Origin of the sequence: Exiguobacterium sp. s183 (assembly GCF_018617655.1) — a bacterium.
Lineage (GTDB): Bacteria > Bacillota > Bacilli > Exiguobacteriales > Exiguobacteriaceae > Exiguobacterium > Exiguobacterium aestuarii_A.
Window position 1 is genome coordinate 287,224 of record NZ_JACSKN010000003.1, and the last position, 57,671, is coordinate 344,894.

Genomic DNA, 57,671 nt, shown 5'->3' on the forward strand with positions numbered 1-57,671 from the left:
AACGCTTGAATGTCCCCGATGGAGATGCTTCGTTGCGTGACTAAAATCCCACCGACGACACTGATCAACACGTAACTAATGTTCCCGATGAACATCGTCATCGGCATGATGATCCCTGATATAAATTGCGCCTTGCGTCCGGCATCGTAAAGTTCTTCATTCACCTCATCAAACTCCCGGACGGCTGTCTCTTCACGACCGAACGCTTTGACGACCGCATGCCCGGTATACATTTCTTCCACGTGACCGTTTAAACGTCCGAGATGACGCTGTTGATCGGAAAAATATTGTTGTGATCGCTTTAGAATCGGGCGAATCGCAAAGATTGTGAGAGGTAAAGACACGAGAGAGATGACCGTCAACAGTGGACTGATGGACAGCATCATAATCAAGATTCCGACAATCGTGACGATTGAGGTAATGAATGACGTCACACTTTGTTGAAGCGTGCTCCCAATCAAATCGATGTCGTTCGTCACTCGGCTCAACGTCTCTCCATTCGAACGACCATCGTAATATTTGAGCGGAAGTCGTTCCAATTTTTTATTGACGTCTTCCCGCAAATCATAGACGGTCTTTTGCGCAACGCCTGACATTAAATACTGTTGCACGTAGTTAAATAGACTGCTGATGACGTAAAGTCCTGCGAGTAACGACAAGATTTGTCCGATTCTCGTGAAATCAATCTCTGCACCTGGTACACCGGTGAATTTCGCATAGGCGCCTTCAAAGAGTTCCGTGATGGCAATTCCCATGATCTTTGGACCGGCAATCATAAAGACCGTACTTAGAATCGCTGCGACGAAGACCGCGATCAGTGTGTTTCGCCGCGGTTTCAAATAGGCGAGTAGTCGACGGAACGTGACTTTGAACTCCTTAGGCTTCTCGCCCATCATCATCATGTTCCCACCGCCAGGACCTCCTGGACCACCGTGCCCGCCATGAGTTTGTCGCGCTGTCGTTTGTTTCTCACTCATGCGATTTCCTCCTCAGACAATTGCGACTTCACGATTTCTTGATAGACCGCATTCGTCGCAAACAATTCCTCATGTGTACCAATCCCGGCCACACTTCCTTCTTCTAGTACGATAATCCGATCGGCATCCATGATCGTACTCACCCGTTGCGCGACAATCAATACGGTCGCATCCTTTGTCTCTTCTTTTAAAGCCTTGCGTAACGCGGCATCCGTCTTAAAATCGAGTGCCGAGAAACTGTCATCGAATACATATAAATCTGGTTTTCGAACGAGCGCCCGCGCGATGGAGAGACGTTGTTTTTGTCCACCCGATACGTTCGACCCGCCTTGCTCAATCACAGATTCATATCGATCTGACATCTTCTCGATAAAGTCGCTCGCCTGTGCAATCGACGCGGCATGTTCGACTTCTTCGGTCGTCGCATCGGCTTTCCCGTATCGAATATTCTCAGCGATTGTACCGGTGAACAGCAACGCCTTTTGCGGAACGAATCCGATTTTTGAACGGAGCTCTTCTTGCGATACGGCTTGAACATCGACTCCGTTCACGCGAATTTCTCCAGACGTCACATCATAAAATCGTGGAATCAGATTGACGAGTGTCGACTTACCAGACCCGGTTCCACCAATCACCGCCGTGACTTCTCCTGGGTTTGCTGAAAAACTGACATGTGATAATGCCGGCTCTTCGGCACCTGGATAAAAGAACGTGACATCGTCAAATACGAGTGTCCCTTGCTCCATGTCGGCCGTCTTCGTGCCGTCATCGACGAGTGAAGGCGTCATCTCGAGAACTTCATTGATACGGTTCGCTGATACGGACGCTCGCGGAATCATGATGAACATGACAGAAGCCATGACGAGCGCGAACATGATTTGCATGACATATTGAATGAACGCCATCAAATCCCCGATTTGCATCGCCCCGTTATCGATTCGGATGCCTCCGAACCAGATGACGCCGACGACGGTCAAGTTCATGACGAGCATCATGGCCGGCATGAGGAACGCCATGATTTGGTTGACTTTAATCGAGACGTCCGTCAATCGTTCATTCGCCTCTGTCAAACGAACTTGCTCTTCTTTTTCACGATTAAAGGCCCGAATGACACGAATACCCGTCAAATTTTCTCGTAGGACGAGATTCAATCGGTCCAATCGTTTTTGTACTTTCTTAAAGAGCGGCATCGCCTTCCAGAAAATGAGGAAAATTGAGATGACGAGAACAGGCATGGCGGCAACGATGACAAGTGACAACGTTGCATCTTTTGACGTCGCCATGATCAAACCACCGACGAACATGATCGGTGCACTGACGACCATCCGAAGCATCATGATGATGACTTGCTGGACTTGCGTGATGTCGTTCGTCGTCCGCGTGATGAGCGAGGCTGTGCCGACACGATCGAACTCTTCCAGCGAGAAACGCTCGACATGGTTAAACACACGTCTTCGTAAGTCACGTCCGAATCCCATCGCCGCTTTCGATGAATAAAAACTTGCCACGACCGCTGCAAGCGCCCCGAGTCCGGTCACACCGAGCATGATGCCACCCATTTGCCAAATATAGCCCGTGTCTCCTGTCACGACCCCGTTATCGATGATATCCGCCATTAATGTCGGTAAGAATAAATCTGCTAACGACTGGGCGAATACAAATAACAAGACCATAAGGACGGCCCATTTATAAGTAATCAAACGTTTTAACAACTTAATCATGACGACATCCTCCTTCACAATCGATGAATCCTTCGTTCAACCCATCTGCAATGTGTTGATGCGCTTCAATCATATGGCGATACGTCTCTTCATCTAAACGAGCGAGGATTTGATTCAACTGTCGTTCGGTTCCTTCCTCCTGCTGTTCAATCTCCTCAATCAATCGCTTGCCGGATTGATCGATTGTCAATACCACTTCGCGTCGATTGTCCGGGTTGATGTCTCGACGAATGAGCCCTCTTTCCACAAGTCCATCCAATGATTGACTCAACGTACTCTTCGGCATCCTTGTGCGCCGAACCAACTCTTTTTGAGTGATTGCCCCTTGTTCATTCAACATCATCAGTCCGTGAAGCTGTGGCAAGGTAAGGTCATTTTGTTGGGCCGTCTGATGCATGAGACGAATCAACACACGTTGGACGCGCCAAAACGATTGCATCATTTCCCGCGCTCTTGTTGCGCTCATTTCAGTCATGTTTCTTCACTCCTTTTATCGTTCCGTTTCGGATTGTTCTATATGGAACAATTACTTATATAAAATAAATTACTCCTCCTCAACTCACTTGTCAATGATTTAGAATGTGAAGATGCACATAACAAAAAGAGCGATGTCATGTAGCTGACATCGCTCAACGTGTAGCCTTTATGAAGTTGTCACCGTGACGATTTCCTGTAAATCAAGTGAGTAAATGAGCGTCTGTTCGACGCGAATCTCCCAAATCGTCTCAATGGCCTCTCGGTACAGCTGCAACTGAATCGCGTATCGCTCACGGAGCCGCTCGTGTGCGTCTTCACGAGATTCGGACAAATGAACAACGGCATCTGATTTATAATCCAACAGGACATACGATGTTCCGTCGAAATACAGACAGTCGATAATCCCTTGAATCAAGACGTCCTCATCCGTAAACTGTCCATCCGGGTTAACTCGTTCAGCCGGAACGGTATAGGTGAACGGAAGCTCTCGCCACGCCGTGCCGCGCTCAAGCGCGTCGGCGAGCGCTTGCCCGACGTCGGTCTGGAAAAATGCTTCGACGTCAGGAATGGCAAGACGCGCCGTCTCAGCCTCGACCGGGCTCAGCATACCGTGTCTCTCCCATTGATCGATTTGATCGACAATCGGTTGGTTCGGATCAGCCATTTGGAAAATCAAATGTAACGTGGTCCCCCGTTCGGCACCGGTCTGTTTCACTTGACGCCATTTCGGCTCCCGATAAGGTGTATCGATTGGACGAACCGGGTCTTCGAAGGCGGCTTGTTCCAGTTGCATCGCCCGTTTTAATTCCGTCACCGTCTGTTTCGCCGCTGTGCGTACAGCATCCTGAGCTGGATAGCTATAAGTTAACGCTTTGTGGACGGCACGAATCGTCTCATCCTCATTTTGAATAGGAAAATCAATCGCTTCAAATCGTTGCACATGGTGGAGTTGTGCCATCATTTCTTGAAGTGTCGCAATCTCTGCAAGATCGTCTTCTCCAATCAAACGATACGTCCACGAAGTCGATTCATAAAATGAGGCGGGTACCGTGAAACCGAACGACTCGATAAATGTCGTGGCACTTGGCAAACGTAAGAGTGCTGGCGCAATCCAATCCAAGTACGTTTTCGCCTCTCGTCTCGCCTCACTTGCTAACAGTTCCCCAGATTGCCCGACCTGTAGCCATTGCTGGAGCTGCTTGGCTGAATCTCCAACCGTACCGACGAGAATGAGTTTCTCTTTTGCCCGTGTCAATGCGACATAGAGGACACGCATCTCTTCGGCTTTCATCGTTGCGTCCAAATCTCGTCGGATCATTTCTTTCACGAATGTTTCCGATTTCGTACGTGTCACGACATCAATCGCATCGAGTGAAATTCCATATTGCTTATGGAAAATGACGCGCTGTTTCTGGTCGAGTGTATTGAACTGTTTTCCGAGCTGGGCGACAATCGTCACCGGGAACTCAAGACCTTTTGACTTATGCACAGTCATGATGCGAACAACGTTCTCCTCATCACCGAGAGAACGCGCCTCGGATAAATCTTCTCCTGTATCTTGTAAACGGTCCATGACACGTAAGAAGCGATACAGTCCACGATAGCCGCTTCGCTCGTAAGAGAGGGCGCGGTCATAGAGCGCTTTTAAGTTTTCCTGTCGTCCTTTCCCACCAGGCAATCCACCCGAGAAGTCATAAAACCCAGTATCGTTAAACAGCTGTTGAATCAGTTCAGATAAGCTATGATTGCGTGCATACGTACGCCAGTGGGAAAGACGATCGAGAAAATCTCCACACTTCACGCCAAGCTCGTCATCGTCATCCGCTTTTGCTTTCAAAGCTTCAAAGAAAGAATCTTCGGACTCGAGTCGGATTCGTGCCAATTCCCCATCATCGAATCGGAACATCGGGGAACGGAGCGCACCGGCGAGCGGGATGTCCTGTAGGGGATTATCAATTACTTTCAAGAGAGCAAGAATCATTCGAATCTCTGTCGCTTGAAAATAGCCGCCATCTGAATCCGTATAAGCCGGAATGTTGTACTGTGTCAAAATGTCCATCAACTGTTCAACCCGCCCTTTTTTCGAACGGACGAGAATCACGATGTCCCGGTACTCACAGTTTCTTAGTTGACCCGTCACTTCATCCGTCACTTTGAACGGTTCTTCCCCAGATACTAATTCTAGGATTCGAGTTGCAATCGCTCGTCCTTCGACTTCCTGTTTCGATAATTCGCGACTTGTCCCGTCGACTATCATGAATTCAGGATTCGCTGGAATCGGTTCATATTCACGACCCGGCACGAGTTGAGCGGCCTCATCATAAGCGATTTCTCCGACCTCTTCGTCCATGAGCTGGACGAACAAGTCATTGATTCCGTGAAGCACCTCTGCCCGACTGCGGAAGTTTTGAGAGAGATCAATTCGTTTTCCCGTGTCCGCCTGTTTGAAGCGCGTCGCCTTATCGATGAAGAGACCCGGTTCCGCATGACGGAACCGATAAATCGACTGCTTGATGTCTCCAACCATGAACAGGTTCCCAATCTCTTCCCGTTCATTTGCGACCAGGTTGATAATCGTTTCTTGAATTTCGTTCGTATCTTGATATTCATCGACTAGTACCTCGACGAAACGTTCCTTGTATAGAGCGGCGACATCAGACGGTCCATCCTCCTGCCGTAAAATGGCGAGCGCATAATGTTCCAAGTCGCTAAAGTCGACGAAGGCTCGGTCACGTTTCGCTTGCTCATACGCTGTTCCGAACGCACGGACCGTTCGGACGAGCGTCTTGACGAGAGGTTGTTGCATCGAGACGCTCTCTAATAGATCCGCCCCACTGACACGTGCCCGTTCAGCAGCTGCCGTCAACTTCTTCTTCGCTTGATCGTACGCCGGTTTGAGCACCTCATGATAAATTTGATGCTCCTCTTTTTTAGGGACGGCTTTCATCGTTCCAAACTTCATCGCACGTGCAGCCGTTTCAAGTTCACTCCAGACAATTTCTTCCCCTTCTAACTGTTCAAACGGGAAAATCGCCTGACGAATGTTTTCCGACTGCGGTTCATAGCCTGCAACCCGAAGTTCCGCCTCGAGCTTCCGAAGATCACGCACCGCTTTCTCAATGTCCTGCCACAGCATGTGACCGAACTCGATGAGGATGGCTTCATGATCCGGGTCATCGCCGAACGAATACATCGAAATGAGTTTGTCCAAATAGGCATCAGGGTCTGGGAGTGTACGAGCATAATGATAAAGACCAAGAATAAGGTCTTCGATTTCGCTATCGCCACGGTCTGACGTATAGGCATCGACAAGGGCGAAGAAATCCGTATCCTGCTTTCCGTACTCCTCTTCAAGCACCTCTTCTAACACATCATCTTGTAAGAGCACGAGGTCACGTTCTTCCGCAATCTTGAATGCCGGGTCTAAGTCTAACAAATAGTAATTCTCACGAATCACTTCTAAGCAAAAGGAATGGATGGTTGTAATGAGAGCCCGGTTCAACATTTGTCGTTGTTTTCGGACGTACTCATTCGTCGGGTCGTCGCGTAACGCCTCTTCGAGCGCCTTTGCGATGCGTCGCTTCATTTCTGCAGCTGCCGCGTTCGTAAACGTGACGACGAGCATACGGTCTGCCGTCAACGCATCCGCTTCGTCCAGCAATCGGCTAGACAACCGTTCAACGAGAACTGCTGTCTTTCCTGAACCGGCCGCAGCCGAGACAAGTACGTGACTTCCCCTCGCTTCAATTGCGGCGAATTGATCATTCGTCCATTTCACGGTCATCCCCTCCTAACTCCTGAAATACATCTTCTTTCTCTAACTTTTTCAATTTGCGTGGTTCATTCGCGAGCGCCTCGTCAAAATGGCAGACACTCTGGTACGGACACGTCTGACACGGGCGGCGCTCTTTATATTCGTAAGGTTCTACGTCAATTTTTCCTTCATACATCTCTTCGGCACTCGATTTGACGACGTCAAACGCATGGTCCATCAATTGTTCGAGTTGAGGTGGTGTGACAATCTTCTTCAGTGTATTCGAATCAGGTGTGCCATCTTTTTTATATTTGACCGGGATGACGATTGATTTTTTCGAAGATCCTTTCGCAGAGCGGTCCATCATCTCCAAAATTTCCGGATCGTCGACCAACAACCCCTGCATCTGATACGACTCCAATACTTTCTGTCGCGTCTCTTCCTCAGAACCTGCCGGTGGGACGAGTGGGCGATGAACGTGGAAATACAGTGCCGCAGCCGGCGCCACGTTCTCTTTCGTCCATACCTCTGCCTGTTCAATCAGTACTTTCAAGTAGATGAGCATCTGCATGGCAAGACCATAGTAAATTTCCGCGAAGTCGACTTCACGTTTGCTCGACTTATAATCGACGATACGAACGTACAGCTGATCGTGGACCATCGCCGTGTCGACACGGTCGATGCGACCGATGAGTTCACACGTGGCCCCATTCGATAATGTGAATGAGACAGGCGGGAACTGTCCACTCCCGAACGCGAGTTCAAACGCTTTCGGGTCAAATCCGTCCCGCTTCGACTGTTCAATCAATACTTCTGCCGTTTTGCTGACGACGTCCGTCAATTTTTTCTTTAAATAGGCGTAACGATTTGAACTCATCAGAATGGCGTGTTGAATTTCAGGCGTCACGAGTTCTACTGCTTGTTCCGCTAAGTTCACACATTCATCAGGTGCTACATCTCGCCATTCTTTTCCGTCCATCTTCACCGTTTGTGACATATGTTCAATCGTTCGGTGATACAAGTTTCCGATATCCGGTGCCTCGAGTCGATACAATCGGCGTTCCTTCAGGCGCAAGCCATAACTCGCAAAATGTTTGAACGGACATGCTTGGAACGTCTCAAGTCGCGAGACACTCGCCCGAATCGACGGTGTATAAAGAGATTTAGCCACATCGTCGTCTAGTGATTTCGGGATATTTTGATAGAACAGGGCGCTCGTCAACAACTGCAAACGTTCACGACCATCCGGATGTTTTAACAGTTCGTTATAGACGGCGAACCACATATCTTGAATCGGATAATGACGACTCAATCGTTGCAGTTCAAGAGCCGTGACCGCTGCCGTCTGGTTCACGTTCGTCAAAAAGGCGAATTGGTCACGTGGTCGGTGCTCTCCTGCTTCAGCAAAGTGTGTCTTAATGATGTTTTTATGGAGACGCACCTTCAAATCAGCGATGAAACGTGCCGGTTGAACCGCCTTACCGGTCCTGTCGACGAGGGCGTAGCTAATATAGAGACGCTCACTCGGTGCCGTCACTGCTTTATATAAGTAATACGTTTCATCATCGAACAAGTGCTCGGTCGCTTTCCCGGCACGCAGTCCGTTCTCATGCATGAAGTCCAAGTCGTGATCGGTCAACAGTTTGGATTGTGTCGTGACGAGAGGGATTTGGTCTTCATTTGCCCCGAGCAAGAACACCACTTTCTTATCAATCAATCGACCACGGACATAGTCCGTCACCGTCAACTGATCGAGTGAAGGTGGAATGAGCGCATAACGTAGACTATCTAGCCCAGTGTCCATCATCTGAAGAAACAGTTCCGTCGACAACTTCTCTTCCGGAGCTGCCGCTTCCAATTGTTCGAGTAGATGTAAGACCGCGTCCCACACTTGGGTATGCTCACGCGCTTCGAGCAACTGCGCTTCTTCAATCGCCTCGTCACGCCAATGGGTCAGACAGTCGGATACACCAATCCGCTCCAAAAAGGCATACATGGCATGCGTATAGGCTTGCATCGTCTTCGCCTGCTTCAAATCCGCTAACAACGGATCGAACGTTTCGATGACGCGTTCCCGGTATCGATTCAACTCCACTTCGACGTCTAGCTCTTCACTCGTCAGTCGCGCTTCTTCACCTGTACGACGACGCAATTGCCATGCATCGTGCCAATGATAGTGTTTGATTCCGCGCTCAATGACGAACGCTTCGAGACGGTCAACGGACGTGCGTCGATGTGTCGGGTCGAGGACGACGAGTTCCGTCTTCAATGCCCGGAAGACCGCCTCCTCCCGATAGCTACGCAAGGCGATGTCGATGGTTGCTTTCAACAATTCGACGAGCGGATGGTCAAGCATCGGTTGCCGTTCATCTAGGAAGTAAGGGAGCCCCATTTTTTGTAACGCCTGCGATGCCAAATCGCCATACTCTTCGAGTGAACGCGAAATGAGCGCGATATCTCGGTAACGATATCCTTCTTCACGGGTGAGTCGGATGACTTCTCGAACGGCCGCTTCCACCTCGACAGTCCGGTCGACGGCAGCATGTAAATCGACGCGGTTCTCTGCCCCTGTATACGGCTCTGCCGTCATCTGGTCAAACGTCGCCTCTAAATAGCGAAGGCTTGGATGCGTATAGCGATAGATGGTGTCATACGGTTTGTCGACCGATGGAAGTTGCCGTTCCGACAAGAGTTCCTTGAAGCGCATGAGCGTCCGTTGCGTCGGTCCAAACAATGGGTCAGGACGATACATCGATGAAGGATCTAGCGTCAGCAACACATCGACGTCGACTTTTTCCGCAAGACCGACAAGGACGGCTAATTCCTGCTCCGAGAACTCATTAAATCCGTCTACGTAAACACGGACTCCCGTCAAATCCGTCTCGGGCAACAGTTGCAACAGGACGTTGAAGTAATCTTCCGCATGTAGTGACTTCCCTTCTGTCATCTTTAAAAATCCTTCATAGATGATGGAGAGGTCCTGTAACTTCAAGGCACGATGTTGCGCTTGTTCACTCAACCGCAACAGATGTTCGGGTTCGACAAGTCCTCGCTTCAACATCGAAATCAATTGGTTCAACTCTTCATAAAATCCGAACTGGTTCATCGTTCGACGGAACAAGGTCAATCGTTCCTCGCTCATCTCGACGACTCTCCGCAACAACAGATGTGTCCCCGTCTGATCTAAAAATTGGTCGGTCGCCACTCCCGCATCCCGCATCATCAAAAATGCAAGACGGCGCATCGACAGCACTTGGATTCTTGTCGAGCCGCGTAGGCCGTCCACTGTCGCCATCTTTTTCTCCATTTCAAACGACATTTGGTCCGGCACGATCATATAAATCGTTGGTCCGCTCGGGTTTTGTTTCAGTTCTTGAATAACCTGTTCGATCATCCGTTCACTTTTCCCCGTTCCCGATCGACCAACGTGAAAGGTTACTGTCATTTTAGCGAACACTCCTTCCCTTTTTTCTTTCATTATGAACCATCCGCTCTTATTTGTAGAGGGAAACCTCCTCTTTACCCTAGTCAAAAAAGTCACAGCTTGCATCATTCCCATTTTTGCTCGAAATCGATTAGACTGAACGTATGAGGGGGAATGAATGTGAGTGCCTATGAACAATTTGGAGGCGAAAGCGGCGTTCAACAACTCGTTGACGCGTTTTATGACCTCGTCTATGCCGATCCGATTCTACTTCCGCTGTTTCCGGAAGACAAAGAACGGGTGAAGCAACACCAATTCGAATTTTTAACCCAATTGCTCGGTGGTCCGAAGTTGTATTCGGAACGTCGCGGTGGTGGGAATTTAGCGATGATTCATCATGAACATCCGATTTCTGAGACCCATGCCGGGCATTGGCTCGGATGCATGGAGCAAGCGCTCAAGACAGTCGATGCGCCAGAATCGATCAAACGTCAGCTCTTCCAGCGACTGATCATGTCCTCTTCGAATGTCGTCCGGGTTTGCTCACATCATTTTGAGTAGTCACAACTATAAAAAGTGGGTATGATAGGAAAGTAAGTAAAGGAGGTCGTTTCACATGACAGAAGAAGAAAAAAAAGAAGTCGTCTCATCTGAAGAAGAGGGGACAGAAGAAAAAGAAGAAACGGTAGTCCTCGCCGACGCGCTTGATGAAGCTAACGAAGCTGCTGAAGCAGAAGAAGATGAGGACGATGATGAGGATCAACCGGAAGAGAAGAACATGGATCACATCAAAGGCGTCTTCAACTACGATCATGAAAATGGTCGTGAGTACCGTGTCGTCTTTTACAACGATCGCAAAAACTTAGTGTTCCGTGAACTTGGAAACGGCAAAGTCGAATTTGTCGGACGCTTCACGGACGATGCATACGACGAAGAAAATGAGGCAGAAATGCGTGAACTCGGGCAACGTGAACTCGAGCGCATCCTCGCTGAACGCTTCAAATAAAAAAATCGCCGAATTTTTCGGCGATTTTTTTATTAGTTCTTCTTATTTCGTTTCTTTTTACGGAGTGCATATGCGACACCAGCAATCCCACCGACAACGGCAAGTCCGGCGACAACCGGAACGAGCACACGTTTTGTCGGAATCATCTCTTTCACACGCTCATACGGTGTTGGTGTCGAGAACTCTAACTGTACGGCTGTATCGCCATGTCCATGCGCCCGTGCCTTACGTGACGCATCCGTGACGACGACACGTCCCGTCGTCCAACGACGATTGCCGTATTCGTCTACATATGGACGACGTACACGTTTCACGTCGCGTACCATCTTCCCACGCGCACGGTCTGGTCGAACGACACGCTCACTCGACCAAGAACGGCTCCCCGTCACACTGTATGCGGGTCGTACTTTACGGCGATTAAGCCAAGTATATGAATCGTTCATCTTCAATTCCCTCCCATACTGTTCAAAACCTCTCTTCTAATTATACCCATACAACATCACCCAAAACATGTGACAAATGGTTCAAAAAAAGATGTGACACCATACGGCATCACATCTTCAAGCTGAATCATTCTGTAAACGGTTTGTCCTTGTGACGGCGTTTCGCCAAAATCAGGTAGTATGCCGGGACAAGCACGAGAGTCAACACAGTCGAGAATAGAATACCCGATACAATTCCAATCGCAAGCGGTTTGAAGAGCGGGTCTTCTCCAAGTGCAACCGGTAGGAGGGCAACGACTGCAGTAAGTGCTGTCAAGAGAATCGGACGAATCCGAGCACGTCCGGCTTCGTACACGGCGGTCGTGACCGGTAAGCCTTCACGAATGCGCTGTTCGATAAACTCGAACAGGACGACTGCGTTCCGGACGACGATTCCCGCAAGCGATACCATCCCCATCGATGCCATGAAACTGAACGGCGTCTGTGTCACGAACAACCCGACGACCGCTCCAGCGATTGCGAGATAAATCGTGAACAATACGAGAAGTGGTAATGACAATGAGTTGAACTGGAACGCGATGATCAAGTAAATCAAGAACAAGACGACGACGAACAATGTCGCAAGCTCTAAGAAGAACTCATTCTGCGTATCACTCGCCCCGGACTGGTCGAACGTGATTCCTTCATCTTCTAACCCAGACTTCGCGTCATCCAATACTTGCTCGACATCTTGCTTGAACGCATCTTCATCCATGCCCTCACTCGCATAAATTTGGAGTGTGACCGAACGTTCTCCATTCTCGCGAGGAATCTGTTGAATTTGCTCCGTTGTCGTTTCTGTCACGAACGTGCTAAGCGGTGCAACCGGTGGACCGGCTTCCGTTTCGACCGGGATTAAAATGTCATCAAGCGCAAGTGCCTCACGGTTTGCTTCCGCATCGATGACAATCTTCACGTCACGCTGTTCCACTCCGTCATCGAACGTGCCGATTGGAATCCCGTCTGTGACGAGTCGGATTTGATCACTGATGGCTTTCGCTGTGACACCCGCTTGGGCCATCTCCTCACGATTTAGTTCGTACGTGAGCGTTTGGAACGGCTCTTTGATGTTATCGAGGACGATGGCGCCATCGATTTCTTCTAAGTCGGCCTTCACTTGGTCACGTGCAGCGACGAGCTGATCAATCGTTTCGCTACGCATCGTGAACTCGACAGGTGCCGATGCCGGTGGTCCTTGTTGTTGCGTATCTAAGAAGATTTCTGCATCAGGATATGCCTCACGCAACTCATTCGTGTATTTATCAATCAACTCGATGGCATCGATTGATTCATTATCGACACGAACAACGACTTGCCCTGTGTTTTCACCGGACTGATCGAGTCCACCCGTGAATAGACCAGGAAGTCCACTACCTGCAAAGATCGATGTTTCAACGACCCCTTCTTCTTCTTGGAACCTTGCTTCGATTTCTTCAAGACGTGCTTCTGTCTCTTCTAAATCCGTCTGTACAGGCAAGGTCACACTTGTCACGACTTCCGGACGGTTCGCCGCCGGAAAGAACTCAAACGGCGTGAGAAGAATCAATCCATACAGCGCTGTCGTGATGACGAAACCGACAATCCCGAACGTCCAAGGACGTTTCGCGACACTCGGTAACAGACGATCGGCATAGAAGTTACTGAGACGATTGAGCGGTCCGCCGAGCCAACCCGGTTCACGCTTCGATACTTTCACTTCTTTTCGGTTCAAGCGATATTGCGCAATCGGGACTAGCGTCAAACTGATGACCATCGAGGCCAAAACAGAGAGCGCGAGCACCGTCGGCAAGGCACGGATGAAGTTTCCGTTCGCTCCAGATAGCAACGTGAGCGGAAGGAAGGCGAAGACGACAGCGAGTGTCGACGTGACAATCGAGCCCCATACTTCTTTCGTTCCCCGCACTGCTCCGAGCATCGCGGAATCACCACTACGGTACCGTCGTAAAATATTGTCGTTGACGACGATCGCGTCATCAACCAAAATCCCCAAGGCGATGATTGCTCCAATAATCGAGATTTGGTTCAAGTCGACCCCGGTGAATTGTAACGGGATCAACGCAATCAAGAATGACAATGGAATTGCCAAACTGACGATGATTGACCCAGAGAACGTGAGACCAATCGTTGTCACGGCGATGACGGCGATGATCGCGATAATGAATTCACGCGTCAGCGACGAGAAGATTGCATCGACAGCCTTCGCCTGTTCATAATACGGAACAAGCTCAAAACCGTCCAAATCTCCAAGGCCGTCTTCCACTACCTCGTTGACACGGTCTTGCATCGTTGGGATATCCAAACCTGACTCAATCGGTACAGTGATGGAAACGGCTGGTTTTCCGTCTAATGAAACGAGGTCCGTCTCACTTTTCGCCGTCTCTTCAACCGTTCCGACATCTTCTAACAAAACTGGCTCTCCATTGAACGAACCGACAATGACTTGCTCCATGTCGTTCACATTCGTCAAGTTATCGATCGCCAGTTGATAGATGCCTTCATCGGTCGATTGGCGACCGAGTGGTGTCGTCTTATACTCTTCGTTAATTGCTGTCAACACGTCAGGGAAGGCGAGCTGCCGTGCACTGAGTTCTTCGGAGTCAAGTGAGACGACATACTCTTGCTCCGGTAGACCTTTGACGGTGACCCCTGTCACACCATCTGTTCGCAGAAGGTTCGATTCTAATTCCTCGATGTCTGCACGAACATCCTCGAATGATTCACGATCATCCGCTGTCAACAAGTATGAGGCGACCGGTAATTGACCGAGCGAGTCATTGACTGTCGGTGCGAGTGCGTTTTCTGGTAGCTTTGGTGTTGCGTCAGACAAAGCTTGGCGTACGTTCGCCTGAAACTCTGCCTGGTCAGTCCCATCTGCATACTCGACCGTAATGTTTGAGAACTCTGAAGCCGAAATCGACGTCACGTTCTCCACTCCTTCTAGACTACGTAGTTCTTCTTCTAACACGCCAGTCACACTACGTTCAACCGTTTCGGCAGTCGCACCAGGATATGGTGTTTGAACGAGTACGATGTTGATTCCCGTTTCAGGAATCTCACGTTTAGGGAGCTGGAAGAACGTCAGCACACCTACGACGATTGCGACGAGAAGAAACACGATGACCAGTTTCCCTCGCTCAATCATTTTTTCAAAAAACATATAAACCCCTCACTTTCGGAAGATGTGCAAATACACATATGATATCTCTTCTTCATCATAGAGGGGTTTCGTATTGAATTCAATCCTTAAGCGTGTTGCAATGTGCTGTCATGGAAACGTTTTTGAAATGCGTATGATAATTCGATTGACCGTTGTTTTTGCCTTGCCACCGTATGGTCGGATACGTGAACCTTGACCGATTCACCTGTCAAAAACTGAATGAGTGTCTGATTTCCGTCTTTTTTGATGGCTGTCACGTGCTGAAAATTGATCCACGCACAGTCTGGGCTCTCCTTTGCAATCGTCGGAAAGAAGACCGCGTCAGCGTGCCAATCCATCACAACAGGTGTTTTCCGATGTGGACCTAGGACGTGACGCGCAGCTTCGATTCTACCTTGAATGCTCGATCCATAGTACAAACATGCATGTTCTAATAGGTCGATGGGTGACCCTTTCACTCGCGTCACGCCTTCCGGTTGATACACGAGCGTCTCCGCTTCGCCAAACTCGTTAAATACAGGAATTAAAGCTCTCGTTTCATTGGTCAATCTACTCATCTTTTCATCCCCCATAACGTATGTAATGACTTACATGTCATTCATACCAGGATTCTGCACGCCCCGCAAATCGACTTTTTGACATTTCCCATAAAAAAACCAGCCGTTTCTTGGCTGGTTTTCAAAATCAAGCGTTAGATTTTAAAGCATGGTTCGGTTTGAGTCGCGGAAAATAAAATCTCACCGCAGTTCCGTCTCCTGTATTTCGAAGGGACACTTCTCCTGTGTGAAGTGTCACAATTCGTTGGACGATAAATAATCCGAGCCCGAACTTCCCTTGTTTCCCACGAGAGAACTGATGGAATAAATCAAGGCTCTCGTCAACGGGTGGTCCATCATTAAAGATGATGATTTCCACGCCAGACTCGTCTCGGTTTAAGTCAATTCGAATACATGTTTCCGCATAACGAAGCGCATTGTCGAGAACGTTCTCAAACGCGACCCGGATCTGTTCCCCATCCCCGAGCATCTCTCCACCTTCACCGTTAATTTCCCAATCAAGCCGCCCTCTCAGTTTAAAGCGCGCCACAAGGAGTTCCATCAACTTATCCAGATTGATCGGTTCAAGTTTCATCTCTTGTCCTTTGAAATATTCGAGCTTCGTCACATACAGCAAGTCGACAACTTTCTTTTCAAGTCGAGATGCCTCTTCGTCAATAACTTCAGAAGACCCCTTCAAGTCTCCCGTCGGATAGATCCCGTCCCCGATCGACTGGGCATATCCACGGATGACCATAATTGGCGTCTTCAAATCATGTGAGATGTTTTGGAGTAACGCTTGTTGAGCGAGATCCTGTTCCTTCAATTCTTTGCGCATCGCATCGATTGAATGGGCCAATTGTCCAAGTTCATCTTGTCGATCTAGCGGAAGAGCCGTCTCCCATTGGCGATTCGAAATTTTCTCGACCGCACGTTCCATCTCGACAATCGGTTTCGTCAACTGGCGAGACATGAGCAGTGCCGGGATGAGCGACAAGAGACTGATGACACCAATCAGAATTGAAATGCGCAAATACAACGTCGAGACTAATTCACGACGGTACGCATCCCAAGCGTAGGATGCTTGATAGACGATCGTACCATCGTATTCATTTTGACGAATGATGTAATAGACGTCTTCCCCGTCAATCGTCGTCTGATATCGCTCGACTTGACCACTTTGATTCAATGCTTCCTGATACATGCGGTTCGTCAATTCGAGTGGTGCCGATCCGTAGATGATTCGTCCGTTCGGAAGAAAAATCAATTGGTTGACCGAACGCGACTCTTGCTGACGTCGGTCATACTCGATTGGATTTTGCGGATAATTCTCCAACTCATTCGTATTGCCCAAATAATAGTCTACATCTCGTAACGTCTCATATACTTGTTCATCGATGAACTGGGTGATAGAAGAGCGGACCGTAATCAAAATCATGAGCGCGAGGGTCACGATGATGAGAAGGATGAGTACCCATATCTTCCACATGAGACGCTTCGGCTTGATGGCGTTCATCATGGTCTGACGAGACGGTAGCCGATACCGTAAAGCGTTTCGAGCTCGAGACGGTGCAATTTCTTACGAACGCGGCGCACCAAATCATCGACGACTCGGTCCGAACCGAAATAATCGTTCCCCCAAACTCCTTCAAGAATCTGTTCACGCGATAAAGCCGAACCCGGATGTTCGAGGAAGAGAAGGAGTAAGTCGAATTCTTTCGAAGTCAAATCAATCTCTTCATCCCCGTGTTTGATGAGTCGTTTGTCCGGATAGATTGTATACTCTCCGTACTCGATATGTTCATTCGACTTCGATCCGTAGACACGATCAATCAGTTTTTTGACGCGAATGACAAGTTCTCTCGGGAGGAAAGGTTTCGCAATGTAGTCATCCGATCCCATCTCAAGACCAATGATTTTGTCGATGTCCTCGTCTCGGGCTGAAATGAAGATGGTCGGTGTATTGGCATTGACGGCCTTAATTTGTTTCAGCAATTGAAAACCATCCAAGTCCGGCAGCATGATGTCGAGCACCCATAAGTCTGGCTGATCCGGGATCGCTTCTTGCGCGGATGTCCCGTCCGCGAATGAGCGAACGTTGTATCCTTCCTGTTCTAGATACGTGACGAGCATTTTATTCAAGTTTGCTTCATCGTCGACTAAGTAGATTGTATACATTCAAGTCACCTCAACACGTTTTTTCTCATCATATCAAACAATTGTCGTGAAATGATGGGAAAGGTTTAGAGTCAAAAAAAGAAGGCAACGAAATCGCACCTTCTTCAACGTACTGAATTTGTTCGTAGCTGTTGCGCCAAAAACGCTGTGCCCCCACTAATCAACGCCAACACTCCACTGATCATGATGATTTCCATGATGTCCGCCTCCTGTTGATACCGATTCTCATTATCAACTTAAATATAGCACACATCCTATTTGTTGAATACAACAAAAAAAGTCCCGATTTTACTCGGGACCCTTCGTCATTATGCCTTTACGTCGTATCCTTGCTCTTCGACTGCTTCGACCATCGCCTCGCGTGAGACAGAATCTTCGTGAATCACGTCGACCCGATGCTCTTGGAGTGATACGGTTGCTGATTCGACACCGTTCAATTCATTCAATGCTCCCTCAACGGCAGCTTTGCAGTGATTACATGTCATGCCTTCTACTGTCAATGTTGTTTCTTTCATGATGATGATCCTCCTTGTGTTTTTAATCGTAATGCGTTCAAGACGACAGACACCGAACTGAACGCCATCGCCGCACCGGCAATCCATGGGGCAAGTAACCCCGCTGCAGCGACCGGTATGCCAAGACTGTTATAAGCGAGCGCCCAGAACAAGTTTTGACGAATGTTTTTCATCGTCAAACGGCTCATATTCATCGCCCGGCTCACACCTTCAATGTCATGCCCTACAATTGTAACATCTGCCGCCTCGAGTGCGACATCTGTACCGCTCCCAAAAGCAATCCCGACGTCTGCGACCGCAAGGGCAGGAGCATCGTTCATACCGTCCCCCACCATGGCGACACGCCCTGATTGCTTCAAGCGTTCGATTTGGTCCGCCTTCTCGACCGGAAGGACTTCGGCAATGACATGATGATGCGGAAGGCCAAGTTCGTCGGCAATCGCATAGGCGACTTCTTTTCGGTCACCCGTCAAGACATACACGTCACGTGTTTGGCTAAGTGCTTGCACGACATCACGGCTTTTCGGTTTCAATTGATCCTGTAGTCCGAACGCCGCGACAATCCCGCTCTCATCTGCGACATAGACCGGGGTCATCGCCCGCATCGACCAATCTGGCAAATTGTACCCGAGCTCTTCCATCATCCGAACAGACCCGATGATGAGTTCTTTCCCATCAACGACCGCTTTGACACCACGACCCGCCAGCTCTTCCACTTTCGTCACGATACCATCACCGTGTTCTCGACCGATTGCTGCCGCCAAAGGATGTGTTGATTGCCGTTCTGCCATGACAGCACGGCGGAGCGCCGCTTCATCTCCGAACGTTTCTATCACTTCCGGTGTCCCGTTCGTCAATGTTCCTGTTTTGTCAAAAACGACGATGTTTGCTTCATTGAGTGATTCGAGTTGCCCGCCACCTTTGAACAATACACCTTGCTCTGCCGCTCTTCCCGTTCCGACCATGATCGATGTCGGTGTTGCCAAACCGAGCGCACACGGACAAGCGATGACAAGTACTGCGATCGATGCGCGAATGGCCGTATCGATATCATTTAAAAGAAACGCCCAGACAGCGAACGTGACGGCACTTATGGCTACGACAATCGGCACGAACACGCCAGAGATACGGTCGGCCTGCCGTTGAATCGGCGCCTTATCTGTTTGTGCCTGCTCGACGACACGTACGATTTGAGCGAGCATTGTCTCTTTCCCGACTCGTTCTGCCCGCATAAGGATCCGGTGGGACTGGTTGATCGTACCGCCGACGACTTCAGCATCGACCGTTTTCTCGGCAGGAATCGATTCACCGGTCAACATCGATTCATCGATGACCGTCTCTCCTTCGATGATGCGTCCGTCCACCGGAATCTTCTCTCCTGGACGCACAACGAGAACGTCACCTACTTTGACGAGCTCAACGGCGACAGACCGTTCTTCTCCGTCAACAAAGAGGATTGCCTCTTTCGCCTGAAGCGATAAGAGTGATTTTAACGCATCGGTCGTCTTCTCTTTCGCTCGTCCTTCTAACCATTTCCCGAGCAGGACGAGCGTGATGAGGACGGCACTCGTTTCGAAGTAAAGATGCGGATTCATCGGATGTACAATCATTTCAAAAATAGAGTAAAAGTATGCGGCCGACGTTCCCGTCGCGACGAGCACATCCATGTTCGCCGAACCGCTCTTTAAGCTCTTATAGGCCCCTTGATAAAACTGTGCGCCAATCCAAAACTGCACGGGCGTCGCAAGAGCGAGTTGCCACCATGGGTTCATCAGCCACGGTGCATGAAATCCAAGTCCTGGTATATGCGTCAACATGACGAGGAGTAAAGGTGCCGACAACAAGGCAGAGATGATGACTTTCCGCTGTAATGGACGTAAGTCATGCGGTGGCGCCATCTCCACTTTCGGTTCGGCTCCATATCCGATTTTTTCGATACGGGCAATCAGCTCTTCTTCTGTAATGCCTTCCTCGACACGAATCGTTGCTGTCTCGAGCGGAAGGTTGACCGTCGCTTCCACTCCGTCCATTTTGTTCAACACTTTCTCAATTCGGGCCGAACAAGCCGCACAGGTCATTCCTTGTATGGATAACTCAACGGTTTTCATGAAATCCCTCCTTATTTTTTGATGCGGCTGACAATCGTCATCAATTCATCAATGTAAGGTTCCATGTTTTCCGTCTCACTTGCGTGAACCAAACACTTGCGCATATGACGCTCTAACAGTTGCATCTCGACTTGCTTCAGCGCGGCCTGAATGGCTGACGTCTGTGTCAAAATATCGACACAGTATCGGTCGTTCTCGACCATCTTTTGAATTCCCCTGACTTGTCCTTCGATTCGTTTTAGACGCTTTCCGAGTGCCTCCCGCTCAGCATCATCACGCGGAACGAGTGGTTGTTCATGCAAAAATTCATCCATGTTGATCACCTCACCACCAATATACCCCTACCCCGTAATAGTGTCAAATAAAATGATAAAAAAGGGACGACTCGTAGTCGCCCCCCCTTTACTCAACTATTTTGAAACGCTTCGCTTTTTAAGACAGTACGTAAAATCTTACCTGTCGTATTTCGCGGAAGCTCTTCGATGATCTCAATATAAGTTGGTTGCTTATATTTCGCCAACTTCGTTTGTGTGTATGCACGAATGTCCTCTTTCGTCACATTTTCATGTTTCGTGACGACGAACGCTTTCACCGCTTCCCCTTGCTCCGCATCCGGCACACCAATCACCGCTGCTTCCACGATATCAGGATGTTGATATAAAACTTCTTCTACCTCACGAGGGTATACGTTATAACCTCCGACGATGACCATATCCTTTTTCCGGTCGACGATATAGAAATAACCGTCCTCGTCACGTCTCGCCAAATCTCCCGTATAGAGCCAGCCGTCGCGGAGTGTGATCATCGTCTCTTCCGGTAACTTATAATACCCTTTCATGACGTTCGGTCCACGTACAATCAACTCTCCGACTTCACCGACGCCGACTTCTTCCCCAAGCTCGTCGACGACTTTGTTTTCGACGTGAACGATAGAAGGTCCGATCGATCCCGCTTTTCGCTCGCCGTGAAGCGGATTGAAGCAAGTGACCGGTGACGCCTCAGACAGACCATACCCTTCGAGAATTTTACATTCGAACATCTGCTCAAATGACTCGAGCAATTGGACCGGTAAACTTGCCCCTCCTGAGACGAACACGCGGACATGTTTCAACGCGGACGTATAGGCCGGTACTTTCATCGCCGTCTGCAGCAAGAAGTTGTACATCGTCGGTACTCCTGCAAAGAACGTCACGCGATGCTTTGGCACCAAGTCAAATACATCTTGTGGTGAGAACTTCGGTAAGATGACAATCGTCGCCCCACGAAGGAGTGGTGCATTCACAATGACCGTCAAACAGAAGACGTGGAACATCGGCAATGCGGCTAACGCTTTATCCTCTGGTGTAATGTCCAAATACTCCCCGATTGAATGCGCATTCGAGAACAGGTTCTGGTGCGTCAATAATGCGCCCTTCGGCTTCCCGGTCGTCCCACTCGTATAGAGAATGACGGCAACCTCTTCTTCATCGACTTCAATGAACGTTCCTTCTGTCGCAGCGAACGCTTCCGCGAAAGGGATAAACTCAATTTCGCCTTCACGCTTCAATGCCGGTACGTCCGCATATGGGACAGAGATGACGAGTTTCAACTGAGGTAACTTCGAGAGTGCCGCTTCTGCCTGCGCGACGAGCGGTGACAAGCCAACAATTCCTTTGACGTCTCCATCAAGTAGAATGTAGGCCATTTCATCAGGCGTGTATGTAGGGTTGATCGGAATGACGACCCCTCCACGTGACAACACGGCGAAGTACGCGATCAAGAACGCTGGGCTGTTGCCGAGAACGAGGGCGACGTGATCGCCTTGTCCAATCCCTTTTTGTTCAAGCGTCGATGCCATCGCCTTGACTTGCCCATAAAACTGTTCGTAACTCACCGTGTCTTCCCCAAACACGTACGCAGCCTTTTGCGGGTGAGCGGTCACCACTTCTTGTAGTGACTTGACTAAGTTTGCCATGGTAATCCCCCTTTAAATGAATGATGATTCACTTTTGAGCCATAAAAAAGAGCACGTTGTCCGCGCTCTTTTCAATTACTTCTATTGTACATGAAATGTTTCAATAAGAAAACGCTTCCAAAAAGTTCGTTTGTAAGTGATATAATCCCGTTCGGCTTTGAACGTGAACGAGCGCTTGGAGCGACTCATCATCCATAAGTAAATCATCAATCAATTTGTGATACGCCTGCTTTTTCGGTTCCGTCGTAGCTGTAATCAATAAGATGGCTTTCGCGTGAATCGTTTCACCAGTGATCGTCTTCATCTCGCATGGATTCAACAGATGAAGGAGTGAGATGCCGTCTCGTTTTGAAATCGAGAGCGGGACGTCGATGACAGCAACCGGCTCGGCCACGTCACTCACTCCGGACGGAATAATCGCTTCTTGATTCAGGATCACTCGTGTAAATGAAGAATCGACAATCTCTTTACGTTCCAACTCTAGCCCTATCGCCATGACAGCCCGTTCAAACGTCGCTTGTTCCGTCACCCACATCCGACTTGGATCCATCCATTCACTGAGCCTTCGATACATGGTTACTCCTCCTATTTTGATCAGCCTCTATGAAAGCGTTTGCATAAATTATGATACGCCTTATTTTTTCTAGGTGCAATCCGTAGCATCAACGTTCACGAAACTGCCAAAAAAGGACGACCTCCATGGAGATCGTCCTGACCATCTTAACTAATCAAATCAACCAATTCCTCGAGTTCAACATTTCCGAAGTAGTGCTTCAGATCGAGTTGTAACAATTGCTCGCGGATAGCCGCACGTTCGAAACGAGTCCCGACGAGCGCCTGTTCGACATCTTGGATGTCACCGACACCGAAGAAATCACCGTAAATCTTCGCTTCAGTGATTGTCCCTTTGTTGACGTTCAAGCGGACATCGATCGTCCCGATTGGGAAGCGACGTTTCGACTCGACATCAAACTTCGGCGATTTCCCGAAGTTCCAGTCCCAGTTCGCATAACGTTCTTTCGAGATATCATGGACAATTTCCCAATCCTCATCACGAAGCACGTAACGCTCTGGCTGCTCTCCATCGTAAATCGAATGGAGCAACGCCTCGACGAAATGTTCCATCTCCATCTCACGCTCTAAAAATTCAGTGATGTTCGCTACACGGCTACGGACCGACTTGATTCCTTTTGAGCGCATTTTCTCTTCCGAGACGTTGAGCGAGTTGACGACTTCTTCAATGTTCGAGTTGAACATGAGCGTCCCGTGGCTGAACATGCGTCCGCGCGTCGTGAATTGTGCGTTCCCGCTGATTTTACGTTCACCGACCTGAATATCGTTACGGCCTGTTAGCTCCGCCTCGACACCGAGGTTACGTAAGGCATCCACGATTGGTTGCGTGAACTTCTTATAGTTATTGAACGAGTTGCCATCGTCTTTTGTGATGAAGCTGAAGTTCAAGTTTCCTTCATCGTGATAGACGGCACCGCCACCAGAGAGGCGACGTACGACATCGATGCCGTTCTCTTCAATGTACTTCAAGTTGACCTCTTCAGACGTGTTTTGGTTTTTCCCGATGATGATCGATGGACCGTTAATATAGAACAAGAAGTAGTCTTCATGGTCTACGTTCAAGTGTTTTAAGATATACTCTTCGACCGCCAAGTTAAGCTTTGGGTCGCGGATATCTGGATTAAAAATAAATTTCACAGTCTATTTCCTCCTAGTCGGATGTTCGTTACTCGTATTATACGAGACGAGACGATGACTCGACAAATCTTTTACTTCCACTCACCTGTCATCACTCGTTTCAAGGCGTTCGCCACCCCATACTCGTCGTGACGCTCTGTGACGTGGTCGCTGATAGCAATCAAGTCCTCATGGCTGTTCCCCATTGCAATCCCTTTTCCGGCCACTTTGAACATCGGTACGTCATTCAAGTTATCACCGATGACGACGACTTCTGATAAATCGATACCGTAATGTTCAGCGAGCTTCGTCACACCGTTTCCTTTATCTGCGCCGTGTGCCATCACTTCAATGTTGTCATTACCTGAAGATGTGACGTACACACCTTCGACTTGTGCTTCGATTTCTTTCCAAAGCGCCGTCATTTTCTCGAGATGGCTTGAGAACGCGATGAACTTATAGACACGTCCTGCTTCCTCACGAATGAAGCTCTCGATGTCGTCGACAATCTTGACGTCTTCATTGACATAATAGCGATTCTTAAAGAATTCATACATCTCGAGCGAGCGGTCGTCACCATTCGCTTTCAGGTTTTTCATCGATGCTTCAATCAAGTCGCCACGGCTCGCCACGAGTCCAGCTTCCGTGTACATCTCGTAAAAGACGTCCGCATACTTATGGTCTTGATGAAGGACTTCAATGACCTGAAGTGCCTCTTCGATCGTCAAGTCGATTTCATGAAGGACTTCTCCTGATGTGTCGAGCACGCGTCCCCCATTCGACGATACGATTGGGCAAGAAAGGCCGACCTCATCTAGAATTTGTTTCGCATTCACATAGTTGCGCCCCGTCGCAATTGCGAATCGAATGCCTGCTGCCTCTGCTTCACGAACGATTTCTGCCGTCTCGTTCGCAATCTTGGTGTGGTTGTGCAAAATCGTACCGTCCATGTCTGATACAAAAAGTTTATACGTTGCCATCTTCCATCACTCCTTTTTCTCTTTCGCTTCTAACTATAACAAAAAGAGAGGGATTCGGAACAATCCGAACCCTCCCTTCATCAAATCTCAATTTTTTTCACGCAATGCTTTCACTTGTTCCCGCACACTCTTCACACAGTCTGGCATCCCGATTCCGTCATAGGCGATTCCCGCCAGAATGACTCCAGGATATACCCGGCTCATCTCGGCACGAAGCGCTTTGACGCGATCCGCATGAAAGACGGCATACGGTGGCAGACCGTCACGAAGTCGACTGACGACTGTCTGAATCGGATCACGGTGAATTTTCATGAGACCTCGAAGATCATGTAACGCTGTCTCGATGATTTCTTCATCGGACGCTTCCACGATGTCATCTGCCCCCGGTCGACCTAAAAAGACACGGAGGACGTGATATCCTTCCGGCACGGCATGTGGCCATTTTTGGTCGATGAACGTACAAGCCGTTATCGTCACGTCTGCTTCCTGACTCGTCACAAATCCTGTCCCAACGAATGGGAGCTCGATATCTTCTTCTTTAAAGACAAGCGAGCAAGTCGCCGTCGCATGCGGTTTCATATCCGTCAAAAAGTCACTATCGACTTTCGGGAGGAACTGACGAATGAGGCGTGGTGGGACCGTCAATACGAGATGATCCGTGTCGATATCTCCACGATTCGTGAATAATCGATACCCGTCCTCACGCTCGGACACTTGCTCGACGGAACAGTTCAATACGACCTCCGTCCGTTCCAATCGTTCGGCCAGACGATCCGTGAGCGATTTTAGTCCTCGTTTTAATGAGGCAAACTGTCCTACTTTTTTCGCCCCAACTTCAGCGACCCGTTGTTCGGGACGTAGATGACGCATCCCTTCATACAAGTTCCCGTATTTCTTTTCTCCCTCGATGAACTGAGGGAATGTCGACATCGCACTCATTTGATCGATGTCCCCGGCATAGATACCAGAGAGCAACGGTTCGATCAAGCGGTCGACAATCGGGTCCCCGACACGTTCACGAAGGTAAAGACCAAGCGAGACGTCCGAATCTGGTGCTTCTACATCAGGTGGTGTCAGCAACATCTGTTTCAAGTCTTCGTGTTCTTCTTCCGAGAGCAACGTCGTCTCACGAAACGCGTTGACATCTAGCGGAATTCCCATCACTGTCTGCTTCGGAATCGGATGGAGTCCGTCATGATGGAGAACGTAAGCCTGTCCGACGCCGTTTCGAACGAGTTCATCACCTAAACCGACGTCTTCAATCAATTCTGTCATAGCTGTCTTTCGAAAAACGTACGAATCCGGTCCACGTTCAACCGCAAACTCGCCCGTCTCATACGTGTCAATCTTCCCACCGAGACGGTCTGTCGCCTCAAGCAATGTGATTGAAACGCCTTCCGGCAAATAACGCTCCGCATAAAAAGCGGCGGTGAGACCTGTGATCCCACCACCGACAATCGTAAATTTACGCATGATGCACAATCACGCTTTCCATTCGATCCGCGATGGCTTCGATGAAGCTTCGCTCTGCATTTGGCATAGCTGGACGTGCGTAATGGACACCGAGGCGGTCACAGACGACTTTACATTCGACATCGTTGTCGAACAATACTTCGAGGTGATCTGCGACAAAGCCGACCGGCGTGTAGACGAACGCTTCGTAGCCATGCTTTTCATAAAGTTCAGCCGTTAAATCTTGCACATCCGGTCCAATCCATGGATCCGGTGTATTTCCTTCTGACTGCCAACCGACTTCCACGTTCGGTACACCTGTCGCCTGAGCAATCTTATCTGCTGTCTCCTTCAATTGATCTGGATACGGGTCGCCCCCAGCCAAGATCTTTTCAGGAAGACTATGTGCCGATACGATGAGACATGCTTTTTCAGCCGGTACAGGCAAGTTCGCGAACGTCTCTTTAATCGCCTCTGCCCACCAATTGATAAACTTCGGCTCGTCATACCATGAGTCGACTGAACGGATGTCGATGCCATACTTCGCTGCCTCTTCATGAGCACGACCGTTATATGACTTGACGCTATATGACGAGTAATGAGGTGCCAAGACGACCGATACCGCTTCTTTGATGCCGTCGTTCGCCATTTGCGCGACCGCATCTTCTACGAACGGTTCGATATGCTTCAATCCGATATACAGTTTGAACTCGATTTCACCTACATGGCGCTCATTCAAGATGTCACGAAGCGTCTCCGCTTGATCGATCGTGATTTTTGCGAGTGGAGATACGCCGCCAATCGCTTCATAGCGTTCCGTCAAATCTTGGAGCGCTTCCGGCGATGGTTTACGTCCGTACCGAATATGCGTGTAGTAACGTTCGATATCTTCCGGCTTGTACGGTGTCCCGTACGCCATGACAAGTAGTCCGACTGTTTTCATGATTCATTGCCTCCCATTTTTTCGCGTGAATAATCGTGAATGAATGCCGTCAATTTGACGAGTACGGCTGGGTCGACTTCCGGGAACACCCCATGTCCCAAGTTGAAGACGTATCCTGGCTGCTTCATTCCTTCATCCAAAATCTCTTTTACCTTCTCTTCGATGACCGGCCACGGTGCCAGTAAGAACGACGGGTCCAAGTTTCCTTGGACAGCCTTTGTGATCCCGCGGTCGCGCGCTTCTTGTACCGATAGACGCCAATCGAGTCCGACCACATCAAGTGGAAGGTCGTGCCATTCTTCGATTTGATGGCTCGCTCCGACTCCATGCATAATGAGCGGGATGTCGAGGGAACGTAATTCTTTGAAAATACGTTCCGTCGTCGGCTTGATGTAACGCGCATAGTCTTTACGGCTGAGCGTCCCGACCCACGAATCAAACAATTGGAACGCTTGAATGCCAGCATCCGCTTGCGCCTTCGCATACGTGATGACCATGTCACCGAGTTTTTCCATCAACGCATTCCATACATCCGGTTCTGCATACATGAGCGCTTTCGTACGATGGTAGTTCCGTGACGGACCACCTTCGATCATGTAGCTCGCCAATGTGAACGGCGCCCCTGAAAAGCCGATGAGCGGGACTTCTAATCGTTCCCGAAGTAAACGGATTGTGTCGAAGACGTATGAGATATCATCTGGGTTTAACGGTTTTAAGCGTTCCACATCTTCCATCGTTCGATATGGATTGTCGATGACCGGTCCGATTCCGCTCTTAATCTCGACATCTACCCCCATCGATGGAAGTGGCGTCATGATGTCTTTATATAGAATGGCCGCGTCGACTCCGAGTTGTTTCACCGGAAGTTCCGTGACATATGCACAAAGTTCAGGATCATGCGTGATCTCGAATAGTGACCTCGTCTTTTTAATCTCTCGATATTCCGGTTGATAGCGTCCGGCTTGGCGCATATACCATACAGGTACATAGTCTGTCGCCTCTCCTTTAAACGCTTTTAAAATAGTATCGTTCATACGTCGCGTCATTCCCCTCTAAATTTCTCCTACACTCTTTATTCTCGTGTTTGTGAACTCAAAAACATTATACAGAAATTAATTAGAATTATGCTAATGTGAAGCATTTTCATTGTGTTTTCTTTGTGTCATTTTTTTGTCGGAAATGTTCGGAAAGCCGAATTCAACTGACCGCGAATCAAATCGTCACGCTGCTTCGCCGATAATCGACGCTCGCGCTCTTTAATATCTTGAATTCGCCACCCATCTTCCAATTTAGTCGCTACTTCAACCAAACGCTCCACGTCATGGAAAGAATATTTACGTGAACCGCCTTTCGTACGTTCAGGAAAGACGAGACCTTTTTCTTCATAATAACGGACCTGACGCTCAGAAAGTCCCGTCAACTCAGTTACGACACCCATCCCGATCACTTTCTTCGATTTATAGTCCATTTGCCCTCGCCCTCCTCAATAAAAAAACTATGTCAGATAATCTGACAAAATGCAATCCAACATCAAATTTTCGTTTTACACTGAAGTCAACTTTTGGAAAGCACCTAAGAAAAAGGAGGGCATGAACATGGAAGACATTCTCTATTATATGGACACGCTGTATGTACTCATCGCTGCATTGCTCGTATTGACGATGCAATTAGGTTTCGGACTACTCGAGACAGGGACGCTTCGGGCGAAGAACGCCGGTCACGTCGCGGTCAAACAAATTATCAGCCTCTCTGTGGCGGCACTCGCTTTTTGGGCGGTCGGATTCGGCCTCTCGTTTGGTGACGGAACGACTTGGTTTGGGACAGAAGGATTCTTCTTAAGCGGATCGTTCACAAGCCTCGACTGGGCGAACGTATCAATCGACATCAAATTCTTATTCCAGTTATCATTCGTTGCGGTATCCCTTGCTATCGCTTGGGGTGGATTTGCGGAACGGGCTAAGCTTTCTGCCTACGTTCTCTTCGGTATCTTCTTCGTTGCCATCCTCTACCCAATCGTCGCACGCTCAGTATGGGCTGGCGGAATGCTCGGATCAATGGGTATGCAAGACTTCGCAGGTTCGGCGGTCGTTCACCTTCAAGGTGGGATGGCGGCTCTCATGGCGACTATCATCTTGAAACCACGTCGCAAGACGGAATCACTCGCTGGTCACAACCACGTGTTGACGGTCGTTGGCGGTCTCGTACTTTGGCTTTGCTGGTTCGGATTCAACGCTGGTTCAACGATGTCGGTCGCTGACGGATTCTTCGGTTACGTGGCGTTGACAACAATGCTCGCAACAGCAGCTGGTGCGCTTGGTGCTCTTGCCATTGTCATGCTCCACCGTAGAACGGCAGACATCCCGACGATCGTCAACGGTGTTCTCGGAGCACTCGTTGCCATCACAGCAGCTTGTGCGTTTGTAGAGCCTTGGGCAGCAGTCGTCATCGGTGCCCTCGCATCGATTGCAACATACGGAACGAGCATCTTGATGGCAAAATATGTGGACGACCCACTCTGCGCCTTCTCTGTACACGGCGTGGCTGGTATTATCGGGACACTCGCACTCGGTTTCTTCGCTTCTCCTCGACTCGTCGAAATTACAGGTATCGGTTCTGCTGGTCTCTTCTACGGCGGCGGATTGACACAGCTCGGCGTTCAGACACTCGGCGTATTGATCGCCATGGTCATCGCTGGTGGCGGAAGCTACGCGTTCTTGAAACTCCTTGACGTCACAATCGGTCTTCGCGTTACAGAAGAACAAGAAGATGTCGGTCTCGATATCGCAGAGCATGGTGTATCAGCATATGGTGAAGTCGAAGAAACAACAGAGAAACCAGGACGCCTTCCGAAGATTCTCGGTTCGAGCGTATCGGTTATGTCACCTAAGAAATAACGTCAATCACGCGAGAAGGACATCCGGAATCGGATGTCCTTCTTTTTCATGTCAACCGTCTCAAGTAATAACGAATGACCACAATGGATAAAACCAGCCCGACTGCCGCGTCCCATGTCGCACCAAATCCAACCGAGGCGAGCACGAGCACGATGGATTGCACGATGAGTAACCGCATCGCCCACCACGAATAGCCTTCGATCCGCTCTTGACGGGTGATTGGTAGCCAGGACACGATGGAAATCGCCTCTAACCGTTTAAACAATGGAACGAGCTGTAACGCTGTCAACCCTACAAATAGTGGTGTGACGAATCCTACATACCAACCGCCTGACATCCACATGACGATGAGCGCCACCGCCGTCAATCGAAGAATCAGGTCGAGGGAGTCGTTCGAACGAATAATCCGAAGACCGTACACGTAACGGGACGCATCGACGCGTTGAAGCACTCGTTTTTCGAGCAGCTTTGTCAGAAGTCGTCGTTCCCGCACTTCTTCTTTCAAGGTAGGCAAGTCGACGAACCAGCTGATCACCCGTTCAAACTGAGCCCGACTCTTCTCTTCAAGCGCCAACCAATGTAAGAGTGGGATTCGTTCGTTTCGTTTTACATGTAAGAAAATGAACGGCATGAACGCGGGCACCCACGCCCACTCTGTCCAATCCATTAGAAGACATGCGCCGCTCACGAGCGCGAACGGGACGATGAGCCATTCGCGTACCCCTTCCACTTTTGCCAATCGACCTGCAGCCGACAGTAACGTCATCGTGACAACGAGTGATAATACCTCAAAACCCGTATAGCTCTCCGTCCGCACGAGAAGCGGCAATAAAATGAGTAAGACGAGAAGTGCTCGGATTGTCGCAAAGCCGATATTGAACAAGCGCACACCAATCATATAGGAACGAATCATCCCTAGTTCCGGGAGGAGGAACACTTGGTCCGCCTCTTGGATAAACGTTCTCGGACGATGGCCGAGCGGGATGAGAATGAGAAGCGCGGCGGCAATCCACACCCCCGGAAACGTCCCATCAATACGTTCTAAAAAGTTGTTGTAGACGAATGCCCCGTAAATCAAAGTGAAGTAGAGCGTGAACAAGAGTCCGCCGTTTGCGACGTAGCGACTATATTTGACGATCTCTTCCATCCAGTTGCCGAGTCTTGATGTAAATCGATTCATGACGACCGTTCCTCCGACGCAATCGCCTCTACATAAATGTCATCGAGTGTCGCATCAGGTGACAATTGATACTTGTCTCGCAACTGCGCGGCCGTCCCGTTCGCGATGACGACACCTTGATGAAGGAAGACGAAACGGTCGCAATGCCGCTCCGCTGTCTCAAGAATATGGGTCGACATCAAAATCGCACAGTCTTGTTTGTACTCATCAAACAGTTGGAGCAACTGACGAATCGCTAGTGGATCAAGACCGACGAACGGCTCATCGACGATGAGGAGCGGCGTCTTCGTCACAAGGGCGCATAAGATCATCGCCTTTTGTCGCATCCCTTTTGAAAAGACGGACGGGAACCAAGTAAGTTGTTTTTCCATTCGCATTTCTTTTGCTAAACGCTTCGTCCGTTCGGTCAATTCGTCCGGATTCACGTCGTACGCTTTCCCCATCAACTCGATATGTTCTTGTAAGGTTAACGTCTCGTATAAAATCGGTGTCTCCGGTATGTAACTTACTTTCTTACGATACCTTTTCTCTGAAGACTCTAATGTTTCTCCATCAATTTCGATTTTTCCGGATAGTGGTGACAAGAGACCCAAAATGTGTTTGATCGTCGTCGATTTTCCAGCTCCATTTAGCCCTATCAACCCAACGAGCTCTCCTTTTTTCACTTCAAACGAAACGTCGTGCAAAACTTGCTTTCCGATATATCCGCCGTTCAATCGATCGACGTGCAGCATGAAAACCACACCTTTCATTTTCAACTTTTTTTCGTGGTATATGTTTTAAATGTTGTCACATGGGAATAATCTGAACTGTAAGGCATTTTAAAATAAAACATCAATACTCCCATTGTTCCACAAAATCGTTGAAAAGAACAATGGGCAAACAGAGGAAGGAGAAATGAATGATGGGGTTTATTCTTTATTTGATTATCGGAGGTATCATCGGTTGGTTAGCAGGATTAATTTTAGGTAAGGACGTACCAGGTGGAATCATCGGTAACATCATCGCAGGGATCATCGGTGCTTGGTTGGGTGGACTCATCTTCGGTGATTTCGGACCAATCGTAGCGGATATCGCGATTATCCCAGCTCTTATCGGTGCGATTATCCTTATTTTGATTGTATCGTTCGTCATGAAATCAATGCGTAAAAAGTAATTATTTATGTACAGGAGGGGCTTCCGTAATGGAATGTCCCTCTTTTTTCATTGGATCAATAAATACATCGCGTCATTTTTTTCAATAAACTGCTTCTCCGTTTCAAGACCAAAGAACGTGAAGAATGATTCGAAGAAGGATTGACCGTAATCCCACTCTGTTCCGAGTTTGTGTTCTGTCTTTTCATTTGGTTCGCCGAGTAATGCAATCAAGTCGTCTGGTCGTTTATCAAGATCGATTAAAACTGACTGCACGTCTCCCTTTTCAAACACGACAGTCAATCGCTCATAATCCCATTCATCGTCACGTTTCCCATCTGGCTCTCCTAACGTTTCTTGAACCTTTCCTTCCGATTGTCCAATCAACGAATCAATCGTTTCTAACGGATGACCGGTTTGCGCTTCTACTTCGATCTCAATCAACTCTGCCCGCTTCAAATCGAACTGTCCCGCAATCGCTTCACTCGATTCCGGCATCAATGCATACTCGAGCGATTCAGGAGATGTTAATTGAATTGTCTCTGTTTCGGACACCGTCTCACCATTCGCCACGGCGACCGCCTTCACATCATAACTTCCTGGCATCTTCTCGAACGTGAATCGTCCGTTCGCTTCATCAATCCGACCGACGCGCTGCCCATCGACCCAAATATTCGTCAACGGTACGTCTGAAGTGACATCGATTCGTTGTGGCAATAACTCAATCCGATAATCTGAAAAGCCAAAGCGCCCTTCACCTGTATCAATCAATCGAAACAGCCCTTCCGCTTCCATGCCTTTCGTCCGATTCGCACGATCTTGTGCGACTTCGGCGATGGCATCGCCACGAATGGATTTTTCATCGTTCAGCCAGCCCATAAACCGCAGTGCCTCAGCACGCGTTAACGTTTCTCCTTGATATTCTACCTTTTCCTCAAAGAAAGCACGGTCTTCCTCTAATAAGGCCTCTTTAAATGCGACGTGAATCTTATCTTGCTCCGCCGCTGGTTTGTATCCATATATATAGAAGACAATGGCTCCGACTAAAATAGTGAAAATAGATAATAGAAGAATCATTTTGGAATGACGTTCTTTCTTTCGACTTCTTGTATACGACATCTTTTCGCCTCCTTTCTTCAGTGCTTACTTCAAGTATAAAAGGAATCAATCTCTCTTCCAATCGTTCTTGCGCCCGAATTTCCGTGGTATGATGAAACAGAAATGACTTTTTAGAATGGAGGAATATAGATGCATACCGATCCAACCTGTATCTTTTGCAAAATCGCTCAACAAGAAATCCCGTCGTATCGGGTATATGAAGATGAGGCGGTCGTCGCTTTCCTCGACCTCTCGCAAGTGACAAAAGGTCACACGCTCGTCATCCCGAAACATCATGCGAAAAACGTTTACGAGCTACCTGAAGAGGTCGCAGCGGACGTCTTCAAACGCGTCCCGACCATCGCGAAGGCCATTCAACGCGAAACAGGGGCAATCGGCATGAACGTCTTGTCGAATGCTGAGGAAGTTGCCGGACAAACGGTCTATCACTTCCACATTCATTTAATTCCACGTTTCGGACACGAAGATGGATTCGGAGCAAAATGGATTACACAAAATGATGCGTTCACATCTGAAGAACTCACAACCCTCGCATCGAATATTCAATCACACGTTTAAGACAGACCGAGACCCGTCAATCGATGACGGGTCTCGTTTTTTATGATTGATTGATTGAATCAAGGTGACGTTTCCGTTCTTCTTCTAATTGCGCTCGCTCGACCTGAAGTTTGATTGCCACTTCGTATAACTGTTGACGCGTCTTAACAGATGTCGCTTGTTCAAATTCTTTTCGTAATTCAGTTAGACGGGTATCTATTTCAAGCATACGTTTTTCTCGTATCGATTCTTCGCGTGCCTGCTCTGTTTGTTTCGACGCTTCATACCCCGCCTCTAGTGTGTTCATAATGGAGTCGGCCCAAGTGTCATCTCCCAGTCGTTTCGCAGCGAGATACAGGTCAAGCATGTCATCTACCCAACGCTTCGCTTTCTCCACTGAGGATCACCTTCCTTTACCTGTATTTTAAAATAAAATGATTTTTCGGTCAAAATTGAATGTTCTGAAAAATTTTATTTGCGATATAGGTTTTTAATCACTCTTTTTTGGTAAAATAATATGAAAAGAATGTAATTCGGATTATCCGAGCTTGAGGAGGGGAATGTTTTGTCGAGTCGCCAACGTCGAGATTGGATTGCTTTCGGCTTTGTTTTAGCATTTTTAGGAGTTGCCACGTTTAAAAAACTGGCGCGAGGTACCGCAAATGATGCTGCTGCTCAACAACATCGAGCATCCACAATCACTACGCTAAAAGAACAATTTGGGAATGTGGCGAAACATGCATCGCAAGTTGCCGCCGCAGGAAAACTGCAAGGAAAAGAATTGACTGATCAAGTGAAAGCCGAAGTCGAACGCTATCAACAAGACATTCAGCCTTCAGTCGAGCGAATTCAAGGGAACCTTCAGGAACTCTCGAACGTACAGTCTGCTATGACTGACAACACTGTCAATCAAACACAATGAGTGTTTGAGGTCATCGTCCGTCGATTACTTTTGATTTTTTATCCGGAAAGGATGGATCGAAATGGAACACGAAAAAGAATTCACTGGCCCTGAGGCCATGCTCTATAGCCACAAAATTATTCAATTGAGTAAGGCTTTGTGGAAAACCGTCGAAAAAGATTGGCAAAACTGGATTAAACCATTTGATTTAAACATCAATGAGCACCATATCTTATGGATTGCCCACGCGTTAGGCGGCGCATCGATCTCGGAAATTGCAAAATATGGCGTCATGCACGTCTCGACCGCTTTCAACTTCTCGAAGAAGTTAGAAGATCGTGGATTACTTACGTTTTCGAAAAAAGAGACGGACAAGCGAAATACGTATGTTCAATTGACACCTGAAGGAGAATCGTTGTTGCTTGAAACGATTCACGCGTTTGATCCAGAAGGAAACGGCGTATTCCGCGCCTCACTTCCACTCCAAGAACTTTATGGCAAGTTCCCTGACTTAACAGACATGACGGCCATCGTGCGTCGTTTATATGGGGACAACTTCATGGATATCTTTGCTGAAACATCAAAAATGATCACAGAAGAGGCAGGCAGACGTCCTGATGAGGATGAACTCAGTCAAGAAGCCTAACCTGCCGATAGAGTGGCTCTGTGACGTCTAACTCGATCCCTTGACGGACGCATGCCCCCAGAATCGTCTTAACGTCGAGCCTTGAATCTAACATACCCACAAAATGGACGAGCAACGGCTCTATGGACGTAAACCCATAGCGCATTTGCTCGTTTTGTCGTGCCCGAATATCCTCGAGCAACTGATAAAACGCCTCTACGTCCTGCTTCGTCAAATTCGCTCGAATCACTTCATATTCAAACGGACGGTCCGTCCAATCAACAATCTCGAGTAAGATCTTCATCTGATATGATAAATGCTCGACCTTCTCTTCTAGTGACACTACCCTCACCCCATCATTTCACATTCTATTACATCATTATACGACAGGATTGTGTGCTATGATACTGTACAGACAAGAGAACAGCTGTCATGATTAGGAAAATGTGATATAGTCGGACTTAGAAACTTTAAAGAATTATTAGGGGTGGAATACATGTCAAACGGAATGACAAACGAACCAAAAAAGCAAGATAAAAAATTCTCAACCGGCGCTCTCGTCGGTGCATCTGCACTTGCACTGATCATCGGTGCTGGCGGCACATACGCAGCGACAAGCGCAGGCGGCGGAGAATCAGACGATTCAGCAGTCGTCACATATAAAGGCGGCGAAATCACACGCGGTGAAATCGCCGACATGAGTTACGACCGCATGGTCCCACAACTCGCATTCCAAGAGACGATGAATGCACTTCTTGAAAAAGAATATGGTGACCAAGTCGAGCAAGAAAAAGTAGATGAGGAGTTCAGCAAGACAGAAGAACAATTCAACTCAAAAGAAGAATTCGAACAAGCGATTCAACAAGCCGGCATGAGCGGTACAGAAGAGTTCAAAGAAGCGCTTCGCGGACAAATGCTTGTCGATGCAGCTAAATCTGAACTTGTCGACGTTTCGGATGAAGAAGTCGAAGCACAGTTCGCTAAAGAAAACGTGGAAGTGGAAGCTAGCCACATCCTCGTCGAATCAGAAGAAGAAGCACAAGACATCATCAAACAGTTGAATGACGGTGCAGACTTCGCTGAACTCGCGAAAGAAAAATCAACAGATACAGGTTCTGGTGAACAAGGCGGAGAACTCGGTTTCTTCTCTACAGGCACGATGGTACCTGAATTCGAAGAATATGCATTCAAAGAAGACGTGGTTGGAAAAGTCTCTGATCCAATCCAATCGCAATTCGGTTTCCACGTCATTAAAGTGACAGACCGTAAAGAGAAAGACTTGAAACTCGAAGACGAGAAAGACCGTATTCGTGAAGAGTTGGCAACAGAAAAATCAGCTTCTGTCGATGCAAACAAAATTTACGCGGAGTTGATTGAAAAATACAACGTTGACGTAAAAGATGCAAAAGCAGAGCAACAATTTGACGCTGTCAAAGAAGCAATCAAAAACGCAGACGAGTCTTCTGAAGAATCGACTGAACAATAAGACAAAAATGGCACTCCGCAATGGAGCGCCATTTTTTTTATGGACATATTATAACTTCGGACGATAGAAGGCACGGTTATCGAGTGCCATGACACGCTCCGTAAACGTACCCGGCTCGACGCCTTCATACGCTTTTTCGAACATGTTCATCCGCGCGTCGATGTTGTCGATGAAGAATAACATCTCCGCTTCAGGGAGTTGTGGCGTATTCGCCGATCCCCACTCCGGTTTCCCATGATGGCTTAAGACGAGATGTTGCAACAACGTCGTCACTTCTCGGTCCGTCCCGAGCTCACGTGACACGACTTCTAGTTCAGATGCCATGAGTGAGAGATGACCGAGCAACTTGCCTTCAAGCGTGTATTCTGGTGTGATCGCATCCGATAACTCGATGACTTTCGCCAAATCATGCAAGATCACGCCGGCAATCAACAGGTCTCGGTTCAACGATGGATACAGGTCACACATCGTGTCCGCAAGCTTCAGCATCGACATGACGTGGAATGCGAGTCCTGAATAGACCGCGTGATGATGTCGCACAGCAGCCGGATACGTGAAGTATGCCTCTTCGTGACGATTGACGATTTCTTCAACGAGACGACGAATGTCATCGTGTTGCAGTGACGTGATGAACTCACGGATGGTCGTTTCAAGTTCCGACTTCGGAATCGGCGCCGACCTAACGTACGGGGCGATATCGACTTCTTGCTCGATGATTGAAATTTGCTTCAACTTCAATTGCGTCCGTCCACGATAGTCCATCACTTCACCCGCCGCATGGACGATTTTTTTCGTCGCATACTTTTCGGTATCCGAACTATCCCATAACTTCGTTTCAATTTCTCCACTCTCGTCGCAAAGGATTAATGTTAAATAAGGCTTTCCGTTCCCGGCAAGTCCCTTATACGATTGTTTGATCATGACATATTGGTCTAGCGTGTCGCCCACTTTGAGCTGACCGATTTTTGTCGTCAATGAAAGCACCTCTCTCTTATTCAGTACCTTCATCTTATCGAAACTTTGCGACAGATGCCAACATTCCTGACAATTTGGGAATACTACTACTATAGCGAATTGGAGGAATAGACGATGGAATGGGATTGGTACACGCGCCCCGAGGATTATGTGGAAGTAGATTCTAAATATGCACTGGCCTATACGTATTGGCTCGAGCAGTTGACGACCGCAAGCGTCACAAAAATCGTGGTCGAGGATGGTTATATGTACGGCTCACTTACACTCGACTACGAGCAGTTAGAACGTGAGCCTCAGAAAATCGGGCACTATTTTATCGGCCCTGATTTTTTATGGACAATTGGATTTGACGATTTGCATCACGAATCGGTCCTTGCGAAAGACTGCAACTCACCGATTGAAGCGTTCTATGAATTGCTTGCCGAACGGATGAACAATTACTTTCACGGAATCGATGAATTCGAAGAACGACTTCTCGTGGCACAGCGAGAAATGGCAGGACAAGTTCCTGCCACGTTCATGAATGAAATCTTTGGTCTTCGGAGTGAAATCGAACGTTGGTCCGACACCGTCACTCCCTATAAAGAACTCGTCATGGCAGGACGTGAGGCCTTTCTCGATATCGACCTACAAACGTTGAGACCTTACCAACTCGCGGATTATCGAGTCAGTCGACTATTGACGCTCATCAATCATTATCAAGGTGACGTCATCGCGATGACAGACCTCGCCTCGACACTTTCTAACTTTCGGGGAAATGAAATCATGAAGGCACTCACCGTCTTCACGGCACTCACGACCCCTGTCGTCGCGTTCGGTGCCGTATGGGGGATGAACTTTAAAGCAATGCCTGAACTGGATTGGCCGTTTGGTTACGCGTTCGCCTGGTTGATGATTCTATTCTTCACTCTTATCATTCAAGTATGGTTGAAACGGAAGAATTGGATTGGTTCGTTGTTACAATTCCCGAATCAAACCACTTCATCAAAGAATAAAACGAAACAAAAATCTAAAAAAACGAACAAAAGTTCGTTATAATAAAGAAAAGAGATTTGCACAGGAAAGGTGATGTTATGGAACGACTCATCATTCATGTGGACATGGATGCCTTTTATGCCTCCGTCGAACAACGGGATCGTCCAAATTTACGTGGAAAACCTGTCATCGTCGGTGGACCACCTCACAGTCGTGGAGTCGTTGCCACTTGTTCATATGAAGCGAGGAAGTACGGCGTACACAGCGCGATGTCATCACGTCGCGCTTTTGCGTTGTGTCCACACGCTACGTTTGTCAAACCACGATTTCAAGCCTATCGACAAGTGAGCGCGCAGGTCATGGACATCTTTAAGTCGGTCACTCCTCTCGTCGAACCTTTATCCCTTGATGAAGCCTATTTGGACGTGACCGAAAATACGTTGTTGAGCACATCAGGTCCGTATATCGCCCGCTATATTCTAGGAGAGATCAAACGTCGTACCGGTCTTACGGCATCCGCTGGCGTCGCACCTTCAAAATTCGTCGCAAAAATTGCGTCCGGCTTTGATAAGCCGAACGGCCTTACCGTAGTCTCGTCTGAGAAAGTCGCTGATTTCCTCGCTCCCCTCTCCATCGAAGCGATGCATGGTGTCGGAAAAGTGACCGCCCAAACGCTTTATAAAAGTGGCTATCATACAATCGGTGACCTTCAACAAGCTCGTCCCGAACAACTGAAGGCCATCTTTGGACATGATCGCGGACAACAACTGTATGAACTGGCACATGGACGAGATACGCGTCCTGTCGTCGCCACACGAGAGCGTAAGTCGATCGGATCGGAAACGACGTTTGCGTTTGACATCGACGACCCCGAAGAAGTATTCGAACGGGTCATTCCCGAAATGGAAGACGTGTTGCGTCAGCTCGATCGTCGCGAACTGAGTTGCCAAACAGTCACCATCAAATTAAAGACGAGCGAGTTTCAGGCTAGAAGTCATCAAATCAAATTGAATCATCCGACGCATGACCATGATGAGATTCGACGACTAGCAAGACGCCTCTTCGATGAGATGAATGTCACCGAGCCCGTTCGCTTGATTGGACTGACCGTATCGGACTTGATTCCTCGAACTGAATCCACACGTCAACTGACATTTGACGAACTAACGAAACCTTCTCTTGAAGAATGAATGACCATTCATTAAAATAGAGAAAAAGGGGGTCGTGTGAATGGAGACATACACGGTGACAGGATTCGAAAATGATGGCACACTCGTGTTGAATGAAATGTTCGAAGCGAGCGATGATCAATCGGCCAAACAGCAAGGACTCGACATGCTTCGAGCAGCAGGGCATGAACATAAAGGTGCGCGCATCGTTCGCCGGGGACAACTCATCTATTTCGAACGCTGCAAATTACCGGGGAAATTAAAAGGAACGGCATCTTAAGACAAGGCAGACCGACATAAACGGTCTGCCTTTCTCTATTCAACACAACGTTAGAATGGAAAGAGAAACAGAATCATCAGGATTCCGACGATCCCGGTGAGCAGTTGTAACGGCACACCGACTTTGACAAAGTCTATAAACCGATAGCCTCCTACACTAAACACCATCGCATTTGTCGGAGAACCGAACGGTGTCATGAAAGCAAGGGAGGCTGAAATGGCGACAGCGATGACGAACGGGACTGGACTTACCGCCATGGATTCCGATAGAGCGATGGCTAGCGGAATAAACAAAATAGCAGTCGCGGTGTTCGAGATGATTTGACTGAGGACCATCGTCGCAAGAAATAAAACGACGAGGACCCAGGCTGGACCAAAGCCCGCGAACGACTGCCCAATCCAGTCGACAAGCCACGTCATGATCCCCGCCTTCTCAAGCGCTGTTCCTACCGGGATCATCGCGGCAATCAAGACGAGTGAAGACCATTGAATCGATTGATACGCAATGTCTAGGTGGCGCACGGCGCCGCTCATCACCATCGCAAGTGCTGCCAGCCAAACCGCAACGGTCGGGTCGACCCATTCGAAGACGAACAACGTCATCATCATAACCATGATTACACCTGCCGCAAGTTGGTGATGACTCGACACCGTTCGATTCGCCACATCCGTCACCCGCTCGTTCGAGAGGAGCAATCGTGTATCTTGTTCAACTCGCTCTAAATCCTCCCACTTGCCCTGCACCATCAACAAATCCCCTTGTTTTAGCGGCAGATCTTTCAGGCGTACTTGTGCAATTTCTTCTTGAGGGCGGATGACACGCAAGACGTTCACATGAAACTCATTCCGTAACTGGCTCTCATGAAGACATCTCCCTACAAGTTGACTCGACCCTGGAATCGTGAACATGACGATGCCACCGGTCTTGTCATAGACGTTTGTTGCCTCAACCTGCTGAAACGGAATGTGTTGTTGTTCCGAGAGAGAACGGACTCGCTGCTCATCCCCACTGACGAGGATCGACCCGGCACGCAATACGGTGTCAGCGCGAGCAGTTTCGTAATGCCGCCCTATCCCTTTCACTCGTTCCTTTAGGACGATGATACCGTCACGCGACCATTTCAATTCACTTAGTCGTTTGCCAATCAACGGATGTACCTCGTCAATCGACAGGACATACACGTTCGGGTTGATCGTCTCGATTGCACCGCCTCCATCCCATTCCCTTGAACGATTATCTTCGAGCAAGCGATTTCCGACGAGACGAAAATAGAACAAGCCGACAATCATCACGACCGCACCGATTGGGAGCAAAGAAAAGAAGCCAATCGGCACATCAATTAGACCTCGTAGCGATTCAGCTGCGACAAGGTTCGGCGGTGTCCCAATCAATGTCATCGTCCCTCCGATGCTCGAGAAGAAAGCAAGCGGCATCAGATACGTCTTTGCGGATCGTTTGATTTGTCGTGACATCGCCATGACGACAGGAATGAGCAATGCGACCGTCCCTGTGTTCGACATGACGCTTGAAAGCAAGGCGACGGTCAACATGAACAAATAAAAGAGTCGTGTCTCACTTCCGTTCGCGTACGGAATGAGTGTAGATGCCAATCGTTCCGCTAAACCGGAATGAAACAACCCTGCTCCAACGATGAACAGTCCAGCAATCATCAAGACGACTGAATTTGAGAATCCCGCCATCGCCTCACCCGGCGTCAATTGATTAGTTAGGACGAGACATAAAAGACCAATCAATGCGACCAAGTCTGCTCGGAGCCAACCTGTTATGAAAAAGAGAATCATCCCGAATAGAATGAGCACGGTCCACATGCCAGTTCACCCTTTCCCCATCATTCTACTTTCATTATAAACCCCCTATGAAAACGCTTACTTCAATCTTGTGACAATCTCATCAACAAAAAAGCGGATGGCTCAATCGCCATCCGCTTTTCACATCTTATTGAACTTCGTTTTCATTTACCATCGGCGCGTAAAGCTCCTCAAGTGGTTTCATGATGATTTTCGTTACTTCTGTAACGAGCTGGTGCATGCGTTGCTCTTCTTGCATGAGCTCCATGATTAATTCGTTCTGTTGAACGCTCATCATTTTCGTTTGCGCATCCATCATTTCCTGCTCAGAGATTTCCTCTCCTTGCATTTGCTTTTGTTGAAGCGTCATTTGGATGTTACGGAAGTCAGCGAACAACTGGTTCGCTTCCGCATCCGCATTGACACGATCGTATAAAGAAGAGAGTGTTGTGAACTCTTCAGAATCGCGAAGTGCTTTCTCCAATTGGTAAGCTTGGTCGTACAAGTTTGTTTGTGACATGTAACGTCCTCCTAAATGCTATTAGGGTCTAGCTCATCATAAGATGGCAATTAACCCTTGAATCAACCCAATCATACCACCTAACAGCGCTCCAAGCCATGTTATTGCCCGGAACTCTCGTTTCGAGATCGATAACACGATCTCTTCGAGGTACGAGGTGTCGAGCGACTGGACTTGTTGCTGTACGATTTGATCGATTTTTAATCGGTCCATGATCGTCTCCATTTGATTCGTGAAGCGCTCAATGACAAGGCTGACCCCTTGAGGCACTAGTTCATCGACGACACGGGATTCGATGGACTCGGTATACGATGAGACCGGTCGATCCAACAATTGCCCAATCGGCAAACGCGTGACGACTTGCTCGGTGATGCCATCGATGAGTCGAGCTTCTAATCGTTCATCCATCAACGTATCGACCGTCTTTTCACTGAATCGTTCGAACTCGCGTGTAATCATCGTCGTCATGCCGTCACGAGTCGACTGACCTCGTAAAATATTAACGATTTCTGGTCGAACCATCTCGACAAAATTCATATTTTGAATGAATCCTGCGATAAATCCAAGTCGACGTTGAACGAACGAATCGACCATATGACGAAGTTGCGCCTCACCTTCAGGAGAATAAAAATACTCTTCCGATTTGACGAGAAGTGCGTCAACAATTTCAGGAATGACTGCCCGTATGCGGTCCATTCCTTCTTCTCCAAGCAATTCAAACAACTTCCGTTCTTTCACCTCGGCCATGACGCTCGTTAGCTCGTCACGTAACTTTTCATCCGCTGACGTGAGGATGCGTGCCTCTGCATTCGTATAGAGAGGTTCTACGAGTTCTCGAACGGTTTTATCCGAGCGTAGCATCGCTTGAACTTCTTGTTGCGCAAAGTGCGTAATATGCGTCGTCACTTGGTCATCTAGTAAACGTTTTCGCATGCCCTCCGGCGTCAATAAGTGTTTGACGACCGTTTTTCCTAAGCTAGATGCCAGTTCATCCCGACGTTTCGGAATGAGACCTGGTGTAAAAGGAATCCGGAATGAACCGATATATTTCGGTTCATGTGGCCGAAACAACATCTTGATGGCGAGAAAGTTCGTCACGCCACCAATCGTCGCCCCAATCACAATCATGAGTAAAATCTTTAATAACCCGTCCAAACTGCAAGCCTCCGATCTGAAATATGATACATTGTTGATGAGGTGATAGTATTGAATACGTTTGATCGTATTAAATCGATTTTTCCGACTGCTGTCCATCGGTCGGAAGATGCATCTGGTGACCTTGACTGGTTCGAGACGCAAGATGGTACCATATTTGGGCTCCCAACATTCGAATTGACCGAACGTGAACAACAATTGCTCCGCATGTGGGCGACCCCGTTCCTTCAGTCCGACCCACATCAGCGAAAATGGCAAGAACGCCTTCAAGATGAGACGTACCGTCTTGAACAATCGTTTCGGCTCATCTCGCTTTCGCTCCAAGAAGCAGAAGAGGAAGCGTTCGAATCATTCATCAGCATTATCCACGACTTCATGCCACATGCTGAAATCGTGTTGGTCACAACCAAACATATCGAACTTATCGAACAAGACACGTTTGTCGACCTTCAGGAGTTCGAGGACGTCTTGCGTGCCATCGCGAGCGATTGCTTCATCGAAGCACACGCTGTCTATAGCGAACGTTCTCAAGGTCCTCTCGCCCGTGTATATCGTCAACATCAACTGCTCATGCCATACGCTCGTCTATCTACTAAAACTTACCCTGCTAGTCAATTATTATACCATTATTTACTACAAGAGCAGGACTTAAAAGAGCGGAACCATATCACGGCCTCACTCATGGAGATGCTTGATCTATCGACGATTGAACTGCTTGAGGCGTTGTTCAGTCATTCATTGAACGTCTCCCATACGGCCAAAGCGCTCTTCATGCATCGAAACACGCTGAATTATCGACTTGATCGTCTGTTCGAGACGACGGGTTATGATGCACGGAAGTTCTATGACGCGAGTCTCCTTCAATTAATGGTCACGTTGCACAAATCCGATTGACGGTTTTTGTGCAACTTGTCTATATTCAATGCAAGCGGTTTCATCATATAATCGTTCTTGTAAGCGCTATTATACACACACAGATTCTTTAGGAGGCTAACGACATGGCAGAAATTCGTTTAGAACACATTGATAAAATTTACGATGGTGGCGTCAAAGCCGTCAGCGATTTTAACTTACACATCAAAGACCGTGAGTTCATCGTCTTCGTCGGACCATCTGGTTGCGGTAAATCGACGACACTTCGTATGATCGCAGGTCTTGAAGAGATTTCAAACGGTGACTTTATCATTGACGGGAAACGAATGAACGATGTCGCTCCTAAAGATCGTGATATCGCCATGGTCTTCCAAAACTACGCGCTCTATCCGCACATGAGTGTCTATGACAACATGGCGTTCGGCTTGAAGCTCCGTAAGTTCCCGAAAGACGAGATTGATCGTCGCGTAAAAGACGCTGCTCGTATTCTCGGGTTGGAAGAGTACCTCGAGCGTAAACCAAAAGCGCTCTCAGGTGGACAACGTCAACGTGTCGCTATCGGCCGTGCCATCGTTCGTGATGCAAAAGTCTTCTTGATGGATGAGCCGCTCTCGAACTTGGATGCAAAACTTCGTGTACAAATGCGTAAAGAGATTATCCAGCTCCACAACCGTTTGGACACAACGACAATCTACGTTACCCACGACCAAACAGAAGCGATGACACTCGCAACGCGCATCGTCATCTTGAAAGATGGTCTTATCCAACAAGTCGGTTCGCCGAAAGAAGTATACGACAACCCAGACAACATCTTCGTCGCTGGTTTCATCGGCTCACCTTCGATGAACTTCTTCCGCGGTACGCTCGCTGAAGGTAAATTCATCACGAACGGTGAAGAAGTCAACGTTCCAGAAGGAAAAATGAAAACACTCCGTGACCGTGGCTATGTCGGAAAAGAACTCGTCCTCGGGATTCGTCCAGAATCAATCCATGATGAGCCAATCTACATCGACTCACCAACGACACACACGTTCAAAGCGCACATCGACGTCGCTGAGCTCATGGGTTCTGAGTCTTACCTCTACGCTGAACTTGGTGGACAACAGTTCACAGCACGTGTTGACGGCCGCTCGAACATCCACATGGGTGACGATGTCGAACTCGCACTCGATATGACAAAAGCGCACTTCTTCGACGGAGAAACAGAAGCAGTGATCCGTTAAGGCATACAAAAAACCTCGATTCAGATGAATCGAGGTTTTTTCTTATCGAATCGCATAGCGCTGTTCGAGCTTGTGTTGACCGGCTTGAATCAAGGTCGATAAGATCCAGTAAATCGAAGCCGAGAACAAGAGCAACGGCATGACCAAATACGTCGTTGCCGCAATTTGGTCAGACACATACGTTAACTCCTGGACCGCGATGACCGAACCGAGTGACGTCGACTTGATGATGTCGATGACCGAGTTCGAGACAGGCGGGATGGCGCGAGAGAGCGCCTGTGGGAAAATGATGTCTTTGAAACGCTTCATTTTCGGGATTCCTAGCGCGACACTCGCCTCTACCTGTCCTTTGTCGACAGAGTTGATGGCTGCCCGGAACGCTTCCGAGATATAGGCCGCAAAGTGGAATCCAAGTCCGAAGATGAGCGCCTGCATCCCACTGAGTTGCACGAACCCAGTGAGACCGACATACAAAATCAATAATTGAAGTAAGAGCGGTGTTCCACGGAAGAACGAAATGTACGTCCGCGTGAACAACCGTACAATTTTAATCGGGCTACTATGAAGTAAAGCGATGATCAGACCGAGCGCCAAGGCGAGAAGAATCGACAGGACACTGGCGATCAACGTGAGCTGGACGGCTTCAAGATAGACCGAGCGGTTATCTATAACGGTCGTGATCAGTTCATTCATTGACTGATGTCCTCACCGAAGTACTTCTCACCGATTTCCTGCATCGTACCGTCTTCTTTCATTTCCGCAAGTGAATCGTTCAACTTCTCAAGAACGTCGCTATCTTGACGTGTCATGAATCCAGCTTCACTCGTGTTGAAGATGTCACCGACTGCTTTGACGTCATAGCCTGTTTTTTCAAGCTCTGTCAAGATGAAGAGACGGTCGTTCAATGCTGCATCAAGACGACCGACTTCGAGGTCTTGAAGCACTTGGTTCGCCCCTTTGTAGTATTTCACTTCAGCGCCAGCTTCTTCAGCCATTTGTGCATAGACTGAACCTTGTGTCGATCCGACTAATTTGCCGTCGAGGTCTTCTACGCCTTGGATGTCGTTGTTATCCGAACCAACGATGACTTGAGCTCCTGATACCGCATACGGGTCAGAGAACGCATACTTCTCTTCACGCTCAGGTGTGATGCTCATTTGGTTGGCAATCATGTCAATTCGTTCTGCATCAAGTGCTGGAACGAGTCCTTTGAAGTCCATTGCCTCATACTCTACTTTATAACCGGCACGTTCTGCCGCTTCGTTCAAGACGTCGATATCATATCCCATCAATTCACCTTTATCTTTGTATGTGAACGGTGGGTATGTCGCCTCTGTCCCGACAGTGATGACTGCTTCGTCCGCTCCACTGTCTGTCTCGTTACCGCAAGCTGCGAGAAGCCCGACTGAAGCTCCGATTGCGAGTACGCTTGTTAATGTCTTTTTCATGATGATTCCGCCTTTCCTATAATCCTTATATGATTACACGGTTTTAAACAATAACCTCATCATACTGGCGTGATGTCTTCATGTCAAACAAAAAACATCACCCTATCGCTAGAGTGATGTCTCTCATCAATCGATGGCTTTCGCCTGTTTCATGACGTCCGCTTCAATTGCTTCACGTTTCGATGTCGTCTTCTCGGCACGATCCGCATGAACACTAAAGTAAAACTTGATTTTCGGCTCAGTGCCAGATGGGCGAAGGCAGAACCAAGACCCGTCAGCAAAGACGAATTTCAAGACGTTCGATGACGGCAACTCGATTGCTTCAGACGTGTTCGTCCGTAAGTCGGTCGCCACTTGTTTCTTATAGTCTTCGAAACGAACGACTTCGTATCCCCCGACTTCTTTCGGCGGATTGGCACGGAACGCTTCCATCATACGACCGATTTGTTCGAGACCGGCTTTCCCTTTCAATGTCATCGACTGTAATGACTCTTCGTAGAAACCGTACTTCTCATAAATCGACTGCAACGCATCGTAAAGCGTCCGATCGTGCTTTTTATGGTATGCCGCCATCTCTGCTGCGAGTAGACAAGCCTGAACCGCATCTTTGTCACGGCAGAAGTCACCAATCAAATAGCCGTAGCTTTCTTCATAGCCAAAGAGGAATTCATATTCGCCTGATTCCTCGTATTGTTTGATTTTCTCCCCAATGAACTTGAATCCCGTCAACGTGTTCTCAAGATGCACGCCATATGCTTTCGCAATTTCGGCCCCGAGTTCTGACGTGACGATTGTTTTGGCGACAAAACCGTTCGATGGGAGTGTTCCCGTCTCACTCTTTTGTGACAAGATGTATTCCATCAAGAGCGCACCTGTTTGGTTACCAGTCAAGACGAACCATTCTCCGTCACGTCCGCGCACCGTCAAACCGACACGATCCGCATCCGGGTCCGTCGCCATGAGCAAATCGGCCCCGACGCGATCCCCGTATTCCATCGCCAGTTTAAACGCAGCTTTTTCTTCTGGGTTCGGATAACTGACGGTTGGGAAAGCACCATCTGGTTCTGCTTGCTCTTCTACAATCGTCACATGGTCAAACCCATACGCTTTCAACCCTTCCATGACCGGACGGCGTCCCGTCCCATGGAGTGGCGAATAAACGATTTGAAGGGGGCTGTCCTGTACGTCACGATGAATCCGAATCGACTGGAGTGCTTCCATATACGCTTCATCGACGGATGGGTCGACTGTGACGAGTAGTCCTGTTTGACGAAGCGCCGCCTCATCTTCGATATCGATCTTCAACTCATCTTCAATCGCATTGACGTAACTGACGAGTTCATCCGCTTCTGCTGGCGGAAGCTGTCCACCGTCTGCCCCATACACTTTGAACCCGTTATATTCAGGTGGGTTGTGACTCGCCGTGATAACGATACCACCGAACGCATTCAAATGACGTACGGCAAACGAGAGTTCCGGTGTGGCGCGCAAACTTGGGAACAAGTACGTCTTGATCCCGTTTGACGCAAGCGTCCGTGCCGCCTCTAATGCAAACTCTGGTGAAAAATGGCGCGAATCATGGGCGATCACGACGCCGTGACGTTTCGCTTCTTCTCCTGAAGCTGCGATAAAGTCAGCAAAGCCTTGTGACGCTTTTCGAATCGTGTATACGTTCATTCGGTTCGCACCCGGTCCGATTTCTCCGCGCATTCCGCCTGTCCCGAACTCAAGCGTCTTATAAAATGCGTCTTCTAACGTTGTCTCATCTTTTGCGAGTTCCTCAAGTTCCGCTCGTAAATGCGGCTCAAGTCCTTCAAATTGATTCCAACGGTCATACGTTTGTTGCCATGTCATGATTCATTCCCCTTTCACCCTCAAAAAATTCAATCGAAGTACTCGCCAATTGCTTCCATCTTGTATACGATGAGAGTAACGAAACCTCGAGGTGATATTAATGTTTCCAACAATGCGTGCCCAAGAATTAAAACAAATCGTGCATACGAACTCGATTCGTTTCATCGATTGCCGATATTCGCTAAACGACGCGTCCTATGGTAAATATGTCTACCGAAAGGGACACCTTCCGAACGCCGTCTTTCTCGATTTGATGGAAGACTTGTCCGGTCCGCTCGGCGAACATGGCGGACGTCACCCGCTCCCCTCGAAAGAAGCGTGGACGGCAACGCTCCGTCGCATCGGCTTGAAAAAAGAAGATTTGGTCGTCATTTATGATGACGGCTTCCCATTCGCAGCTCGTGCGTGGTGGCTCTTCAAGTGGGCCGGTCACGAACGTGTCGTCGTCCTAGAAGGCGGTATTCAATCTGGCATCACTTATTGCGGTGAGACCACAACTGAGGTACCGAACTATCCAGCGAGTGACTATACTCCAGATTTTAAAGACGACATGATTGCGACACTCGAAGAAGTGAAAGCCGCCACGAGCGGTACACTCTATGATTCGCGAACAGAAGATCGATTTAACGGGACACATGAGCCGATTGACAAAAAAGCAGGTCATATCCCGAACGCATTGCTCTGTTCTTATGCCGAGGCCATCACAGAGCTAGGCACATTAGAAGACTTTCACGATTTAAAAGAACTCTACAAGGATGTTCTTTCCGTCGACAATCCAATCTTTTATTGCGGTAGCGGCGTGACCGCCTGCGTCAATATTCTGGCGCTGCACGCTCTTGGGAAAGACGATGTTCGACTTTATCCCGGATCCTATTCTGACTGGATCAGCTATCCAGAAAACGAGGTCCACCCGTAACGGGTGGATCGTTTTTATTTTACACCGAAGTTAATGCTATTCCAAAATAATCTTTATTTAACGCTCGTCGGCTTAATGTTCCAAACTGCGTTTGCATATTCCGTAATGGTACGGTCGCTCGAGAAGATTCCTGATTTTGCCGTGTTGACGATTGAGCTCTCTGCCCAACGCGGACGGTCGCTGAAAACTTCGTCGACGCGTCGCTGTGCTCGCATATAGGAGATGAAGTCTTTCAATACGAGGAAATCATCGTTATAGACGAGGAGTGAGTCGAAGATCGACTGGAATTGATATTCACCGACCTTATCGAATGTACCGTTGACGAGACCATCGACCACATCTTTAATTTCTTGGTGGGCATGATAAATTTCCGCCGCATGGTATCCCCCGAACTTTTTATAGTTCATGACTTCTTGTGGGGATAATCCAAAAATAAAGATATGGTCGTCTCCGACCGCGTCACGAATCTCGATATTGGCACCGTCTAACGTACCGATTGTTAACGCACCGTTCATCATGAACTTCATGTTACCGGTACCCGACGCCTCGTAGCTCGCTGTCGAGATTTGTTCGCTCAAGTCAGAGCCTGGGAAAATACGTTCCGCCATTGAGACACGATAGTTCTCAAGGAAGATGACTTTAATAAATTGGCTCGCCCGCTTATCTTTATTGATCAACGTGGCAAGGGCATTGATGTAGCGAATGATTTCTTTCGCGTAATAGTACCCCGGTGCCGCCTTGGCGCCAAAAATAAATGTACGAGGAACCATCGTAAACGTCGGATCCGCTTGAATCTTCAAATAAAGTGCATGGATATGAAGGGCATTCAGGAGCTGACGCTTATAGGCGTGGAGACGTTTGACTTGAACGTCAAAAATAGAATGCGGGTCAATCGTTTCTCCCGTCTCCTCCTGAATATAAGCAGCCAAATCAAATTTATTTTGTTGTTTCACATCCATCACGGTTTCTTGGAAGCTCTTATCTTTCGAGACACCCATCAACTTTTCCAAGTCGTTCGGATGTTCGATCCATGATGGTCCAATCGCTTCCGTGATTGCGTCAGACAGTCGCGGATTCGATTTCAAGAGCCAACGTCGATGCGTGATCCCGTTCGTCTTGTTGTTAAAGCGCAGTGGGAACATCTCGTATAAGTAACGCATCTCGCGCTGTTTTAAAATATCGGTATGGATTTGGGCAACCCCATTCGTGGAATGAGAGCCGACGACAGCCAAGTTGGCCATGTTGATGTGCTCATTCGATACGATTGCGATTTCACCCATATGTGATTCAAGATGAGGATAGTTGACTAATACATCCCGACAGAAGCGTCGATTGATCTCCTCGATAATTTGATATACGCGAGGTAATAGACGTTGATACATCTCGACCGGCCATTTCTCTAACGCTTCGGCGAGTAGCGTATGGTTCGTGAACGACATGACGCTTTTCGTGATACGCCACGCCTCATCCCAACCATACCCATGCTCATCCATCAAGATTCGCATCAACTCAGGAATCGCGACAACCGGGTGTGTATCGTTGATGTGAATCGCATAGTGATCGCCTAATTGTTTGAGCGACTTATTGCGCTTCACATAGGAAGCAAGCATCGATTGAATCCCCGCTGACACAAAGAAGTACTGTTGTTTCAAACGCAGTACTTTTCCTTCATACGTCGTATCATCTGGATATAAAAACTCCGAAATGGTCGCAATCGACTGTTTGTGTCGCAACAAGTCTTTGTACGTCCCTTTCGTTTTCTCCAAATACGCCTCATCGTCAAGCGGCGACTCCGCATTCCAAAGACGTAAGGTATTCACGACGTCATTTTGGTAGCCGATGATCGGCATATCGTACGGTACTGCTCTCACGACTTCATCCGGATGATGGACGACGCGCAATCGGTCTCCGATTTGCTTCATCTCAATCCATCCGCCGAAGTTGATATCGACCGCTTTATCCTGACGTCTCGTCTCCCACATATTTCCGTCACGGAGCCAGTTGTCCGGTAACTCGACTTGATATCCATCGACAATCTTTTGTTTGAAGAGACCGTATCGGTAACGGATGCCGTTTCCGTGCCCAGGCAAACTGAGCGCAGCCAATGAATCGAGGAAGCAGGCTGCTAAGCGACCAAGTCCCCCGTTCCCAAGTCCCGGTTCTGGTTCTAACTCCGTGATGTCCGTGAAGTCGTATCCGAGATCCTCGAGCCCTTCTTTGACGAGTTCTAACACGTCGAGACTCAACAAATTATTGTATAGAAAACGACCTAATAAAAATTCAAGCGAGAAGTAGATGACTTGCTTGCTGTGCTTTTCTTCTTGACGGTCTCGCGTGTGGATCCATTTTGGCATGGCTTGTTCGCGTACCATCGTTGCCAAGGTTTGATACACTTCCTGCTCTGTCCCATCCTCAATCGACTTCCCATTTAATGCGATGAATCGTTCTTTAAACGCGTCGACAAAGCTCTGTTTATCTGTGAACATAAATCAAGTTAGCTCCTTCCACTCATGCGAATAAATGATATAACTCACGATATTGCTTGGCGGATTGTTTCCAGCTAAAGTCCGCGGTCATCGCCTGATGGACGAGGGCATGCCAATTTTCTTTCTCATAGAAGACACGAATCGCTTTTTCGATCGTTGCCAGCATCTCATGAGCATTATAGTTCATGAACCCGAATCCGGTCCCTTCCTGTGTGAATTCGTTATACGGCTTCACCGTGTCACGAAGTCCACCCGTCTCACGGACAATCGGCAATGTTCCGTAGCGCATGGAAATCAATTGACTGAGTCCACACGGCTCAAAACGTGACGGCATTAAAAAAGCATCCGATCCAGCGTAAATCAAGTGAGCGAGTTCGATGTCAAAACCGATATAAGAGCCCACTTTCCCTGGATGTGCTGCTGTCATCTCGTGAACGATTCCTTCGTATTCTGGTTGTCCTGAACCAAGGAATGCGAATTGGCATGGCAATTGACCGAGTTCTTCAAACACGCCATTGATTAAATCGAGCCCTTTTTGGTCAACGAGACGGCTGACGAACCCGATGAGCATGACGTCATCTCGAACTTCTAGACCGAGTCGTTCTTGTAACGCTCGTTTATTCGCAAGCTTTCCTTCTTTGTACGTATCGAGGTTATACGTCTGTTCGATTCGCGCATCTGTGTTTGGGTCGTTCGTTGCCAAATCGATTCCGTTTAAAATCCCTCGGACATCGACCGCGCGATGACGTAATGCCCCGTCCAAGCCTTCCCCATAATACGGTTCCATGATTTCGTCACGGTATGAGGGGCTGACGGTCGTGATTTGATCGGAATGAACAATTCCAGCTTTCATATAGTTGACGAGACCGTTATGTTGAATCCCTTCGGTCGTAAAATGTTCATGACCGAACTGTAATAGTTCGCCGAGAATCTCTTCTGGGAAAATCCCTTGGTATTGCAGGTTATGGATGGTATAAACCGTGCGAATGTGTTGATACGCTTCAATATGTTGATAGTGAATTCGTAGAAAGGCCGGTAAAATGCCGGTCTGCCAGTCGTGGCAATGAAGAACATCAGGCACTTCTTCCATCTTTCCAATCATCTCAAGGACTGCCCGTGAGAAGAAGGCGAAGCGTTCCGCATCATCAAAGTGCCCATATAAGACACCGTCACGTTTAAAGTAGTATTCATTATCGATGAAGTAATACGTGATGCCGTCTCGCTCTAATTTCAAGACCGCACCGAATTGCTTCCGCCAACCGACCGGAACGATGAGGTCAAATAAATACTCCATCTCGTCCACATATTCAGCAGCAATCGAGCCATATTTCGGCATGACGACACTCACTTCTTCTCCTAAATCCGCCACCGCTTGAGGGAGCGAACCGACAACGTCGGCCAGCCCCCCCGTTTTCATAAACGGTGCCGCTTCTGAAGCAACATACCAAATTTTCATAAAATCCTCCTCACACCACTGTTCGCTTCGCGATGACAATCGGTTCGTCGATTGTGCCTCGGATGACCTGGCCTCGTTTTACGACGACTTCCTTATCAAGGATCGCGTTTTCAACGACAGCGCCCTCTTCAATGATTGATTTCGATGAGATGATTGAGTTTTTCACGCGCGCGTGCTTGCTGACTTCAACACCACGGAAGAGAATACTGTTTTGAACTTCTCCATGGATTTTACATCCGTTCGCTACGAGCGCTTCATTCACTTTCGACCCTTTCAAATAACGAGTCGGTGGCTCATGCTTAATCTTCGTATAGATGTGTGGGAAGTCATAGATGATTCCTTCTCCACGAAGCAGTCGCATGCTCTCGTTATAGTACGAAAGTACCGAATGAATAGCCTGCATTTTACCGACATAATGGTATCCGTGCACATGCAACCGATGGAGCTGTGGACGGATGACACCGTCTAACAAGTCATATTCACCTTTAGACGTCGCTTCGTCGACAAGACGCATAAAGAGGTTTTTTGACATGATGATGGTTTCCGTATAAGCATATTCATCGTCTGGTGAAAAGCCACGTTCTGACACGCCGACGACACGATCGTTCTCGCCGAGACGAATCGGACGACAGTAACCACACTTCTGCTCATGCGTCGTATAGGCGAGTGTGATGTCCGCGCCCATCGACTTGTGATGTTCGAGCATGTCGTTATAGTCGATTGTCGTCAATACATTCGATCCCGTAATGACGACGTACGGTTGTTTGCTGCGAATGAAGTGTTCACGGTGCATCGAGAAGTTCGCCAAATCACCGAGGTACGCTTCCCCGTCCGGTTTTAGGGCAGGTGGGAAAATGTGTAGTCCCCCTTGTGAACGGTCCAAATCCCATTCTTTCCCCGAGCCGAGATGATCCATCAACGAGCGGTATTTGTCTAACGTGAAAATTCCGACTTGACTGATGTTTTGCGTAATCATATTCGTCAACGTGAAATCAATTAAACGATAACGTCCCGAAAATGGAACCGCTGCTAAATTGCGATGACCTGTGAATTCCGGAAATAGACCTTGCTCCGTACCTAAGTTAATGACCCCTAATAAATCGTTCGTCAACAGTAACGCCTCCTTGCGTCGATCTTTAGTCGTTTCAAACTCGTTGTTTGAAGACGGTTCCGCTTTCAATGTTTTCGTGTGGTTCAATAACAACGATTTCACCACCCGGCTCACCGACTGTCGCGCCGTCTTCAATGACCGCACAGCTTGCGACAATGGCTCTGTGAATTGTTACATCCTTCCCGATTCTAGCCCCGGGCATGATAACCGAGTCTTTTACGAGAGATCCTTCTCCGACACGAACGTCATAGAACAAGACCGAATGTTGTACTTCTCCTTCGATGTGACAGCCTTCATTAATCACAGACTGTTCGACGCAGGCATCTTTACCGATATATTGCGGCGTCTGATTCGGGTTAACCGAATAGATTTTCCAGTTCGGGTCATATAAATCGAATGGTGGTTCTTCCTCAAGAAGGTCCATATTTGCTTCCCAAAGCGATTGAATCGTTCCAACGTCTTTCCAGTAGCCTTTAAATTTATAGGCGAAAACATCAAGTCCTTGGAGAAGTGTGTTTGGAATGATGTTCTTTCCGAAGTCAAAGCTTGACGTCTCATCTTCAGCATCTTTAATCAAATGTTCGCGCAAGACGCTCCAGTTGAAGATATAAATCCCCATCGATGCCAAGTTACTCTTCGGCTCTTCAGGCTTCTCTTCAAATTCATTGATGCGAAGATCATCTGCCGTGTTCAAGATCCCGAAACGTGAAGCTTCGTCCCACGGCACTTCCATGACGGAGATCGTCACATCGGCTTGTTTTTCTTTGTGGGCTTCGAGCATCTTCTCGTAGTCCATCTTGTAGATGTGGTCTCCTGATAGGATCAAAACGTAATCCGGATCGTAATCGTCGATGTAGCTCAAGTTACGATAGATCGCATTCGCTGTCCCTTCGTACCAATTTTTCCCCGACTGTGCTTGGTAAGGTGGGAGAATCGCTAATCCCCCATTACGACGATCTAAATCCCATGCTGATCCGATTCCTAAGTAACGATTCAATTCAAGCGGCTCGTATTGCGTCAACACCCCGACTGTTGTAATTCCAGAATTCGTACAGTTTGACAATGGGAAATCGATAATTCGGTACTTCCCACCAAAGTTAACGGCTGGTTTCGCCGTTTTTCGCGTGAGAGGGCCCAATCGTTTTCCTTCTCCTCCCGCAAGGAGCATCGCAACCATTTCTTGCTTCATAAATAATAAGCCTCCTCAAAATCGTAATATACAATCCCTTTTACCCTTTTTCGCCCTTTCCTAAAGTATTCCTTCTCAAATTATTATATGATAACGTTTACATTTTTATTTTTTTGTAAATGTGACGATATAATGAGTAGAAAGAGGTGAAACGATGAGAGCTTGGATTGGAATCTTGTTTTTTGCAGGACTATTGGCGACTTCTTTGACGCTTGCGAATGCTTTGAAAGAAGAAATCGAAAAGACAAATGAAATTTTATCTTGGGGACAAGAACTGGTGTCAGAACAACCACTCTCGTCGAAGCATGCAATCACGCTCGCGTACAATGGTGGCGAACAGCAGATTTACTTGGCAGGTCGCCGAAATGACGTCTCTCCAAAGGCATTACCTGAACACATTCAAGAAGCCATCATGGTCATTGAAGACCGAAAATTCAATGCCCATCCCGGCTATGATTTGAGCGGGATTGCCCGGGCATTTATTAATAACGCGAACGAGACATCTGTGCAAGGTGGAAGCACGATCACCCAACAGCTCGCGCGAAATGTTTACTTAACTCACGAACGGACATATGAACGAAAAGTGAAAGAATTATTGATTGCACGAGCATTAGAAAAAAGTTATAGCAAAAAAGAAATTTTGACCGCCTATAGCAACGTTATTTTCTTTGGACATAATGTTTATGGTATTCAATCCGCGGCCGATACATACTTCTCGAGACCGCTCGCCGACCTCAACTGGAACCAACTCGCCTATTTGTTGACAGTGCCGAACAATCCGTCATTGTATGACCCGCTCAATCCGTCAGATGCTTATTTCGAGCGAAAAGACCGGATTTTGACACAACTATTCGAGGCTGGCACCATCTCAAAAAGCGCCTATGATCAATATCATGGTGTGAAACTGCAAGCCACTTATCGAAGTCAAACGATTCAATATCCGGACTATATGGATACGGTCGTTCGTGAAGCGATTCAGTTAGTACGCTCTCGATACGATTTGG

The 57,671-nt window shown here is 48.1% G+C and carries 52 protein-coding genes (2 of these 52 only partly in view); 15 read left to right on the forward strand and 37 right to left on the reverse strand.

Features of this window, described 5'->3' with window-relative positions; genetic code table 11:
* The 5 genes from KNP62_RS09790 to addB form a co-directional block, all read right to left on the reverse strand.
* Positions 1–977 carry the 5' portion of an ABC transporter ATP-binding protein gene (locus tag KNP62_RS09790; RefSeq protein WP_285800615.1) on the reverse strand. Its footprint begins 895 nt before the window's first position, so 977 of the gene's 1,872 nt are visible here — the first part of the coding sequence; the start codon lies at positions 975–977; its stop codon lies beyond the left edge, outside the window.
* Positions 974–2,698: an ABC transporter ATP-binding protein gene (locus KNP62_RS09795; protein ID WP_214785387.1), complete on the reverse strand. Its 1,725-nt coding sequence runs from the start codon at positions 2,696–2,698 to the stop codon at positions 974–976. Before KNP62_RS09795 ends, KNP62_RS09790 begins: the two co-directional genes overlap by 4 nt.
* Entirely contained in the window at positions 2,691–3,173 is a 483-nt protein-coding gene (locus KNP62_RS09800; RefSeq protein ID WP_214785388.1) for a MarR family winged helix-turn-helix transcriptional regulator, read from the reverse strand. Before KNP62_RS09800 ends, KNP62_RS09795 begins: the two co-directional genes overlap by 8 nt.
* Positions 3,174–3,341: 168 nt before the next feature.
* Positions 3,342–6,959 (reverse strand): helicase-exonuclease AddAB subunit AddA, encoded by a 3,618-nt coding sequence (gene addA, locus KNP62_RS09805; protein ID WP_214785389.1) that lies wholly within the window; start codon positions 6,957–6,959, stop codon positions 3,342–3,344.
* Positions 6,937–10,374 (reverse strand): helicase-exonuclease AddAB subunit AddB, encoded by a 3,438-nt coding sequence (gene addB, locus KNP62_RS09810; protein WP_214785390.1) that lies wholly within the window; start codon positions 10,372–10,374, stop codon positions 6,937–6,939. Before addB ends, addA begins: the two co-directional genes overlap by 23 nt.
* A 153-nt stretch (positions 10,375–10,527) precedes the next feature.
* On the opposite strand from addB, the gene KNP62_RS09815 reads away from it, so the two are divergent.
* Together KNP62_RS09815 and KNP62_RS09820 are read left to right on the forward strand one after the other, a co-directional pair.
* On the forward strand, positions 10,528–10,914 hold the full coding sequence (locus KNP62_RS09815) for a truncated hemoglobin (protein ID WP_251125659.1): 387 nt from the start codon (positions 10,528–10,530) through the stop codon (positions 10,912–10,914).
* Between the two features lie 55 nt (positions 10,915–10,969).
* Positions 10,970–11,359, forward strand: coding sequence for a hypothetical protein (locus tag KNP62_RS09820; RefSeq protein ID WP_214785391.1), 390 nt, complete (start codon positions 10,970–10,972; stop codon positions 11,357–11,359).
* A gap of 32 nt (positions 11,360–11,391) precedes the next feature.
* On the opposite strand, the gene KNP62_RS09825 is transcribed toward KNP62_RS09820, so the two are convergent.
* The 16 genes from KNP62_RS09825 to KNP62_RS09900 all read right to left on the reverse strand — a co-directional run bounded on the left by KNP62_RS09825 (position 11,392) and on the right by KNP62_RS09900 (position 28,821).
* On the reverse strand, positions 11,392–11,802 hold the full coding sequence (locus KNP62_RS09825) for a hypothetical protein (protein WP_015880958.1): 411 nt from the start codon (positions 11,800–11,802) through the stop codon (positions 11,392–11,394).
* Between the two features lie 127 nt (positions 11,803–11,929).
* On the reverse strand, positions 11,930–14,998 hold the full coding sequence (locus tag KNP62_RS09830; RefSeq protein ID WP_214785392.1) for an efflux RND transporter permease subunit: 3,069 nt from the start codon (positions 14,996–14,998) through the stop codon (positions 11,930–11,932).
* A gap of 86 nt (positions 14,999–15,084) precedes the next feature.
* On the reverse strand, positions 15,085–15,555 hold the full coding sequence (locus tag KNP62_RS09835; RefSeq protein ID WP_214785393.1) for a competence protein ComK: 471 nt from the start codon (positions 15,553–15,555) through the stop codon (positions 15,085–15,087).
* 127 nt (positions 15,556–15,682) lie between these two features.
* Positions 15,683–17,050: a sensor histidine kinase gene (locus KNP62_RS09840; RefSeq protein WP_251125660.1), complete on the reverse strand. Its 1,368-nt coding sequence runs from the start codon at positions 17,048–17,050 to the stop codon at positions 15,683–15,685.
* Positions 17,050–17,712 carry a response regulator transcription factor gene (locus KNP62_RS09845; protein ID WP_015880954.1) on the reverse strand — a complete coding sequence of 221 codons (663 nt, stop codon included), beginning with the start codon at positions 17,710–17,712 and terminating at the stop codon, positions 17,050–17,052. The genes KNP62_RS09840 and KNP62_RS09845 overlap by 1 nt, the downstream gene beginning before the upstream one ends.
* Before the next feature lie 308 nt (positions 17,713–18,020).
* Complete coding sequence (gene copZ, locus KNP62_RS09850; RefSeq protein WP_074032640.1) at positions 18,021–18,227, reverse strand: copper chaperone CopZ; 207 nt, start codon at positions 18,225–18,227, stop codon at positions 18,021–18,023.
* Positions 18,224–20,335, reverse strand: coding sequence for a heavy metal translocating P-type ATPase (locus KNP62_RS09855; RefSeq protein WP_214785395.1), 2,112 nt, complete (start codon positions 20,333–20,335; stop codon positions 18,224–18,226). The genes copZ and KNP62_RS09855 overlap by 4 nt, the downstream gene beginning before the upstream one ends.
* Positions 20,336–20,346: 11 nt before the next feature.
* Positions 20,347–20,649, reverse strand: a complete 303-nt coding sequence (locus tag KNP62_RS09860; RefSeq protein WP_214696181.1) for a metal-sensitive transcriptional regulator — start codon at positions 20,647–20,649, stop codon at positions 20,347–20,349.
* A 92-nt stretch (positions 20,650–20,741) separates the two neighbouring features.
* Positions 20,742–22,289, reverse strand: a complete 1,548-nt coding sequence (locus tag KNP62_RS09865) for a long-chain-fatty-acid--CoA ligase (RefSeq protein ID WP_214785396.1) — start codon at positions 22,287–22,289, stop codon at positions 20,742–20,744.
* Between the two features lie 100 nt (positions 22,290–22,389).
* Positions 22,390–22,863 (reverse strand): PTS sugar transporter subunit IIA, encoded by a 474-nt coding sequence (locus tag KNP62_RS09870; protein ID WP_214785397.1) that lies wholly within the window; start codon positions 22,861–22,863, stop codon positions 22,390–22,392.
* Positions 22,864–23,009: 146 nt separating this feature from the next.
* Positions 23,010–23,999: a lipoate--protein ligase gene (lplA, locus tag KNP62_RS09875; RefSeq protein WP_214696188.1), complete on the reverse strand. Its 990-nt coding sequence runs from the start codon at positions 23,997–23,999 to the stop codon at positions 23,010–23,012.
* 71 nt (positions 24,000–24,070) lie between these two features.
* On the reverse strand, positions 24,071–24,958 hold the full coding sequence (locus KNP62_RS09880; RefSeq protein WP_214785398.1) for a Cof-type HAD-IIB family hydrolase: 888 nt from the start codon (positions 24,956–24,958) through the stop codon (positions 24,071–24,073).
* Between the two features lie 87 nt (positions 24,959–25,045).
* On the reverse strand, positions 25,046–26,431 hold the full coding sequence (gene hemG / locus KNP62_RS09885) for a protoporphyrinogen oxidase (protein WP_214785399.1): 1,386 nt from the start codon (positions 26,429–26,431) through the stop codon (positions 25,046–25,048).
* Positions 26,424–27,353 carry a ferrochelatase gene (hemH, locus tag KNP62_RS09890; protein WP_214696193.1) on the reverse strand — a complete coding sequence of 310 codons (930 nt, stop codon included), beginning with the start codon at positions 27,351–27,353 and terminating at the stop codon, positions 26,424–26,426. Before hemH ends, hemG begins: the two co-directional genes overlap by 8 nt.
* Positions 27,350–28,399: a uroporphyrinogen decarboxylase gene (hemE, locus tag KNP62_RS09895; protein WP_074032631.1), complete on the reverse strand. Its 1,050-nt coding sequence runs from the start codon at positions 28,397–28,399 to the stop codon at positions 27,350–27,352. The genes hemH and hemE overlap by 4 nt, the downstream gene beginning before the upstream one ends.
* A 116-nt stretch (positions 28,400–28,515) precedes the next feature.
* On the reverse strand, positions 28,516–28,821 hold the full coding sequence (locus tag KNP62_RS09900; protein ID WP_074032630.1) for a MerR family transcriptional regulator: 306 nt from the start codon (positions 28,819–28,821) through the stop codon (positions 28,516–28,518).
* Between the two features lie 121 nt (positions 28,822–28,942).
* On the opposite strand from KNP62_RS09900, the gene KNP62_RS09905 reads away from it, so the two are divergent.
* Positions 28,943–30,247, forward strand: coding sequence for an ammonium transporter (locus tag KNP62_RS09905; protein WP_251125661.1), 1,305 nt, complete (start codon positions 28,943–28,945; stop codon positions 30,245–30,247).
* Between the two features lie 46 nt (positions 30,248–30,293).
* Here KNP62_RS09905 and KNP62_RS09910 read toward each other — a convergent pair whose 3' ends face one another.
* Both KNP62_RS09910 and KNP62_RS09915 read right to left on the reverse strand, forming a co-directional pair.
* Positions 30,294–31,427, reverse strand: coding sequence for an ABC transporter permease (locus tag KNP62_RS09910; protein ID WP_214785401.1), 1,134 nt, complete (start codon positions 31,425–31,427; stop codon positions 30,294–30,296).
* Positions 31,424–32,161, reverse strand: a complete 738-nt coding sequence (locus KNP62_RS09915; protein WP_251125662.1) for an ABC transporter ATP-binding protein — start codon at positions 32,159–32,161, stop codon at positions 31,424–31,426. The genes KNP62_RS09910 and KNP62_RS09915 overlap by 4 nt, the downstream gene beginning before the upstream one ends.
* Before the next feature lie 170 nt (positions 32,162–32,331).
* Between KNP62_RS09915 and KNP62_RS09920 the strand changes: the two genes are divergently transcribed.
* Complete coding sequence (locus KNP62_RS09920; protein ID WP_031421191.1) at positions 32,332–32,583, forward strand: GlsB/YeaQ/YmgE family stress response membrane protein; 252 nt, start codon at positions 32,332–32,334, stop codon at positions 32,581–32,583.
* Between the two features lie 47 nt (positions 32,584–32,630).
* Here KNP62_RS09920 and KNP62_RS09925 read toward each other — a convergent pair whose 3' ends face one another.
* A complete protein-coding gene (locus KNP62_RS09925; protein WP_214785402.1) occupies positions 32,631–33,680 on the reverse strand; it encodes a hypothetical protein in 1,050 nt (349 codons plus the stop codon).
* 129 nt (positions 33,681–33,809) lie between these two features.
* Between KNP62_RS09925 and KNP62_RS09930 the strand changes: the two genes are divergently transcribed.
* On the forward strand, positions 33,810–34,238 hold the full coding sequence (locus tag KNP62_RS09930; protein ID WP_214696201.1) for an HIT family protein: 429 nt from the start codon (positions 33,810–33,812) through the stop codon (positions 34,236–34,238).
* 40 nt (positions 34,239–34,278) lie between these two features.
* Here KNP62_RS09930 and KNP62_RS09935 read toward each other — a convergent pair whose 3' ends face one another.
* Positions 34,279–34,614 (reverse strand): hypothetical protein, encoded by a 336-nt coding sequence (locus tag KNP62_RS09935; protein WP_214696207.1) that lies wholly within the window; start codon positions 34,612–34,614, stop codon positions 34,279–34,281.
* 168 nt (positions 34,615–34,782) lie between these two features.
* Here KNP62_RS09935 and KNP62_RS09940 point away from each other — a divergent pair, with 168 nt between their 5' ends.
* Positions 34,783–35,139, forward strand: coding sequence for a hypothetical protein (locus KNP62_RS09940; protein ID WP_074032623.1), 357 nt, complete (start codon positions 34,783–34,785; stop codon positions 35,137–35,139).
* 61 nt (positions 35,140–35,200) lie between these two features.
* Entirely contained in the window at positions 35,201–35,764 is a 564-nt protein-coding gene (locus KNP62_RS09945; protein ID WP_015880933.1) for an HTH-type transcriptional regulator Hpr, read from the forward strand.
* On the opposite strand, the gene KNP62_RS09950 is transcribed toward KNP62_RS09945, so the two are convergent.
* Positions 35,748–36,086, reverse strand: a complete 339-nt coding sequence (locus KNP62_RS09950) for a DUF1878 family protein (protein WP_224860194.1) — start codon at positions 36,084–36,086, stop codon at positions 35,748–35,750. The two genes, KNP62_RS09945 and KNP62_RS09950, sit on opposite strands and share 17 nt — an antisense overlap.
* Before the next feature lie 153 nt (positions 36,087–36,239).
* Between KNP62_RS09950 and KNP62_RS09955 the strand changes: the two genes are divergently transcribed.
* Positions 36,240–37,229: a peptidylprolyl isomerase gene (locus KNP62_RS09955; RefSeq protein WP_214785403.1), complete on the forward strand. Its 990-nt coding sequence runs from the start codon at positions 36,240–36,242 to the stop codon at positions 37,227–37,229.
* 48 nt (positions 37,230–37,277) lie between these two features.
* On the opposite strand, the gene KNP62_RS09960 is transcribed toward KNP62_RS09955, so the two are convergent.
* A complete protein-coding gene (locus KNP62_RS09960) occupies positions 37,278–38,237 on the reverse strand; it encodes an HD domain-containing protein (RefSeq protein WP_214785404.1) in 960 nt (319 codons plus the stop codon).
* 81 nt (positions 38,238–38,318) lie between these two features.
* Between KNP62_RS09960 and KNP62_RS09965 the strand changes: the two genes are divergently transcribed.
* The 3 genes from KNP62_RS09965 to KNP62_RS09975 are packed head-to-tail and all read left to right on the forward strand — an operon-like array spanning position 38,319 to position 40,628.
* A complete protein-coding gene (locus KNP62_RS09965) occupies positions 38,319–39,242 on the forward strand; it encodes a CorA family divalent cation transporter (RefSeq protein ID WP_214785405.1) in 924 nt (307 codons plus the stop codon).
* Between the two features lie 35 nt (positions 39,243–39,277).
* Positions 39,278–40,369, forward strand: coding sequence for a DNA polymerase IV (gene dinB / locus KNP62_RS09970; protein WP_214785406.1), 1,092 nt, complete (start codon positions 39,278–39,280; stop codon positions 40,367–40,369).
* A gap of 40 nt (positions 40,370–40,409) precedes the next feature.
* On the forward strand, positions 40,410–40,628 hold the full coding sequence (locus tag KNP62_RS09975; protein WP_074032616.1) for a YhzD family protein: 219 nt from the start codon (positions 40,410–40,412) through the stop codon (positions 40,626–40,628).
* A gap of 50 nt (positions 40,629–40,678) precedes the next feature.
* Here KNP62_RS09975 and KNP62_RS09980 read toward each other — a convergent pair whose 3' ends face one another.
* The 3 genes from KNP62_RS09980 to KNP62_RS09990 form a co-directional block, all read right to left on the reverse strand.
* Entirely contained in the window at positions 40,679–42,457 is a 1,779-nt protein-coding gene (locus tag KNP62_RS09980) for an SLC13 family permease (protein ID WP_214785407.1), read from the reverse strand.
* A gap of 127 nt (positions 42,458–42,584) precedes the next feature.
* Entirely contained in the window at positions 42,585–42,956 is a 372-nt protein-coding gene (locus KNP62_RS09985; RefSeq protein ID WP_074032614.1) for a YlbF family regulator, read from the reverse strand.
* 36 nt (positions 42,957–42,992) lie between these two features.
* Positions 42,993–44,084: a DUF445 family protein gene (locus KNP62_RS09990; protein WP_214785430.1), complete on the reverse strand. Its 1,092-nt coding sequence runs from the start codon at positions 44,082–44,084 to the stop codon at positions 42,993–42,995.
* 69 nt (positions 44,085–44,153) lie between these two features.
* Between KNP62_RS09990 and KNP62_RS09995 the strand changes: the two genes are divergently transcribed.
* Both KNP62_RS09995 and KNP62_RS10000 read left to right on the forward strand, forming a co-directional pair.
* Entirely contained in the window at positions 44,154–45,005 is an 852-nt protein-coding gene (locus tag KNP62_RS09995; protein ID WP_353047529.1) for a PucR family transcriptional regulator, read from the forward strand.
* A gap of 104 nt (positions 45,006–45,109) precedes the next feature.
* On the forward strand, positions 45,110–46,207 hold the full coding sequence (locus tag KNP62_RS10000) for an ABC transporter ATP-binding protein (RefSeq protein ID WP_214785409.1): 1,098 nt from the start codon (positions 45,110–45,112) through the stop codon (positions 46,205–46,207).
* 42 nt (positions 46,208–46,249) lie between these two features.
* Here KNP62_RS10000 and KNP62_RS10005 read toward each other — a convergent pair whose 3' ends face one another.
* The 3 genes from KNP62_RS10005 to KNP62_RS10015 form a co-directional block, all read right to left on the reverse strand.
* Entirely contained in the window at positions 46,250–46,900 is a 651-nt protein-coding gene (locus KNP62_RS10005) for an amino acid ABC transporter permease (protein ID WP_015880920.1), read from the reverse strand.
* Positions 46,897–47,655, reverse strand: coding sequence for a transporter substrate-binding domain-containing protein (locus KNP62_RS10010; RefSeq protein ID WP_214785410.1), 759 nt, complete (start codon positions 47,653–47,655; stop codon positions 46,897–46,899). Before KNP62_RS10010 ends, KNP62_RS10005 begins: the two co-directional genes overlap by 4 nt.
* A gap of 126 nt (positions 47,656–47,781) precedes the next feature.
* Positions 47,782–49,509 (reverse strand): phospho-sugar mutase, encoded by a 1,728-nt coding sequence (locus KNP62_RS10015; protein WP_214785411.1) that lies wholly within the window; start codon positions 49,507–49,509, stop codon positions 47,782–47,784.
* 100 nt (positions 49,510–49,609) lie between these two features.
* Here KNP62_RS10015 and KNP62_RS10020 point away from each other — a divergent pair, with 100 nt between their 5' ends.
* Positions 49,610–50,425, forward strand: coding sequence for a sulfurtransferase (locus KNP62_RS10020; protein WP_214785412.1), 816 nt, complete (start codon positions 49,610–49,612; stop codon positions 50,423–50,425).
* A 53-nt stretch (positions 50,426–50,478) separates the two neighbouring features.
* On the opposite strand, the gene KNP62_RS10025 is transcribed toward KNP62_RS10020, so the two are convergent.
* From KNP62_RS10025 to KNP62_RS10040, 4 genes are read right to left on the reverse strand one after another with little or no spacing between them, the layout of a single operon-like run.
* A complete protein-coding gene (locus KNP62_RS10025) occupies positions 50,479–52,911 on the reverse strand; it encodes a glycogen/starch/alpha-glucan phosphorylase (protein WP_214785413.1) in 2,433 nt (810 codons plus the stop codon).
* Positions 52,912–52,933: 22 nt separating this feature from the next.
* Positions 52,934–54,367, reverse strand: a complete 1,434-nt coding sequence (gene glgA / locus KNP62_RS10030; protein WP_214785414.1) for a glycogen synthase GlgA — start codon at positions 54,365–54,367, stop codon at positions 52,934–52,936.
* A gap of 10 nt (positions 54,368–54,377) precedes the next feature.
* Positions 54,378–55,571 (reverse strand): glucose-1-phosphate adenylyltransferase subunit GlgD, encoded by a 1,194-nt coding sequence (glgD, locus tag KNP62_RS10035; protein ID WP_251125664.1) that lies wholly within the window; start codon positions 55,569–55,571, stop codon positions 54,378–54,380.
* Positions 55,513–56,667, reverse strand: a complete 1,155-nt coding sequence (locus tag KNP62_RS10040; protein ID WP_214785415.1) for a glucose-1-phosphate adenylyltransferase — start codon at positions 56,665–56,667, stop codon at positions 55,513–55,515. The genes glgD and KNP62_RS10040 overlap by 59 nt, the downstream gene beginning before the upstream one ends.
* 154 nt (positions 56,668–56,821) lie before the next feature.
* On the opposite strand from KNP62_RS10040, the gene KNP62_RS10045 reads away from it, so the two are divergent.
* Positions 56,822–57,671, forward strand: partial view of a transglycosylase domain-containing protein gene (locus KNP62_RS10045; protein ID WP_214785416.1) — the beginning only. The gene runs 938 nt beyond the window's last position; only the first 850 of its 1,788 coding nucleotides appear in the window; it begins with the start codon at positions 56,822–56,824; its stop codon lies off the right edge, out of view.

What these genes read in the sequence shown, in the direction of transcription:
- KNP62_RS09825 (WP_015880958.1), bottom strand. Translation starts at nt 11,802, where the DNA reads ATGAACGATTCATATACTTGGCTTAATCGCCGTAAAGTACGACCCGCA.
- hemE (WP_074032631.1), bottom strand. Translation starts at nt 28,399, where the DNA reads ATGACGCGACGTATGAACGATACTATTTTAAAAGCGTTTAAAGGAGAG.
- KNP62_RS09905 (WP_251125661.1), top strand. Translation starts at nt 28,943, where the DNA reads ATGAACATGGAAGACATTCTCTATTATATGGACACGCTGTATGTACTC.
- KNP62_RS09920 (WP_031421191.1), top strand. Translation starts at nt 32,332, where the DNA reads ATGGGGTTTATTCTTTATTTGATTATCGGAGGTATCATCGGTTGGTTA.
- KNP62_RS09820 (WP_214785391.1), top strand. Translation starts at nt 10,970, where the DNA reads ATGACAGAAGAAGAAAAAAAAGAAGTCGTCTCATCTGAAGAAGAGGGG.
- hemG (WP_214785399.1), bottom strand. Translation starts at nt 26,431, where the DNA reads ATGCGTAAATTTACGATTGTCGGTGGTGGGATCACAGGTCTCACCGCC.
- KNP62_RS09955 (WP_214785403.1), top strand. Translation starts at nt 36,240, where the DNA reads ATGTCAAACGGAATGACAAACGAACCAAAAAAGCAAGATAAAAAATTC.
- KNP62_RS10015 (WP_214785411.1), bottom strand. Translation starts at nt 49,509, where the DNA reads ATGACATGGCAACAAACGTATGACCGTTGGAATCAATTTGAAGGACTT.
- KNP62_RS09870 (WP_214785397.1), bottom strand. Translation starts at nt 22,863, where the DNA reads ATGTATCGAAGGCTCAGTGAATGGATGGATCCAAGTCGGATGTGGGTG.
- hemH (WP_214696193.1), bottom strand. Translation starts at nt 27,353, where the DNA reads ATGAAAACAGTCGGACTACTTGTCATGGCGTACGGGACACCGTACAAG.
- copZ (WP_074032640.1), bottom strand. Translation starts at nt 18,227, where the DNA reads ATGAAAGAAACAACATTGACAGTAGAAGGCATGACATGTAATCACTGC.
- KNP62_RS10040 (WP_214785415.1), bottom strand. Translation starts at nt 56,667, where the DNA reads ATGAAGCAAGAAATGGTTGCGATGCTCCTTGCGGGAGGAGAAGGAAAA.
- KNP62_RS09965 (WP_214785405.1), top strand. Translation starts at nt 38,319, where the DNA reads ATGGAATGGGATTGGTACACGCGCCCCGAGGATTATGTGGAAGTAGAT.
- KNP62_RS09840 (WP_251125660.1), bottom strand. Translation starts at nt 17,050, where the DNA reads ATGAACGCCATCAAGCCGAAGCGTCTCATGTGGAAGATATGGGTACTC.
- KNP62_RS09830 (WP_214785392.1), bottom strand. Translation starts at nt 14,998, where the DNA reads ATGTTTTTTGAAAAAATGATTGAGCGAGGGAAACTGGTCATCGTGTTT.
- KNP62_RS09985 (WP_074032614.1), bottom strand. Translation starts at nt 42,956, where the DNA reads ATGTCACAAACAAACTTGTACGACCAAGCTTACCAATTGGAGAAAGCA.
- addB (WP_214785390.1), bottom strand. Translation starts at nt 10,374, where the DNA reads ATGACAGTAACCTTTCACGTTGGTCGATCGGGAACGGGGAAAAGTGAA.
- KNP62_RS09855 (WP_214785395.1), bottom strand. Translation starts at nt 20,335, where the DNA reads ATGAAAACCGTTGAGTTATCCATACAAGGAATGACCTGTGCGGCTTGT.
- KNP62_RS10025 (WP_214785413.1), bottom strand. Translation starts at nt 52,911, where the DNA reads ATGTTCACAGATAAACAGAGCTTTGTCGACGCGTTTAAAGAACGATTC.
- addA (WP_214785389.1), bottom strand. Translation starts at nt 6,959, where the DNA reads ATGACCGTGAAATGGACGAATGATCAATTCGCCGCAATTGAAGCGAGG.
- KNP62_RS09795 (WP_214785387.1), bottom strand. Translation starts at nt 2,698, where the DNA reads ATGATTAAGTTGTTAAAACGTTTGATTACTTATAAATGGGCCGTCCTT.
- KNP62_RS09910 (WP_214785401.1), bottom strand. Translation starts at nt 31,427, where the DNA reads ATGAATCGATTTACATCAAGACTCGGCAACTGGATGGAAGAGATCGTC.
- KNP62_RS10005 (WP_015880920.1), bottom strand. Translation starts at nt 46,900, where the DNA reads ATGAATGAACTGATCACGACCGTTATAGATAACCGCTCGGTCTATCTT.
- KNP62_RS09865 (WP_214785396.1), bottom strand. Translation starts at nt 22,289, where the DNA reads ATGGCAAACTTAGTCAAGTCACTACAAGAAGTGGTGACCGCTCACCCG.
- KNP62_RS10000 (WP_214785409.1), top strand. Translation starts at nt 45,110, where the DNA reads ATGGCAGAAATTCGTTTAGAACACATTGATAAAATTTACGATGGTGGC.
- KNP62_RS09845 (WP_015880954.1), bottom strand. Translation starts at nt 17,712, where the DNA reads ATGTATACAATCTACTTAGTCGACGATGAAGCAAACTTGAATAAAATG.
- KNP62_RS09945 (WP_015880933.1), top strand. Translation starts at nt 35,201, where the DNA reads ATGGAACACGAAAAAGAATTCACTGGCCCTGAGGCCATGCTCTATAGC.
- KNP62_RS09815 (WP_251125659.1), top strand. Translation starts at nt 10,528, where the DNA reads ATGAATGTGAGTGCCTATGAACAATTTGGAGGCGAAAGCGGCGTTCAA.
- KNP62_RS09980 (WP_214785407.1), bottom strand. Translation starts at nt 42,457, where the DNA reads ATGTGGACCGTGCTCATTCTATTCGGGATGATTCTCTTTTTCATAACA.
- dinB (WP_214785406.1), top strand. Translation starts at nt 39,278, where the DNA reads ATGGAACGACTCATCATTCATGTGGACATGGATGCCTTTTATGCCTCC.
- KNP62_RS09835 (WP_214785393.1), bottom strand. Translation starts at nt 15,555, where the DNA reads ATGAGTAGATTGACCAATGAAACGAGAGCTTTAATTCCTGTATTTAAC.
- KNP62_RS09975 (WP_074032616.1), top strand. Translation starts at nt 40,410, where the DNA reads ATGGAGACATACACGGTGACAGGATTCGAAAATGATGGCACACTCGTG.
- glgA (WP_214785414.1), bottom strand. Translation starts at nt 54,367, where the DNA reads ATGAAAATTTGGTATGTTGCTTCAGAAGCGGCACCGTTTATGAAAACG.
- KNP62_RS09900 (WP_074032630.1), bottom strand. Translation starts at nt 28,821, where the DNA reads ATGGACTATAAATCGAAGAAAGTGATCGGGATGGGTGTCGTAACTGAG.
- KNP62_RS09925 (WP_214785402.1), bottom strand. Translation starts at nt 33,680, where the DNA reads ATGTCGTATACAAGAAGTCGAAAGAAAGAACGTCATTCCAAAATGATT.
- KNP62_RS10020 (WP_214785412.1), top strand. Translation starts at nt 49,610, where the DNA reads ATGTTTCCAACAATGCGTGCCCAAGAATTAAAACAAATCGTGCATACG.
- KNP62_RS09915 (WP_251125662.1), bottom strand. Translation starts at nt 32,161, where the DNA reads ATGCTGCACGTCGATCGATTGAACGGCGGATATATCGGAAAGCAAGTT.
- KNP62_RS09930 (WP_214696201.1), top strand. Translation starts at nt 33,810, where the DNA reads ATGCATACCGATCCAACCTGTATCTTTTGCAAAATCGCTCAACAAGAA.
- KNP62_RS09960 (WP_214785404.1), bottom strand. Translation starts at nt 38,237, where the DNA reads ATGAAGGTACTGAATAAGAGAGAGGTGCTTTCATTGACGACAAAAATC.
- KNP62_RS09880 (WP_214785398.1), bottom strand. Translation starts at nt 24,958, where the DNA reads ATGGCAACGTATAAACTTTTTGTATCAGACATGGACGGTACGATTTTG.
- KNP62_RS09800 (WP_214785388.1), bottom strand. Translation starts at nt 3,173, where the DNA reads ATGACTGAAATGAGCGCAACAAGAGCGCGGGAAATGATGCAATCGTTT.
- KNP62_RS09860 (WP_214696181.1), bottom strand. Translation starts at nt 20,649, where the DNA reads ATGGATGAATTTTTGCATGAACAACCACTCGTTCCGCGTGATGATGCT.
- KNP62_RS09990 (WP_214785430.1), bottom strand. Translation starts at nt 44,084, where the DNA reads ATGATTGTGATTGGGGCGACGATTGGTGGCGTGACGAACTTTCTCGCC.
- KNP62_RS10010 (WP_214785410.1), bottom strand. Translation starts at nt 47,655, where the DNA reads ATGAAAAAGACATTAACAAGCGTACTCGCAATCGGAGCTTCAGTCGGG.